Source organism: Micromonospora sp. NPDC005806 (assembly GCF_042871425.1).
Lineage (GTDB): Bacteria > Actinomycetota > Actinomycetes > Mycobacteriales > Micromonosporaceae > Micromonospora.
In genome coordinates this window covers 1-43343 of record NZ_JBIAIL010000050.1, presented here as the reverse complement: position 1 = coordinate 43343, position 43343 = coordinate 1, and the positions used below count along the sequence as shown (strand labels likewise).

Annotated in this window: 41 protein-coding genes; 13 read left to right on the top strand and 28 right to left on the bottom strand. The window is 73.1% G+C overall.

Annotated elements, in window-relative coordinates; all coding sequences use genetic code 11:
• Nucleotides 1-614 precede the first annotated feature (614 nt).
• Both ACFYOS_RS32265 and ACFYOS_RS32260 read right to left on the bottom strand, forming a co-directional pair.
• The gene (locus ACFYOS_RS32265) at nt 615-1298 is read right to left on the bottom strand and encodes a response regulator (RefSeq protein ID WP_387149771.1); all 684 of its coding nucleotides are present in this window, start codon (nt 1296-1298) and stop codon (nt 615-617) included.
• 22 nt (nt 1299-1320) lie between these two features.
• A complete protein-coding gene (locus ACFYOS_RS32260; protein WP_387149768.1) occupies nt 1321-2613 on the bottom strand; it encodes a sensor histidine kinase in 1293 nt (430 codons plus the stop codon).
• Between the two features lie 210 nt (nt 2614-2823).
• On the opposite strand from ACFYOS_RS32260, the gene phoU reads away from it, so the two are divergent.
• The gene (gene phoU, locus ACFYOS_RS32255) at nt 2824-3477 is read left to right on the top strand and encodes a phosphate signaling complex protein PhoU (RefSeq protein WP_387149765.1); all 654 of its coding nucleotides are present in this window, start codon (nt 2824-2826) and stop codon (nt 3475-3477) included.
• Between the two features lie 51 nt (nt 3478-3528).
• On the opposite strand, the gene ACFYOS_RS32250 is transcribed toward phoU, so the two are convergent.
• Nucleotides 3529-4296, bottom strand: a complete 768-nt coding sequence (locus ACFYOS_RS32250; protein WP_387149762.1) for a phosphoglyceromutase — start codon at nt 4294-4296, stop codon at nt 3529-3531.
• 150 nt (nt 4297-4446) lie between these two features.
• Between ACFYOS_RS32250 and ACFYOS_RS32245 the strand changes: the two genes are divergently transcribed.
• Nucleotides 4447-5769 (top strand): MDR family MFS transporter, encoded by a 1323-nt coding sequence (locus tag ACFYOS_RS32245; protein ID WP_387149759.1) that lies wholly within the window; start codon nt 4447-4449, stop codon nt 5767-5769.
• Nucleotides 5770-5898: 129 nt separating this feature from the next.
• Nucleotides 5899-7152, top strand: coding sequence for an MFS transporter (locus tag ACFYOS_RS32240; protein ID WP_387149756.1), 1254 nt, complete (start codon nt 5899-5901; stop codon nt 7150-7152).
• Nucleotides 7153-7533: 381 nt separating this feature from the next.
• Here ACFYOS_RS32240 and ACFYOS_RS32235 read toward each other — a convergent pair whose 3' ends face one another.
• From ACFYOS_RS32235 to mshA, 3 genes are all read right to left on the bottom strand, one after another.
• A complete protein-coding gene (locus ACFYOS_RS32235; protein ID WP_387149786.1) occupies nt 7534-8388 on the bottom strand; it encodes a hypothetical protein in 855 nt (284 codons plus the stop codon).
• A 273-nt stretch (nt 8389-8661) separates the two neighbouring features.
• Nucleotides 8662-9195, bottom strand: coding sequence for a YbjN domain-containing protein (locus tag ACFYOS_RS32230; protein WP_387149753.1), 534 nt, complete (start codon nt 9193-9195; stop codon nt 8662-8664).
• 48 nt (nt 9196-9243) lie between these two features.
• Nucleotides 9244-10608, bottom strand: a complete 1365-nt coding sequence (gene mshA, locus ACFYOS_RS32225; protein ID WP_387149750.1) for a D-inositol-3-phosphate glycosyltransferase — start codon at nt 10606-10608, stop codon at nt 9244-9246.
• Between the two features lie 170 nt (nt 10609-10778).
• On the opposite strand from mshA, the gene ACFYOS_RS32220 reads away from it, so the two are divergent.
• Together ACFYOS_RS32220 and ACFYOS_RS32215 are read left to right on the top strand one after the other, a co-directional pair.
• Nucleotides 10779-11540 carry an SDR family NAD(P)-dependent oxidoreductase gene (locus ACFYOS_RS32220; protein WP_387149747.1) on the top strand — a complete coding sequence of 254 codons (762 nt, stop codon included), beginning with the start codon at nt 10779-10781 and terminating at the stop codon, nt 11538-11540.
• Nucleotides 11541-11602: 62 nt separating this feature from the next.
• On the top strand, nt 11603-12388 hold the full coding sequence (locus ACFYOS_RS32215) for a class I SAM-dependent methyltransferase (RefSeq protein WP_387149744.1): 786 nt from the start codon (nt 11603-11605) through the stop codon (nt 12386-12388).
• Nucleotides 12389-12413: 25 nt separating this feature from the next.
• Here the strand turns inward: ACFYOS_RS32215 and ACFYOS_RS32210 are convergent, their stop codons facing one another.
• Nucleotides 12414-13505 carry a UDP-N-acetylmuramate dehydrogenase gene (locus ACFYOS_RS32210; RefSeq protein ID WP_387149741.1) on the bottom strand — a complete coding sequence of 364 codons (1092 nt, stop codon included), beginning with the start codon at nt 13503-13505 and terminating at the stop codon, nt 12414-12416.
• Nucleotides 13506-13575: 70 nt separating this feature from the next.
• Between ACFYOS_RS32210 and ACFYOS_RS32205 the strand changes: the two genes are divergently transcribed.
• Both ACFYOS_RS32205 and ACFYOS_RS32200 read left to right on the top strand, forming a co-directional pair.
• A complete protein-coding gene (locus tag ACFYOS_RS32205) occupies nt 13576-14331 on the top strand; it encodes a maleylpyruvate isomerase family mycothiol-dependent enzyme (RefSeq protein WP_387149738.1) in 756 nt (251 codons plus the stop codon).
• A 60-nt stretch (nt 14332-14391) separates the two neighbouring features.
• Nucleotides 14392-15399: a LacI family DNA-binding transcriptional regulator gene (locus tag ACFYOS_RS32200; protein ID WP_387149736.1), complete on the top strand. Its 1008-nt coding sequence runs from the start codon at nt 14392-14394 to the stop codon at nt 15397-15399.
• Between the two features lie 67 nt (nt 15400-15466).
• On the opposite strand, the gene ACFYOS_RS32195 is transcribed toward ACFYOS_RS32200, so the two are convergent.
• Nucleotides 15467-21103: a ThuA domain-containing protein gene (locus ACFYOS_RS32195; protein WP_387149783.1), complete on the bottom strand. Its 5637-nt coding sequence runs from the start codon at nt 21101-21103 to the stop codon at nt 15467-15469.
• Nucleotides 21104-21323: 220 nt separating this feature from the next.
• Here ACFYOS_RS32195 and ACFYOS_RS32190 point away from each other — a divergent pair, with 220 nt between their 5' ends.
• A complete protein-coding gene (locus ACFYOS_RS32190; RefSeq protein WP_387149780.1) occupies nt 21324-21728 on the top strand; it encodes a RidA family protein in 405 nt (134 codons plus the stop codon).
• Here the strand turns inward: ACFYOS_RS32190 and ACFYOS_RS32185 are convergent.
• The 6 genes from ACFYOS_RS32185 to ACFYOS_RS32160 all read right to left on the bottom strand — a co-directional run bounded on the left by ACFYOS_RS32185 (nt 21721) and on the right by ACFYOS_RS32160 (nt 28252).
• The gene (locus tag ACFYOS_RS32185) at nt 21721-22239 is read right to left on the bottom strand and encodes an O-acetyl-ADP-ribose deacetylase (RefSeq protein ID WP_387149733.1); all 519 of its coding nucleotides are present in this window, start codon (nt 22237-22239) and stop codon (nt 21721-21723) included. The genes ACFYOS_RS32190 and ACFYOS_RS32185 overlap by 8 nt on opposite strands.
• Before the next feature lies 1 nt (nt 22240).
• Nucleotides 22241-23032: an EI24 domain-containing protein gene (locus tag ACFYOS_RS32180; RefSeq protein ID WP_387149731.1), complete on the bottom strand. Its 792-nt coding sequence runs from the start codon at nt 23030-23032 to the stop codon at nt 22241-22243.
• Between the two features lie 24 nt (nt 23033-23056).
• Nucleotides 23057-23701 (bottom strand): response regulator, encoded by a 645-nt coding sequence (locus tag ACFYOS_RS32175; protein WP_387149728.1) that lies wholly within the window; start codon nt 23699-23701, stop codon nt 23057-23059.
• On the bottom strand, nt 23689-24909 hold the full coding sequence (locus ACFYOS_RS32170; RefSeq protein WP_387149776.1) for a sensor histidine kinase: 1221 nt from the start codon (nt 24907-24909) through the stop codon (nt 23689-23691). The genes ACFYOS_RS32175 and ACFYOS_RS32170 overlap by 13 nt, the downstream gene beginning before the upstream one ends.
• Nucleotides 24910-24977: 68 nt before the next feature.
• Nucleotides 24978-27512: an ABC transporter permease gene (locus tag ACFYOS_RS32165; protein WP_387149725.1), complete on the bottom strand. Its 2535-nt coding sequence runs from the start codon at nt 27510-27512 to the stop codon at nt 24978-24980.
• A complete protein-coding gene (locus ACFYOS_RS32160; RefSeq protein WP_387149723.1) occupies nt 27509-28252 on the bottom strand; it encodes an ABC transporter ATP-binding protein in 744 nt (247 codons plus the stop codon). The genes ACFYOS_RS32165 and ACFYOS_RS32160 overlap by 4 nt, the downstream gene beginning before the upstream one ends.
• Nucleotides 28253-28355: 103 nt before the next feature.
• On the opposite strand from ACFYOS_RS32160, the gene ACFYOS_RS32155 reads away from it, so the two are divergent.
• Nucleotides 28356-29348, top strand: a complete 993-nt coding sequence (locus tag ACFYOS_RS32155) for a helix-turn-helix transcriptional regulator (RefSeq protein ID WP_387149720.1) — start codon at nt 28356-28358, stop codon at nt 29346-29348.
• Here ACFYOS_RS32155 and ACFYOS_RS32150 read toward each other — a convergent pair.
• Nucleotides 29339-30253, bottom strand: coding sequence for an SDR family oxidoreductase (locus tag ACFYOS_RS32150; protein WP_387149717.1), 915 nt, complete (start codon nt 30251-30253; stop codon nt 29339-29341). The genes ACFYOS_RS32155 and ACFYOS_RS32150 overlap by 10 nt on opposite strands.
• A gap of 76 nt (nt 30254-30329) precedes the next feature.
• Here ACFYOS_RS32150 and ACFYOS_RS32145 point away from each other — a divergent pair, with 76 nt between their 5' ends.
• Nucleotides 30330-31001, top strand: a complete 672-nt coding sequence (locus ACFYOS_RS32145; RefSeq protein WP_387149774.1) for a DNA polymerase beta superfamily protein — start codon at nt 30330-30332, stop codon at nt 30999-31001.
• 256 nt (nt 31002-31257) lie between these two features.
• Here ACFYOS_RS32145 and ACFYOS_RS32140 read toward each other — a convergent pair whose 3' ends face one another.
• The 7 genes from ACFYOS_RS32140 to ACFYOS_RS32110 form a co-directional block, all read right to left on the bottom strand.
• Complete coding sequence (locus ACFYOS_RS32140; protein ID WP_387149714.1) at nt 31258-32256, bottom strand: hypothetical protein; 999 nt, start codon at nt 32254-32256, stop codon at nt 31258-31260.
• 183 nt (nt 32257-32439) lie between these two features.
• Nucleotides 32440-32919 carry a hypothetical protein gene (locus ACFYOS_RS32135; protein WP_387149712.1) on the bottom strand — a complete coding sequence of 160 codons (480 nt, stop codon included), beginning with the start codon at nt 32917-32919 and terminating at the stop codon, nt 32440-32442.
• A gap of 237 nt (nt 32920-33156) precedes the next feature.
• Nucleotides 33157-33894, bottom strand: a complete 738-nt coding sequence (locus ACFYOS_RS32130) for an alanyl-tRNA editing protein (protein ID WP_387149709.1) — start codon at nt 33892-33894, stop codon at nt 33157-33159.
• An 11-nt stretch (nt 33895-33905) separates the two neighbouring features.
• Complete coding sequence (locus ACFYOS_RS32125; protein WP_387149706.1) at nt 33906-34793, bottom strand: alpha/beta fold hydrolase; 888 nt, start codon at nt 34791-34793, stop codon at nt 33906-33908.
• Nucleotides 34790-35119 carry a DUF2516 family protein gene (locus ACFYOS_RS32120; RefSeq protein WP_387149703.1) on the bottom strand — a complete coding sequence of 110 codons (330 nt, stop codon included), beginning with the start codon at nt 35117-35119 and terminating at the stop codon, nt 34790-34792. Before ACFYOS_RS32120 ends, ACFYOS_RS32125 begins: the two co-directional genes overlap by 4 nt.
• Nucleotides 35120-35191: 72 nt before the next feature.
• Nucleotides 35192-35869: a hypothetical protein gene (locus tag ACFYOS_RS32115; RefSeq protein ID WP_387149701.1), complete on the bottom strand. Its 678-nt coding sequence runs from the start codon at nt 35867-35869 to the stop codon at nt 35192-35194.
• Nucleotides 35866-36474, bottom strand: a complete 609-nt coding sequence (locus ACFYOS_RS32110; RefSeq protein WP_387149698.1) for a helix-turn-helix domain-containing protein — start codon at nt 36472-36474, stop codon at nt 35866-35868. Before ACFYOS_RS32110 ends, ACFYOS_RS32115 begins: the two co-directional genes overlap by 4 nt.
• 111 nt (nt 36475-36585) lie before the next feature.
• On the opposite strand from ACFYOS_RS32110, the gene ACFYOS_RS32105 reads away from it, so the two are divergent.
• Complete coding sequence (locus ACFYOS_RS32105) at nt 36586-37383, top strand: alpha/beta fold hydrolase (protein WP_387149695.1); 798 nt, start codon at nt 36586-36588, stop codon at nt 37381-37383.
• 292 nt (nt 37384-37675) lie between these two features.
• Here ACFYOS_RS32105 and ACFYOS_RS32100 read toward each other — a convergent pair whose 3' ends face one another.
• The 4 genes from ACFYOS_RS32100 to ACFYOS_RS32085 form a co-directional block, all read right to left on the bottom strand.
• Nucleotides 37676-38635: an asparaginase gene (locus tag ACFYOS_RS32100; protein WP_387149693.1), complete on the bottom strand. Its 960-nt coding sequence runs from the start codon at nt 38633-38635 to the stop codon at nt 37676-37678.
• 94 nt (nt 38636-38729) lie between these two features.
• Nucleotides 38730-39557, bottom strand: a complete 828-nt coding sequence (locus tag ACFYOS_RS32095; protein ID WP_387149691.1) for a 3-keto-5-aminohexanoate cleavage protein — start codon at nt 39555-39557, stop codon at nt 38730-38732.
• 118 nt (nt 39558-39675) lie between these two features.
• Nucleotides 39676-40788, bottom strand: coding sequence for a YgfZ/GcvT domain-containing protein (locus tag ACFYOS_RS32090; RefSeq protein ID WP_387149688.1), 1113 nt, complete (start codon nt 40786-40788; stop codon nt 39676-39678).
• Nucleotides 40785-41213 carry a Fur family transcriptional regulator gene (locus ACFYOS_RS32085; RefSeq protein WP_387149685.1) on the bottom strand — a complete coding sequence of 143 codons (429 nt, stop codon included), beginning with the start codon at nt 41211-41213 and terminating at the stop codon, nt 40785-40787. The genes ACFYOS_RS32090 and ACFYOS_RS32085 overlap by 4 nt, the downstream gene beginning before the upstream one ends.
• Before the next feature lie 69 nt (nt 41214-41282).
• Here ACFYOS_RS32085 and ACFYOS_RS32080 point away from each other — a divergent pair, with 69 nt between their 5' ends.
• Nucleotides 41283-42131 carry an aminotransferase class IV gene (locus ACFYOS_RS32080; RefSeq protein WP_387149683.1) on the top strand — a complete coding sequence of 283 codons (849 nt, stop codon included), beginning with the start codon at nt 41283-41285 and terminating at the stop codon, nt 42129-42131.
• A 41-nt stretch (nt 42132-42172) separates the two neighbouring features.
• Here ACFYOS_RS32080 and ACFYOS_RS32075 read toward each other — a convergent pair whose 3' ends face one another.
• Nucleotides 42173-42763 (bottom strand): FABP family protein, encoded by a 591-nt coding sequence (locus ACFYOS_RS32075; protein WP_387149681.1) that lies wholly within the window; start codon nt 42761-42763, stop codon nt 42173-42175.
• Entirely contained in the window at nt 42757-42861 is a 105-nt protein-coding gene (mtfM, locus tag ACFYOS_RS32070; protein WP_274534545.1) for a small membrane protein MtfM, read from the bottom strand. The genes ACFYOS_RS32075 and mtfM overlap by 7 nt, the downstream gene beginning before the upstream one ends.
• A gap of 23 nt (nt 42862-42884) precedes the next feature.
• Here mtfM and ACFYOS_RS32065 point away from each other — a divergent pair, with 23 nt between their 5' ends.
• Nucleotides 42885-43247: a DsrE family protein gene (locus tag ACFYOS_RS32065; protein ID WP_387149678.1), complete on the top strand. Its 363-nt coding sequence runs from the start codon at nt 42885-42887 to the stop codon at nt 43245-43247.
• The last annotated feature ends 96 nt before the right edge of the window (nt 43248-43343 follow it).

Sequence of the window (43343 nt, the reverse complement as noted above, 5' to 3'; positions counted from 1 at the left end):
CACACCACCGGCAAACGCCAGACCAGCAACACCAAGCACGCTCTTACGCAGCATCGTGTTCACGGGAAGCTCCATTCGGGGGTCGGCGCACACACGCCGACGGGGGTCGGCTCTCGTGGTGCGCAAGCACCGTCAGGCGCTCAAAGGGGGGAAAGTCTTGGGGGTCCGGCGTGCGGGGCGGGGGCCTCTTCGCGGCGCCGGGACCATGTGTAACGACCGGCGACCCACCATCATTCCGGGGCCCGCGCACCCGCCAGGCGGGGCGTCTTCTTCCTCGGCCGTTCACCCGTGTTCAACGACCCCGACCCGCCGACGATTCCGGCCCGGGGATGCCGCCGGTCACACCCCGAAACCGGACACCCGACCACACACGGCGCCGATCGCGACGCACGTGTCGGTTCAAGATGGGGACAACTTCACGGAAACTGTCGCCTCCGCGCCCGTGGAGACCACACTTTCCCTGGAGTTGCGCGGATCTTGAAACGGGACGGGCCGGACATCCGGGCGGCGCGGGACCACGACGCGGGTGTGGCCCGCCGTGACCGGCGCAGGGATCAAGCCTGACCGCCCGGAGGCGGGCACGGCGGGCCACACCCGACAAGCGCAACCAAAGGTCACGGCTCGAACTTGTAGCCCAGCCCCCGGACGGTGACGATGAAGCGCGGCGCGGACGGCTCCGGCTCGATCTTCGAGCGCAGTCGCTTGACGTGCACGTCCAGCGTCTTGGTGTCGCCCACGTAGTCGGCGCCCCAGACCCGGTCGATGAGCTGCCCCCGAGTGAGCACCCGGCCGGCGTTGCGCAGCAGCAGCTCCAGCAGCTCGAACTCCTTGAGCGGGAGCTGGACGGCGCCGCCGTCGACGGTCACCACGTGCCGCTCGATGTCCATCCGGACCGGGCCGGCGGCCAGCGTGGGCGCGCCGGACTCGCTCGCCTCCGCGCTCTGCCGGCGCAGCACCGCCCGGATCCGGGCCACCAGCTCGCGCGGGGAGTACGGCTTGGTCACGTAGTCGTCGGCCCCGATCTCCAGGCCGACCACCTTGTCGATCTCACTGTCCCGAGCGGTCACCATGATGATCGGGACGTGCGACCGCTGGCGGAGCTGGCGGCAGACCTCGGTGCCCGACATCTCCGGCAGCATCAGGTCGAGCAGCACGATGTCGGCGCCGGTCCGGTCGAACTCGGTGAGGGCGGAGGTACCCGTCGCGGCGACGGAGACCTCAAAACCCTCCTTGCGGAGCATGTAGGACAGGGCGTCGGAGAACGATTCCTCGTCCTCGACCACCAGTACGCGGCTCAACGGGTGTTTCCTTTCCTGTCGGTCAGGCCTGCCGGAGCTCGGCCGGGCCGGCCTCGATCCCAGCGGAGGAGAGTGTCGCCTCCAGGTCGTCCGGGGGGCTGGCGGGCAGCCGGAGGGTGAACGTCGACCCTCCACCAAGAGTGCTCGACACATCCACCCGACCGCCATGGTTGCTGGCGATGTGTTTGACGATGGCCAGGCCCAGGCCGGTGCCGCCGGTGGCGCGGGAGCGGGCCTGGTCGGCCCGGTAGAACCGCTCGAAGATCCGGTCGACCTCGTTCGGAGCGATGCCGATGCCCTGGTCGGCCACGGCGATCTCGACGTGCTCGTCGGTGGTTCGCGCGGTCACCCGCACGGTGGTGTCCTCGCCCGAGTAGTTGATGGCGTTCTCCACCAGGTTCGACACTGCTGTGGCGAGCTGGCTGTCACTGCCGTACACGGTGAGGCCGCGCTGGCCGTCCAGGACGATGTTCACCCGGCGGGCGGCGGCGGCGGTCCGGGTCCGGTCGATCACCTCGGCGATCACCCAGTCCACCGAGACCGGCTCCGGGGCGGGTTGCGGCTCGGCGCCCTGGAGCCGGGTGAGTTCCAGCAGCTCCTGGACCAGCCGGCCGAGCCGGGTGGACTCGTGCTGGATCCGCTCGGCGAACCGCCGAGCGGCGATCATGTCCTCGGAGAGGTCCGGCGGGGCCTCGCCGGCGGGCTCGGTGGCGTCCACCAGTGCCTCGGCGAGCAGTTGGAGGGCGCCGATCGGAGTCTTCAGCTCGTGGCTGACGTTGGCGACGAAGTCGCGCCGGACCCGGGCCAGGCGGTGCGACTCGGTGACGTCGGCCGCCTCGATCGAGATGTAGCCGCCCCCGAGTCCCATCGCCCGCAGGTGCACGCCGAGCGGGTTGTCTCCCCCGCTGTCGCGACCGCGCGGCAGGTCCAGCTCGATCTCGCGCCGCACGCCCGTGCGGCGGACCTGCCCGGCGAGGGTACGGATCAACGGGTGCGCCGCGATCGAGCCGGGGGTCGTCCCGGTACGGAGCAGCCCCATCGCCCGCGCCGCCGGGTTCACCAGCACCGGCACGTCGTCCGGGTCGAGCACGACCACGCCGGCGCGCAGCGCGTCGACCGTCTTCCGGCCGAGCCCGGAGAGCCCGCCCTGCTGGTCGTCCGGAATCGCGGGCCTCCCTGCACTCCGACGGGAGCCCTCGCCCCCTGACAACACCGACCGGCGCCGCCACTCCTGGACGGGCCGGGACAGCAGCAGCCCGGCGACCAGTCCGGTCACCAGAGCCACGGCCACCACGGCCGCCACCGCCCATTCCACCCGGCGATCGTAGGGTCATTGTTCATCTGGTGATCGGACAGAACCGGACGAACCACTCTCGCTTTCGGAGAAGTTCACTTCCGGGTCCCGCGTCGTTCACCCGCGTTCACCTTGACGCCGGTTCCCCCGGCCTACCGTGGGTCGCGCACCTGCTCACGCCGTACGCAGGCCGTCCCGGCCGCCGGCGGCCACCGACCCCAGGAAGTGACGATGCGCGACGAGTTCCGGGCCGACCTGCAGATTGTCAGCCAGCTGCTGGTGGACATGGCGGAGGGGGTGCGTGCCGCCATGCGCCAGGCCACCAAGGGCCTGCTCACCGCCGACCGCGGGGCGTCGGAGACCGTGATCGCGCGGGACGCCGAGATCGACGACCTCTACCGGCACGTGGAGGAGCGGGTCTGCGACCTGCTGGCCCGACAGGCGCCGGTCGCCTCCGACCTGCGCGCGATGATCACCGCCCTGCACGTGGCGGCCGACCTGGAGCGGATGGGCGACCTGGCCGACCACGTCGCCAAGACGGCGCTGCGCCGGCACCCCTCGCCCGCCGTGCCGGCCGAGCTGCGTCCGGTCTTCACCGACATGGCCGCCATCGCCGACCGGATGGCCGAGAAGATCGCCTCGGTGCTGGCCAAGCCCGACGCCGACCTCGCGGCCGAGCTGGACCGTGATGACGACGCCATGGACGACCTGCACAAGAGCCTCTTCGGCGTGCTGCTCGGCGACGACTGGCCGTACGGGGTGGAGACCGCCATCGACGCGACCCAGCTGGGGCGCTTCTACGAGCGCTTCGCCGACCACGCGGTGAACGCCGGCGAACACGTGGTCTACCTGATCACCGGGCAGGCCGCCCCCTCGCCGAACTGAGCCCGTACGCGATGAAGGCCCCCGGTCACCCGGGGGCCTTCATCGTCGGCGTCAGCGGCCCTGGTTGGCGACCGCGGCGGCGGCCTCCTTGGCGGCCTCCGGGTCCAGGTAGGTCCCGCCGAGGACCTGCGGGCGCAGGTCGGGGTCGAGGTCGTAGCGCAGCGGGATGCCGGTGGGGATGTTCAGCTTGGCGATCGCCTCGTCGGAGATCTGGTCGAGGTGCTTGACCAGGGCGCGCAGCGAGTTGCCGTGCGCGGCCACCAGCACCGTCCGGCCGGCCAGGACGTCCGGCACGATCGAGTCGTACCAGTAGGGCAGCATCCGGTCGACGACGTCCTTCAGGCACTCCGTACGCGGCATCAGCTCGGTGGGGAGCAGCGCGTACCGGGGGTCGCCGGCCTGCGACCACTCGTCGTTGTCGTCGATCGGCGGCGGCGGCGTGTCGTACGAGCGGCGCCAGAGCATGAACTGGTCCTCGCCGTACTCGTCCAGGGTCTGCTTCTTGTTCTTGCCCTGGAGAGCGCCGTAGTGCCGCTCGTTGAGCCGCCACGACCGGCGCACCGCGATCCAGTGCCGGTCGGCGGCGTTCAGCGCCAGTTCGGCGGTGCGGATCGCGCGGCGCAGCACGCTGGTGTGCACCACGTCGGGCAGCAGGTTGTGCGCGCGGAGCAGCTCGCCGCCGCGCCGCGCCTCGCTCTCCCCCTTGGCCGTCAGGTCGACGTCGACCCAGCCGGTGAAGAGGTTCTTGGCGTTCCAGTCGCTCTCGCCGTGCCGCAGCAGGACCAGCGTCCCGACGGTGGGCCCCTCGCTCGCAGTCATGCGGATCATCCTGCCGTACGCCATGGCCGGACACGCGGGGACGGGTGGTGACGACCACCACGTGGAAAAGCTGATGACCAGCGTTCCGGGGCGGCACTAGGTTGTAAGGCGTCTGAGATATATCGGTCATTACCGAACGGGGGCGTCGGCATGCGGACGGTGCGGGGCTGGTTCCGGGACACGACAGGCGGGCTGCCGCGGGCCTTCTGGTACCTGTGGACCGGCACCCTGATCAACCGGCTCGGCTCGTTCGTGCTGGTCTTCCTGGCCATCTACCTCACCCAGGCGCGCGGCTTCTCGGCGTCACAGGCCGGCCTGGTGATCGGGCTCTGGGGCGTCGGCGGTGCGGTCGGCACCACGGTCGGCGGCACCCTCGCCGACCGGTGGGGACGCCGGCCCACCCTGCTCACCGCGCACCTCGGCGCGGCCACCATGATGCTCGGGCTCGGCCTGGCCCGGCCACTCTGGGCGGTGGCCCTGGGCGCGCTGCTGCTGGGCACGTTCGCCGAGGCGGCGCGGCCGGCGTTCGGCGCCATGATGATCGACGTGGTGCCGGAGAAGGACCGGCTGCGCGCCTTCTCCCTGAACTACTGGGCGATCAACCTCGGGTTCGCCTGCGCCGCGGTCCTCGCCGGGTTCGCCGCCCAGGCCGGCTACCTGCTGCTCTTCGTGGTGGACGCGGCCACCACGCTGGTCACCGCGCTGATCATCTTCACCCGGGTACGCGAGACGCGGTCGACCGCGGCCGCCACGGTCCACAAGGACGGGGGCGCCTCGGCTGGTGCTCTGCGAACCATCCTCACCGACCGGGTCTACCTCGGCTTCGTGGCGCTCAACCTGTTCGGCGCGCTGGTCTTCCTCCAGCACATCTCGATGCTGCCGATCGCCATGGGCGACTCCGGCCTGAGCCCCGCCACCTACGGCTCGGTGATCGCACTCAACGGCGTGCTGATCGTGATCGGTCAGCTCTTCGTACCCAAGCTCATCAAGGGTCGGAGCCGGTCGCACGTGCTGGCCCTGGCCGCTCTGGTGATGGGCGTCGGTTTCGGGCTCACCGCGTTCGCCGACGCCGCCTGGCTCTACGGCCTCACCGTGCTCATCTGGACCGTCGGCGAGATGCTCAACTCGCCCTCCAACTCCACCCTCATCGCGGAGCTCTCCCCCGCCACGCTGCGTGGCCGCTACCAGGGCGTTTTCTCGCTCTCCTGGCAGGTGGCCGGGGCCGCCGCGCCGATCCTCGGCGGCCTGGTCCGGGAAAACATCGGCAACACCGCGCTGTGGCTCGGCTGCGCCGCGATCGGCGGTGCGATGGCGGTGGCCCACCTGGTCTCCGGCCCGGCCCGGGAGCGGCGAGCCGCGCAGCTGCGGACCGCCGCCACGCCGGTCCGGCCGGTCACGGTAGCCCGGACGCCGGCCCCCGAGTCCGCCGAGGCCGCGGCCACCGCACCCGCCGAGCCGGTCCACGCCTCCTGAGGTACGCCCCACGACTGATGTCTCAGCCGACGCGAGCCCCGGCCTGGTGACCAGGGCCACGCTGGTGCGGGGCGGCCCGGCTCCCTAGGGTCCGAGACGGAGCAGTTAACAAACCTTCCTGGAGGACGGGTGCGCGGCCTGCGGCGCTGGTGGGACGACACGGCCGGCGGGCTCCCCGCCACCTTCTGGTACCTCTGGTCCGGCCTGCTCATCAACCGGGCCGGCGCCTTCGCGATGCTCTTCCTGTCGCTGTACCTCACCGCCGCACGCGGCGCCTCCGCATCGCTCGCCGGACTGGTGGTCGGGGCGTACGGGGCGGGCGGCGCGGTGGGCACGCTGCTCGGCGGGGTGCTGGCCGACCGCTGGGGCCGCCGGACCACCCTGCTCGCCGCTCACCTCGCCGCGGCCGGGCTGATGGTGGCGCTGGCGTTCAGCCGGCACCTGGCGGTGATCGCCGTGCTGGCCGCGCTGGTCGGGGCGGTGCACTCGATGCCCGGCCCCGCCTTCGTGGCGGCGATCGTGGACGTGGTACCCGAAGACCGCCGCGCCCGCGCGTTCAACCTCCAGTTCTGGGCGTTCAACCTGGGGATGGCGATCGCGTCGCTGCTGGCGGGCGTGCTCGCGGAGGCGAGCTTCCTCGCGCTCTTCCTGGTCGACGCCGCCGCGACCCTGGCGGCGGCGGCCGTGATCGCCCTGAAGGTCCCCGAGACGCTGACCGGCCGCACCAGGATCCGCGTCCCCTCCGGGGTCCGTCGGCCGGGGCTGCACACCGCGCTGACCGACCGCGTCTTCCTGGTCTTCGTCGGGCTGACCTTCCTGCTGGCCGTGCTCACCATGCAGACCTCGACGATCATGCCGCTGGCCATGCGCGCCGACGGCCTGCGCCCCTCGGCGTACGGCGTGGTGGTGGCGCTGGGCGGCGCGCTCATCGTGGCCGGGCAGCTCTTCGTGCCCCGGCTGATCGCACCGCACCGGAAGGCGACCGTGCTGTCGGTCTCCACCGGCCTGATGGCGCTCGGCTTCGGCGCGCTGGCCGTCGCCGACCACCTTCCGGTCTACCTGGGCGCGGCGGTGGTCTGGACGGTGGGACAGATGCTGGCCGCGCCGCCGAACGCCCAGATCAACGCGGACCTCGCCCCGCCGGAGCTGCGCGCCCGCTACCAGTCGGTCTTCTACCTGACCTTCCCGGCGGCGTCCTTCGTGGCGCCGGCGCTGGGCGGGCTCAGCCTCCAGCACCTCGGCGAGCGGCACTGGCTCGTGGTGGGCGGGTTGGGCGTGGTCGCGGCCGTCGGGCACCTGCTGGCCGGGCCGTCCCGGGAACGCCGGGTCGCCGCGCTGCGGGCCACCGCGGACCGGGCGGAAGCACTGGCCGGGGGCCGCTGAATCGCGCCCTGGAACGGCGTCGAGCGCCCACCCCGACCCCCGTCAGGATGGGCGCTCGCACCGTACGCCCGGCGGCGGCGGGCGACCCTCACCCCCGTAAGCGTCGCCCGCTCGCGCCGCCGGTTCCACGGGTGGCACCGTCCCCCAACGGTGTGATCCACCCGATCCCTCGCGCCTCGCTTGCGCGGATCTGATCGATCCGCCGCTCCCCCGAACGATTCCAAGCGTGGCGCGGTGCAATAAAGTTAGTTCGCCCGGATTCCGGATTCAACCCAGATCGCTGTCTTGCCCGTCACAACATCCGTGTCGGGAATCCGGCTCTTCCTGCTCCGGGCCTTGCGATGGCCAACAGGGGATCCCCGCCAGCCATTCCCGCAAACCTCAGGCGTCCTCGCGATTTGGGTTCTCGGTGCGGAAGAAGTTGCTCTGCCGGCCGTCCCGCATCTGCTCCTGGTAGATCAGGTTCAGGCCGCGCAGGTCGAATGTCCGGAACCAGTCGTCCCAGGTGATCTCCCGGATCCGGCTGCTCTCCCGGTACCCCGGGATGTTGAAGGTCAGCACACCCGGCCGGCCCTCCCGCTCGGTGCCGGCGATGGTGGCCGGCTTGGCGCCGCGCGCCCGCGCCCAACGCTGGATCACCTCGTGGTTGGCGGTCACCAGGCTCCGGCCGGGACGCTCAGGACGATCCGCCAGTGAGGTGATCTGCTGGGAAGACCGCACTGAACGGGACGACGACTGGCCGCCACGGACACCCGTCACCTTCGCCACCACCGCACCACCGCCTCGGGAGGGCGGCGCCTTCGCGGCGGGCGCCTTCCTCGCCGCGGGCACCTTCTTCGCCGCGGGCGCCTTCTTCGCGGCGGGCACCCTCTTCGCCGCGGGCGCCTTCTTCGCGGCGGGCGCCCTCTTCGCCGCCGGCGCCCTCTTCGCCGCCGGCGCCCTCTTCGCCGCCGGCGCCTTCTTCGCGGCGGGCGCCTTCTTCGCGGCGGGCGCCTTCTTCGCGGCGGGCGCCTTCTTGGCCGCCGCCTTCTTCGCTGGGGCCTGCTTCGCGGGGGCGGCCTTCCTGGCCCGCGCACCCGTGACCTTCGCGGCGGGCGCCGCCTTGGCCGCGACGGTCCGCTTGGCCGGCGCCTTCTTGGCCGCCGCCTTCTTCGTGGCTGCGGCCCGCCCGGCCGGCCCGGTCGGCCTGCGTGCCGCGCCGCCACCACGGCCCTCCGCCCGGAGGGTCCGCGCCAGAGTCTTCACCAGTTCCGGCTTGCGCAGCGCGGAGATCCCGGAGACCCCGCGCCGGCGGAGCTGGCCCCGGATGTCGTCGACCTTCATCCGGGAGATCGCGGATTCGGAGATTCCCGGCGTGTTCGGGGTCTGGTTGCCCGCTTGCCGCTTGGTCCTCGTCGCAGTCGTGCCGCGACCTGAGCTGATGCGCTGAGCCATGGGACACGCTCCTCGACAGTCCGTCCTCGGCCCGCGGTGGGTCCCAGTGCCGCACCGCGCGGTGCGGCATACCCGTCAGGACGGGTCCGAACCTCCGATGCCCGAGGTCGCGCCAGCCGACGGCTCGAACAGGTGCGCGAACGCCGCCAGGTTGGCCGTCGACTCGCCCCGCTTGACTCGCCACTCCCACTCCCGACGGATGGCGGCGCCGAAGCCGATCTCCAGCATGCTGTCGAAGGACTCGTCGGCGTACGTGAGCACGGCGCCGAGCAACCGGTCCAGCTCCCCCTCGTCCACCCCGGCCAGGTTGACCCGACCGGTCAGGTAGACGTCGCCGACCGGGTCGATGGAAAAGGACACCGCGTACATCCGGGCGTTGCGCTGGAGCAGCCAGGCCCAGAGCTCCTCGCGGCGCTCGTCCGGCTGGCGCATCACGAACGCCTCGATCCGCAGCGCGTGCTCGCCGACGATCAGGTTGCAGATCGTCTTGAGCTTGTGCGTGCCCGGCAGGGTGACCGCGTACGACGCCTCGCCGGTGGACTCCCACTCGAGCTCGCGCTCGGCGCACACCGACTCGATCAGTGCGGCGACCTCACTCCTGCGGCTCATCGCACCCACTCTACGGTCGCTTCCCGGGCCCCGCCGCGCCGCAGCCGGTCACCAGGAACAGCAGAGCGCCGGGTCGCCGGAGAGCTGGCCGGCCAGCCGGGCCCGCTGCTCGGCGATCGCCTCGCCGTACACGGCGAGCAGGCCGGACACGGTGCGGTGCCAGGAGAAGTCGCGGGCGTGCCGCTCCGCCCCCCGGGCCAGGGCCACCCGGCGCAGCCGGTCCGGCAGCAGGCGGGCCAGCGTACGGGCCCAGTCGACCGGGTCGTGGCCGTCGACGAGCACCCCGCTGACCCCGTCCCGTACGGCGGTCACCAGACCGCCCACGGCGGCGGCCAGGACCGGCGTGCCGCAGGCCTGGGCCTCCAGCGCGACCAGCCCGAACGACTCGTTGTGCGACGGCACTGCGACCAGGTCGGCGGCGCGGTACAGGGCGGGCAGGTCGTCGCCGGTGCGCGGCGGCAGGAAGCGCACCCGGTCGGCGACGCCGAGCGAGGCGGCCAGCTCGATCAGCGCGGTGGGCCGGTCCAGGCCGCTGCCGCTCGGGCCGCCGCAGATCACCACGGTCACCTCGTCGGCGAGCGCGGGATCCCGCTCGCGTAGCGCGGCGACCGCCCGGATCAGCACGTCGGGGGCCTTGAGTGGCTGGATCCGGCCGACGAAGGCCACCACGTACCCGGAGGTGGGGAGGCCGAGGCGGCGGCGGGTGGCGAGCACCTCGCCGTCCTGGTCGCCGGCGGCCGGGCGGAACCGGTCCAGGTCCACACCGGGCTCCACCACGGCCACCCGGCCGGGGTCGGCGTCGTACCGGTCGATCAGGTCGCGGGCCTCGACCCGGGTGTTGGCGACCAGCCGGTCGGCCTCGGCGACCACCTGCTCCTCGCCGATCACGCGGGCCTTCGGCTCAGGCCGGTCCCCCGCGGCGAGTCGGGCGTTCTTGACCTTCGCGAGGGTGTGCGCGGTGTGCACCAGCGGCACGCCCCAGCGCTCCTTGGCCAGCCAGCCGACCTGGCCGGAGAGCCAGTAGTGCGAGTGGATCAGATCGTAGTGGCCCGGCGGGCGGGCCGCCTCGGCGCGCAGCACGCCGGCGGTGAAGGCGCAGAGCTGACCGGGCAGTTCCTCCTTGGTCAGCCCTTCGAGCGGGCCGGAGGTGACGTGCCGGACGTGCACGCCGGGCGCCATCTCGACCACCGGCGGCAGGTCGCCGGAGGTGGCCCGGGTGAAGATCTCCACCTCGACGTCGGCCTCGGCCAGCCGCCGGGCGACCTCGAGGATGTAGACGTTCATGCCGCCGGCGTCGCCCGTGCCGGGCTGGTGCAGCGGCGAGGTGTGCACGGAGAGGGTGGCGATCCGGCGCGGCCGCGGCCACGGCTGGGCGCCTCGCTGACGACCGACACCGGTGTGCAACTCCGCCACGTCCGCTCCCTCTGTCACGGTTGATGCCGTCCCGCACGACCGGCGCATCTCAGTCAACCTCCGCGCCGGATGTCATCTTCCCCATCGGGCTTCGGAAATGCGTGTGGGCGGGCTCGGGCGTGACGGACCTCATCACCGTGCCCGAGTGGGGGTCGGGGGAGAATGACCGGATGACCTCTGTCGCCATCGTTACCGGGGCCTCCAGCGGGATCGGCGCGGCCACCGCCCGCCGGCTGGCCGCCGAGGGTTTCCACGTGCTCGCCGCCGCGCGGCGTACCGACCGGCTGGCCGGCCTGGTCGCCGAGATCGAGGCGGCCGGCGGCGCGGCCACCGCGGTGGAGTGCGACGTCACCTCGGACGAGTCGGTCGCCGGCCTGGCCGCGGCGGCCGCCGCCGCGCCTGGCCCGGTCACCCTGCTGGTCAACAACGCCGGCGGGGCCCGCGGCCTGGACCCGGTGGAGTCCGGCTCGGTGGGCGACTGGCAGTGGATGTACGAGGTGAACGTGCTCGGCACGGTCCGGGTCACCCAGGCGCTGCTGCCCGCGCTGGAGGCGTCCGGCGCCGGCACCATCGTGATCATCGGCTCCACCGCCGGTCAGGTGGTCTACGAGGGCGGGGGCGGCTACACCGCCGCCAAGCACGCGCAGACGGCGGTCGCCGGCACCCTCCGGCTGGAGCTGTGCGGCCGGCCGGTCCGGGTGATCGAGATCGACCCCGGCATGGTGCGGACCGAGGAGTTCGGCCTGGTCCGGTTCGACGGCGACGCCGACCGGGCCGCCGCCGTCTACGCCGGGGTGGCCGAGCCGCTGGTCGCCGAGGACATCGCCGACTGCGTCGCCTGGTGCGCCACCCGCCCGCAGCACGTGAACATCGACCAACTCGTGGTCCGCCCCCTGGCCCAGGCCGCCCAGCACAAGGTGCACCGGGTTTAGTGTGAAGCGCGAGGAGTGAGCCGGGTTTGCGAGCCCCGCAGTCGCGAACGGAGGCGCTGCTGATGCAGCGGCGGCCGCTCGGCGTGGTCACCCGCGGGACGACGAATCCCAACCGGCTCCGGCGGGTGGACAACTGGATCGTCGAGACCTGCGGCGAGTCGCTGCGCGCCGCCACCGACCCGCTGGTGGTCGACCTGGGCTACGGCGCCACCCCGATCACCGCCGTCGAGCTGCGGGCCCGGCTCGCGGCCGGGGTCCGCGCCGATGTCCGGGTGGTCGGGCTGGAGATCGATCCGGTACGCGTGGCCGCCGCCCAGCCGGCCGCCGACCCGCCCGGGCTGACCTTCGCCCGGGGCGGCTTCGAACTGGCCGGGCTGCGTCCCGCCCTGGTCCGGGCGTTCAACGTGCTGCGCCAGTACGACGAGAGCGAGGTCGCCGACGCCTGGCGTACGGTCACCGAGCGGCTGGCCCCGGGCGGGCTGCTGGTCGAGGGGACCTGCGACGAGCTGGGGCGGCTCGGCAGCTGGGTGCTGCTCGACGCGGCCGGACCGCGCACCCTGACCCTGGCCGCGAAGCTGACCACCCTGGCGAGCCCGGCCCAGTTCGCCGAGCGGCTGCCGAAGGCGCTGATCCACCGCAACGTCCCGGGCGAGCGGATCCACGACCTGCTCCGCGCGCTGGAGGACGCCTGGCAGGCCTGCGCGGGTTACGCCCCCTTCGGCCCCCGCCATCGCTGGGTTGAAACGGTCAGAGCGGTCAAACATGCCGGCTGGCCCGTCCTCGACCGCCCCCGCCGCCGGCGCCACGGCGAACTCACCGTCCCCTGGCCCACCATCGCCCCCACCTGACCCCGGCGGAGCGGGGCCCGGGAGGTCAGATGACGCAGTTGATGAGGACAGGTTCGGGGTGGAGGGTGACGCCGAAACGGTCGTGAACGCCGTCGCGGATCTCCCGGGCCAGGGCAATCAGGGCGGCGGCGTGGGCGGTGCCGCTGCGGTTGGTCAGGGCGAGGGTGTGCTTGCTGGAGATGGCCACCCCCTCCGGGCCGGCGTACCCCTTGCTGAAGCCGGACTTGTCGATCAGCCAGGCGGCGCTGACCTTGACCAGGTCCCCGGGGCAGGGCCAGGACGGCGGCTCACCGAGATCGGCGGAGCGCTCCCGGAGCAGCTCGTACGCCGAGCGCTCGAGCACCGGGTTGGTGAAGAACGAGCCCACCGACCAGGTGTCCGGGTCGTCCGCGTCGAGCACCATGCCCTTGCCGGCGCGCAGCCGCAGCACGGTGGCCCGGGCGGCGGCCAGCGGCACCCGGTCGCCCACCTCGACGCCGAGCGCCCGACCCAGCTCGGCGTAGCGCACCGGGCCGGAGACCGGGGAACGGGTGAGCCGGAAGTCGACCGAGAGCACCACCCACCGGTCGCTGTACTTGAAGATGCTGCTCCGGTAGGCGAAGCCGCAGTCGGCGGCGGCGATCCGGACGACCTCCCGGTGCGTGCGGTCGTACGCCGCCACGGCGGTGATGGTCTCGGCCACCTCCTGGCCGTACGCCCCGACGTTCTGGATCGGGGTGGCGCCGGCCGAGCCGGGGATCCCGGAGAGGCACTCCAGCCCTGACCAGCCCTGCGCCACGGTGGCGGCGACCAGGTCGTCCCAGGGCTCGCCGGCCTCGACCCGTACGGTGACCGTGTCGGCGTCCTCCGCGACCACCCGGTAGCCGCGGGAGCGGATCAGGACGACCGTGCCGGGGAAGCCCTGGTCGCCGATCACCACGTTGCTGCCGCCGGCCAGCACGAAGACCGCTTCCTCCCGGGTCTCCGCCTCCTGCACCTTTTGTACGATTTCCTCGGCACTGGTGGCGGTCTCCAGCCGCCCAGCGGGGCCACCGAGGCAGAGCGTGGTGTAGCGCGCCAGGGTGACCGGGTCGGTCGGGTCGACTCCGGTGGCCGGTTCGGCGTAGACGTCGGACACGCCTTTCACCCTAGGCTGAGGGGTAGCCGCGGCACCCACCGGTGGCCCGGTCACCCCCGGGAGGATTGCGATGAGCAGACTGCACGGCACGAAGGACTTCTGGATCGGCGCGCTGCGGACCGAGGGTCCGACCTTCGCCGCCGCCGTCGCGGAGGCGCCCCCGGAGACTCCGGTGCTGTCCTGTCCCGGCTGGACGGTCTCCGACCTCGCCCACCACCTCACCGGGGTCTACTGCTGGGCCCGCACGGTGGTGACCGCCGGGACCACCACCCGGCCGGAGCGGCACGACCCGGAGCCGCCGGCCGACCTCGCCCCCGCCGAGTGGTTCCGCCAGGAGTACGACCGGCTCATGGCGCTCTTCGAGGGGCTGGACCCGGAGACCCCGGCCTGGAACTTCGCGCCGCAGCCGAAGAAGGCGGGGTTCTGGCCGCGCCGGGTGGCGCACGAGACGGCGGTGCACCGCTGGGACGCCCAGCTCGCGATCGGCGCCGGTGAGCCGATCGAGGCCAAGCTCGCGGCCGACGGGGTGAGCGAGGTGCTGGACACCTGGCTGCCGGCGGGGCGGCGGATCACACCGGGGCAGTGGCACGGGATGGTGCGGCTGACCGCGACCGACGCCGCCCAGGAGTGGTACCTGCGGCTGCGCGGCGAGGGGGTGGCCCTGCTGGACACCGCGACCATCCTCGACCACGACGACCACCACGCCCGGGTGCAGGTCACCGGCACCGCCAGCGACCTGCTGCTGGCGGTGATGGGCCGGATCAGCTTCGACGCCCTCGGGGTGGCCGGCGACCGCCGCCTGCTCGACGGGCTGCGGGTGGGCTGACCCGCCGGTACCCGGAGGTGATCTCCCGGAACGGGCTGTGACGAGGTGGTGGGAGCGGGGATGACGACGGCACAACGACCGACCCTGGAGGCGGTGGCCCAGCGGGCCGGGGTGTCCCGGGCCACGGTCTCCCGGGTGGTCAACGGCTCCACCACGGTCGCGGAATCGATCCAGCAGGCGGTCCGCCAGGCGGTCGAGGAGCTGGGGTACGTCCCGAACCTCGCCGCCCGGAGCCTGGTCACCCAGCGCACCGACTCGGTCGCCCTGGTCATGCCCGAGGCGCCCACCCGGGTGTTCTCCGACGACCAGGTCTTCCCGGGCATCATCCGCGGGGCGGCGCAGGAACTGGAGGCGGCGGACAAGCAGCTCGTGCTGATGCTGGCCGGCTCGCCGGCCGGCCACGAACGGGTCGAGCGGTACACCACCGGCCGGCACGTGGACGGGGTGCTGTTCGCCTCGTTGCACGGCGAGGACCCGCTGCCCGGCAGGCTGGCCCGGCTGGGCATCCCGGTGGTGTGCAGCGGCCGACCGTTGGACGGCGCCGAGGTGCCGTACGTCGACGTCGACCACGAGGGCGGGGTCGCCCGGGCGGTGCGGTACCTGATCGAGAGCGGCCGGCAGCGGATCGCCACCATCGCCGGCCCGCAGGACATGGTCGCCGGCATCGAGCGGCTGCTGGGATATCGGAAGGCGGTCGCCGAGGCCGGTCTGCCGGAGATGGTCGCGTACGGGGACTTCACCCGGGAGTCCGGTGCGGCGGCCATGCGGCAACTGCTCGCCGCGCACCCGGACCTGGACGCGGTCTTCGCCGCGTCCGACCTCATGGCGCACGCCGCCCTGCGCACCCTCCGGGAGGCGGGGCGACGGGTGCCGGCCGACGTCGCGGTGATCGGCTTCGACGACATCGAGACGGCGGCGTACACCGAGCCCCCGCTGACCACGATCCGGCAGCCGATAGTGGAGCTGGGTCGGGCGATGACCCGGCAACTGCTCCGGATCGCGGCGGGCGAGACGGTCGAGCAGGCGCTCATGCTGCCGACCGAGCTGATGGTCCGCGAGTCGGCGTAGGCGAGGGACACGAGGGCCGGGGCCGGGGGTGCGACACCCCCGGCCCCGGCCGTCCCGGACGGTTCTCCTACGACCCGGACAACCGCGCGATCACCGCGTCCGCGTCGCGGACCAGGACGGCGCGCACCTCGGCGTTCGGCACGACCTTCGGGTCACCGGCCAGCTCCTTGACCGACCGGAGTTCCCGTACCGCCTGCTTGTCGAGCCCCTGGTCGGCGAACCGGTCGGCCCGGTCCAGCGGCTTGTGCAGCTGGCTCGCGCTCGACGCGGAGAGCCAGCCGGTGGCCCGGAACCGGTCCACCAGGTTGCCCAGGTCCTCGGTCGAGGTCGTCACGGTGAACGTGACCGACCGGGTCGACCGGTTGCCCGCCTCGTCGGTCGCCACCACGGTGAGCGTGTGCTCGCCGAGCGACAGCTCGTAGAGCGGCAGCAGGGTGTTGTCGAGGATCGGCCGCCCGTCGAGCGTGCCGACCAGCGACGCGAGCCCCGACGTGCCGTCGGTCGCCGAGTAGGTGATCCGCACGTCCTGGCTGTCGCCGTACCGGGCGCCGGCCGCCACCCCGGAGAGGAGCACCGCCGGAGCCGTACCGTCGATCTTCAGCACGGCCGACTTCACGTCCTCGACGTTGCCCGCCCGGTCCGTCGCCCGGTACCGGAGGGTGTGGTTGCCGTCGCCGCGCACCTCCACCGAGTCGGTGTACGGCGTCCAGGCGCCGCCGTCGAGCGAGTACTCGATCTTCGCCACCCCGGACGTCTGATCGGCGGCCGTGATGGTGACCGGCACCGCACCGTTGTGCCACCCCGCGTCCCCTGGCGGGGCGAACGTCGCGGCCGAGACGGGGGCGGTCCCGTCGAGCTTGAGCACCAGTTTCCGCGGCTCCTCGACGTTGCCGGCGAGGTCCACCGAGCGGTACTCGACGGTGTGCTCACCGTCGCCGGCCACCGGAATCGGCCCGGTGTACGGGGTCCACCCGCCGCCGGTCCGGTACTCCGTCCGCGCCACGCCGCTGTCGCCGTCGGTGGCCGTCAGGGCCACCGTGACGTCGGAGCGGAACCAGCCGCCGTCCGGCGCGGCCGGCGAGGTCGTCGCCAGCGTGGTGGGTGCGACGGTGTCCGCCGGCAGCTCCTTGAGCCGGATGTTGCGGAAGTGGACGTCGTCACCGTTGCCGTGGTTCTGAATCCCGACATAGCTGGGCTGCCGCATCCGCGCCGGGTCGGGGTTGACGAACTGGTTGATCTTCACACCGTTCAGGTAGACCACGATGCTCTGGCCACGGACCACGATCTCGTACGAGTTCCACTGCCCCGGCGGCTTGAGCGCGGCGTCCCGGGCGGCCAGGTCGGCCGACTGGAAGTTGTAGATCGCCCCGGTCGTCTTCTCCGGTACGTCCGTGGCGTCGATCTGGATCTCGTGCCCCTGGTTGACGGCCGACCACGGGTCGGTGCCCGGGTTCGGGAACCCGACGAAGACCCCGGAGTTGTCGTCCCCGGCCATCTTCCAGTCCAGCTTCAGGCTGTAGTCGCGGAAGCTCTGGTCGTACCAGTGCAGGCCCAGCCCGCCGTACGACAGCAGGGTGCAGTCGGCGGCGTGCAGGAACCCACCCGGCCCGGCCTGCTTCCACCTGGCCAGGCTCGCCGAGGTGCCGTCGAAGAGGCTGGTGTAGCCGGCCTCCGGGACGGTCGGCGTGCAGGCGTTCTGCGGCGCGTCGTCGAGCCGGAAGAAGTCGAACGACGCCGGGTTGCCGGTGCCGTTGAAGGCGGCGAGGCCCACCTTCGGGTTCGGCACGGCGGCGAGGTCCCGGGGCCGCCCGACGGTGGTCCACTGCTCGCCGTCGGTCGAGTACGCCGCCGTCAGGGTCCGCCCGTCGCTGGTGACCTTCATCCAGACCGTGTGCGGGAAGTCCACGGCCAGGTTGGGCGACCGGTCGACGGCGCCCCCGTCGATCGGCGAGCCGCCCTGCTGCTGGATGAACTCGAAGTTGCGCACCCCACTGTCGGTCCGGATGAACGAGAACTTGACGAAGTTCGGGTCGTCGCCGTGGACGATCAGGCCTGCCTGCTCCCACGTGTCGCTGTGGTCGATGGTCACCTTCGTCACGGCCTGCCACGCCCCGTCCGGGGCGTCCTGCAGCAGGATGTTCTTCGCGTCGGTGGCGCCGCCGTACATGTCACCCGCCAGGGCGTCGATCTGCAGCGACCCGCCGACGAGCCGGTGGTGCGCGGGGTCCTCGCGCAGCACCGTCCACCGACACCGGTCGATGACCTCGCCGGTGAACTCGTCGTCCGGGTTCACCTCGGCGGACGGGTCTGCGCAGGGCGGTGCCACCCGGTAAGTGTTCACCGTCACGGTGGCCGACGCGGCCAGCCCGGACGGATCCTTCGCGGTGACCTTGGCGGTGTGGATACCAGCCTTGGTGTAGGTGTGCGTCGGGTTCTGGTCGGTCGACGTCGCTCCGTCACCGAACTCCCAGGCGTAGGTCAGCGGGTCGCCGTCCCGGTCGGTGCCGGCGGCGGTGAACCGCACGGTCGCCGGGATCTCCGCCTGGGTGACGTCGGCCGACGCGGTCACGTCCGGGCGGGTGCTCGACGCCACACCCTTGCCGTGGAAGGTGAACTCGTCGACGTCGAAGAGTCCGCCGCCGGAACCCTTGAACACCAGGTAGAGCCGGTGGGTGCCGCCGGGGTCGGTGACCGGGACGACCGGGCTGTCGACGTAGTTGTCCCAGCCGCCGGTGTTCGCCACGGCCAGGCTGGCGACCAGGGGTCCGTCCGGCCGGTCCGTGCGGAACTCGACGGTGCCGCCTCCGCCGCCGGAGGAGAGCCGGGCCTGGACGCCGGTGATGCCGGTCAGGTTGTACGTGTCGAACGCGATCCAGTCCCCGTTGTCGATGTATCCGACGCGCTTCCCGCCGTGCGCGCCACCCGCGTCGACGACCTGGATCCCGTTGGCCTCGGTGAAGTGCTCACCCTGCCGGACCCGTGGCTGGAGGACCAGCCGGGTCTGTCCGGTGAGCGGCGGCACGCCCTGGGCACCCTGGTCGGTGTAGGTCGCGGCGAGCACGCCGTAGAGGTTGGCGTCGGCGCTGTGGCCGTCCTCGGCGACGGTGTCGAGCACCCCCTCGCAGGCGTGCGTCTGGACCAGCCCGTGACTGTGGGTATCGTGGCCGAGGGCGTAGTCGATCTGCACGGTCCCGCAGTCGACCTCGCCGTCCTCCGGGTCGGTGACCCGCGCGGTGAACGGCACCCGGTCACCGAACTGGAACACGCCACCGGCGGGCGGGGCGGCGAACTCGACCCGCGGCGCCGTGTTGCCGACCGTGATCTGCACGGTCGCCGTTCCGGTCGTACCTGCCTGGTCGGTCAGCGTGAGCCGGGCGGTGAACTGTCCGTTCGTGGTGTAGGTGAAGGTGGGGTCCGGCTCGGTCGAGTCGACCGTGCCGTCGTCGGTGAAGTCCCAGGCGTAGGTGAACGAGTCGCCCGGGTCGGGATCCCGGGACCCGGCGGAGGAGAAGGCCACGGTGAGCGGGGCCGACCCGGAGGTCGGGTTGGCGCTCACCGCCGGGATCGGGGCGCGCTTGCCCTTGACGTAGTCGATCCGGTAGACGGCCGAGTCCGGCGCGCCACCGAAGTAGCCGCTGCCGTAGTCGAGGACGTAGAGGGAGCCGTCGGGGCCGAACTCGATGTCCATCGGCCGCACGACCTGCTCGGGGAACGGGTTGATGCTCTGCGGCTGGCCGGCGTCGTCCAGGACGACGTTCTTGATCCAGCCGCGTCCCCACTCCGCCGCGAAGAACGTGCCGTCGTAGTACGCGGGGAACTTGGTGTCCGACCTCAGGTCGGGGTCGTACCGGTAGACGGGGCCGCCCATCGGCGACTCGCTGCCGTCGCCGAACTCGGGCACCGAGGCGCCGTCGTACGTGAGCCACGCCGGCTGCGCGGCCGGCAGGTCCTGCCTGCCGGTGTTGTGCGGCGACGTGTTCCGCGGGGCGGCGCAGTCGAACTTCGGCCCGGAGGTCCCGGTGGCGAAGTCGTAATCGTTGTACGCGACATTCGGGCCGACGCAGTACGGCCACCCGAAGTTGCCGGGGCCGCGGATCTGGTTGAACTCCACCATCCCGGCCGGGCCACGGTTCGGGTCGGCGGCGCCGGCGTCGGGGCCGTACTCGCCGAGGTAGAGCCAGCCGGTCTTCGGGTCGACGGTGAAGCGGAAGGGGTTGCGGAAGCCCATCGCGTAGACCTCGGGCCGGGTGCCGGCGGTGCCGGCCGGGAAGAGGTTGCCCGACGGCGACTGGTAGCTGCCGTCGGCGGCCACCTTGATGCGCAGCACCTTGCCGCGCAGGTCATTGGGGTTGGCCGAGGAGCGCTGCGCGTCGTAGGCCGGGTTGCGGCTGGCCCGCTCGTCGATCGGGTTGTAGCCGTTGGAAGCGAAGGGGTTGCTGTCGTCGCCGGTGGAGAGGTAGAGGTTGCCGGCCGCGTCGAAGGCGATGTCACCGCCCGCGTGGCAGCAGATGCCCCGGTTGGCGGGCACGTCGAGGATCTTCTGCTCGGTGGTCAGGTCCAGGGCTGCCCCGGCGAGCTTGAAGCGGGACAGTCGGTTCACCCCGTCGAAGCGCGCGAAGTCCGCGCTGGTGCCGTCGTTCGGCGCGTCCCCCTCCGGGGTGTCCAGCGGTGGCGCGTAGTAGAGGTAGATCCAGCCGTTGGTGGCGAAGTCCGGGTCGACCCCGATGCCCTGCAGCCCGTCCTCGTCGTGGTTGTAGACCGGGATCCGGCCGGCGAGGCTGGTCACGCCCTGCGGTGTGGTGAGGAAGACGCGGCCGTCGCGGGAGGTGTGCAGCACGCGCCGCTCGGGCAGCACCGCGAGGTTCATCGGCTCGCCGGTGGTGTCCGCGCCCTTGGCGAGAGTGACCTGCGCGAAGTTGTCGTCGACCGTCGCACCGCAGTCCGCCGGCACGACACCGGCCGCCGTCCGGATGCCGCCGAGCAGGTGCTTGAGGAATTCGGGCTCGCTGTACGAGGCGTCGGTGTGGCCGCCGCCCGTGTACCAGGACCGGCCGCCGTCGTACTGCTGGCACCAGGCGATCGGGTGGCTCGTGCCCATCGCGCCCGTCCCCGCGCCGTACGACCGCTCGTCGAGGGCCGCGAGCACATGCACCTTGCCGCGCGGGTCGGTGCGGTAGTTGTACCACTCGTCGGTGCGGACCCACCGGTCCGGCAGCGGCTCGGTGGACGGGTGCACGTGGTCGTCCACCTTGACCGTGGCCTGCTGGATGGCCGGGTGCGAGTTGAAGTACGCGCCGACGAGCTTGCCGTACCACGGCCACTCGTACTCGGTGTCCGAGGCGGCGTGCACGCCGGCATACCCACCGCCCTGACGGATGTACCGCTCGAAGGCCGCCTGTTGCTCGTCGTTGAGCACGTCGCCGGTGGTGGAGAGCCAGACGACCGCGTCGTACCGGGCCAGGTTCGCGTCGGTGAAAGCCTCGGCGTCCTCGGTCGCGTCGACCGCGAAGTCGTTCTCCTGCCCGAGCTTCTGGATCGCCGCGATCCCGGCGGGGATCGAGTCGTGCCGGAACCCCGCGGTCTTGGAGAAGACCAGGGCCCGGAAGCCCGGTTCGGCCGCCGTGGCGGGCGTCGACAGGCTCCCGGCTATCGGCAGCGCCAGCAGCGCACCGAGCGCTGCCGACAGCAGACGGCGTAGCGGCATACGGGACACGGCGCCTCCTCACCCGATCGATCAGCTTCTACGCGGGACCTTAATCGGCGAAAAACACAAAGGACAGATGTCGATGCCAAAAGTTTCGATGTCACCGCCGGAACTTTTTCAGTCTGATGCAAAAGGTGTCGTCGCGGCGCTGGGCTCCGTGGGCCGATAACCCCTCGCTCGTTCCGTCCCCGGGCGCTAGCGTCGGCGCGTGACCGGCACCGTGCACCTGATCCGCGCGCCCCAGCTCTCCGACGTCGCGGAGTATGCGTACGCGGCCGAGGTCGCCCCGCCGGCCCGGCTGGTCTTCACCGCCGGCGCCTGCCCGCTGGACGCCGAGGGGCGGACGGTCGCGCCGGGCGACCCCGCCGCGCAGGCCCGGCAGGTGATGGCGAACCTGGCGACCGCCCTGGCCGCCGCCGGGGCCGAGCTCACCGACGTCGTCAAGACCACCGTCTACGTGGCCAGCGGCGACCGGGCCGACCTGGTGGCCGTCTGGCAGGTCGTCCGGGACGCGTTCGGCGACCACGATCCGCCCAGCACCCTGCTCGGGGTGGCGGTGCTCGGCTACCCCGACCAGCTCGTCGAGGTCGAGGCGGTCGCCGCGGTCCGGGCCGAGGTCAGCTGAGCCCGGCGGCGACCCGTTCGACGACCTCGTGCGTGTCGGCGCCGAAGAGCACCAGCCGGGCCTCGGTGACGTGCTGCGGGGCAGCGGCGCGCAGCACGGTCAACGCCTGGCGGGCCGCGTCGTCGACCGGCCAGCCGTAGATGCCGGCCGAGATCAGCGGGAAGGCGACCGTCTCCGCGCCCAGCTCGTCGGCGACCCGCAGGCTGTTCGCGTAGCAGTCGCGGAGCAGCCCCGACCGGTCCTCCCCGGGCGAGAAGACCGGCCCCACGGTGTGGACGACCCAACGGGCCGGCAGGTTGCCGGCGGTGGTGGCGACCGCCTGGCCGGTGGGCAGGCCCCGGCCGTACCGGGAGGCGCGCAGCGCCCGGCACTCCGCCAGGATCGCGGGCCCGCCCTTGCGGTGGATGACACCGTCCACTCCCCCGCCGCCGAGCAGCGCGGAGTTCGCGGCGTTGACGATCGCGTCGACGCGCTGGGTGGTGATGTCCCCCTGAACCAGGGTGACGTGCATGTCAGCCCTCCTGGATGGACTGTCCGAGCGACCGGCGGGCCAGCAGGGTGGCCCCGGCGACGGCGGCCGGCATGATGAGCACCGCGCCGAGCGGGATCAGGAAGCACACGAAGACGGCCACCCCGAAGCCCAGGGTGGTCGGTCGGTCCGCCCTGAGCAACGACCGACGCTCCGGCAGGCGCACGCCGCGCCGGTAGAAGGGCGCACCGACCAGCTCCAGGGCGAGGAACCAGCCGCCCACCGCCGCCCCGATCACCGGTACGACCGTCTGGCCCACCACCGGGAGGAAGCCGGCCGCGAAGAGGGGTACGCCGATCAGCGCGGAGAGGGCCACCAGCCGCAGCGAGTCGACGATGCTGCGGCGCAGGGAGGCCCAGAACGGCACCTCCACCGCGCCCGGGGTGCCGCCGAGCCGGTCCTCGACCCGCTCGGAGATCTTCTCGTAGAACGGGTCCCCGATGGCCAGGGTGACCGCGGTGAAGGCGACCACCCCGAGCAGGCCGGCAAGGCCCACGATCGCCAGCCCGGCGACCACCCGGACCAGGCTCCGCAAGCCCGCCGCCCAGTCGTCGGCGAACGGGGTGACCAGCGCGGCGAGGTCGTCCACGAAGTACAGCAGGGTGGCGAACGCGGCGACGAAGAGCGCCCCGGAGATCAGCGCCGGCACGACCCCGAGCAGCATCAGCCCGGGGCTGCGGACGTAGAGCCCGAGGCCGCGCAGCAGCAGGCCGGCGCCGGAGAGGAATCGGGTGACGGCGCCGGTCACGGGCGCGGCCAGGCGGGGTACGTCCACGACCGGACAGCCTAGTCGGGTCCGTCAGCCGTTCAGATACGCGAGCACGGCGCGTACCCGGCGGTGCGCGTCATCGGCCGGAGGCAGATCGAGCTTGGCGAAGATGTTGGTGATGTGCTTCTCCACGCTCACCGGCGCGAGCACCAGGGCCGCACAGATCGCCGAGTTGGACATTCCCTGGGCCATCAACCCCAGCACCTCGCGTTCGCGCGGGGTCAGCGCGTCCACCCCGGAGCGGCGGCTGTTGCGGATGAAGAGCTGGCGCACCACCTCCGGGTCCATCGCCGTCCCGCCCGCGGCCACCCGCTCCACCGCGTCCAGGAAGTCGTCGAGCGCGGTGACCCGGTCCTTGAGCAGGTAGCCCACACCACCCCGGCGGTCGGCGAGGAGTTCGGCCGCGTACGTCCGCTCGACGTACTGGGACAGGATCAGCACCCGACTGTCCCGCCCGTCCGCCCGGACCCGGAGCGCGGCGCGCAACCCCTCGTCGCGGAAGCCGGGCGGCAGTCGGACGTCCACCACGGACAGGTCGGGCCGGTGCCGCTCGACGGCGTCGATCAGGTCGTCGGCGTTGCCCACCGCGGCCACCACCTCATGGCCGGTGTCGGTGAGCAACCGCACCAGCCCGTCGCGGAGGAGCAGTAGGTCTTCGGCGATCACGATGCGCATGGCAGCTCCGCGTGCAGGACGGTCGGGCCGCCCGATGGACTGGTGAGGGTCAGCGTCCCGTCCAGGGCCTCGACGCGGCGACGGAGGCCGTCGAGCCCGCCGCCGGTGAGGTCGGCGCCACCCCGACCGTCGTCGGTCAGGGTCACCTCGAGAGTGCCGGCCGTGCGGTTCAGCACGATGCCGCACCGGGACGCCTCGGCGTGCTTGCCGGCGTTTGCCAGCCCTTCGGCGACGACGAAGTAGGCCGCCGACTCCACCGCCGCGGGGTAGCGTCCGGCCGGGTCGCCGCGCAGGCTCACGGCGAGCGAACTGTCCGCGGCCAGCGCGGCGAGGGCCGCGTGCAGGCCCCGGTCGGTGAGGATGGGCGGATGGATGCCGCGGACGAGCCGGCGCAGTTCGGCCAGCGCCTCCTCGAGCTGCCTCCGGGCCAGGTCCACGTCGAACAGCGCGGTGCCGCCGTCGGCCCGCAGTTTCCGAACCGCGAGCGCGAGAGTCATCCCGGCGGCCACTATCCGGGCCTGGGCGCCGTCGTGCAGATCGCGCTCGATCCGGCGCAGTTCAGCGGCCTGCGCGTCGACGACCCGGGAGCGGGTCTCGGCGAGCCGGGCGGCCTCCCGTACCAACCGGAGATGCGCGCCGGGAGCCAGCAGGGCGCGCGCCGCGGCGGCCACCGCGCGGGCCAGCCGCCGGAGCAGCGCGGCCGCGACCGGCACCAGCAGGAGCCCGAGCGCGCACAGCGCGAACCGGCCGGCTGTAGTGGTGAGCAGGGGACGCAACGGCCACGGCGCATTGTCGTTGGGCACCGCCCAGAGCCAGACCGGCGCCGCCACGGCGCCCAACAGCACAGCGGTGACCACCACCCCGGCCACTCCGGTCACCAGGCCCAGCGGGAAGGACACCAGCAGCCAGGCCAGGTCCCGCCAGGTGGCGGGCTGCCGGGCCACGGCGGCGATCCGGTCACGTACGGCGCCCGGGGCGGCGGGCTCGTACGGTTCGTCCAACGGCCGCCCGAGAACCCAGCCGACCCGGTGGCGCTCAACCGTGGCGATCCGCCGGGTCACCCAGGCGGCGCCGAGAAACGCCGGGCCACCGAGCTGGGTCACCGAGAGCAGGCCGACGGTGACCAACGCGGCCACCGTCCAGACGAACCCGGCGGCGCCGGCCAGGATGCCGGCCGCCAGGTATGCCAGGCTACGGGCGGTCGCCATCGTCACCCGGCGGATCGTAGCGGTCCGGGCCGCCGCCGGCGTGCCGGCGGCGGCCCGGGAGCAGACGGTCACCGGTCCCCGAGGGCTGGCAGGCCGCGCCGCGGCAGCACGAGCCGGACCGGGAGGGCACCGGCGACCAGCCCCAGCCCGGCCACCCCGGCGAGCAGCACCAGGTACGTCGCCGGTGCCACTACCAGCCGGAACACGCCGTCCTGAGCAACGCTGAACGGGACGATCACCGCGCTGGTGACCGCGACGCCCAGGGCCAGCCCGGCCGCCACCGTGATCAGCGCCTCCCGGTCCACCAGGCGGTGCACCTGCCCGGCCGTCGCGCCGGCCAGCCGCAGGTCCGCGAATTCTCGCCGACGGGCGGCGGCCGAGATGGCGAACGTGTTCACCACGGCGATCGCCGTGAAGCCCAGCGAGACGACCACCAGCAGCTCCCACGCGCCCTGCTGATTCCCGTCGTCGGTACGGGTCGCCGCCGCGGTCGGCACCACCCGCAGCTCGGGCCAGCGCTGCCCGATCCGTTCGGCCACCGCGCCGTCGGAGTGCCGGAGGGCGATCGTGGTGACCAGACCACGCGGGTCGTGCGCGGCGACCAGGGCGGCCGGCAGGGTGAGCTCGCCGAACCCGCGATACCGGGTGAAGCGGGCGGAGAGCCGCAGGACGACCTGCTCCCCGTCGGCGAGCCAGATCGGCACCTCGTCACCGAGCCGCCAGCCGTACGCGTCGGCCAGGTCGGTGCTCGCCGCGAACGTCCCGTCCCCGCCCAGGGCGCCGGCCTCGACGGCCAGGTCGAGGGCACCGTCCGACCCAGTGCGGAGCAGGCCCTGCGCGGCGTAGTCCTGGGGCTTGCCGCCTCGGGCGAGCACCACCCGGGTGGGCACGGTCGCCACCGCCCCGGTGACGCCGGGCAGCGCGGCCACCTGCGCCGCGGTGTCGAGCGGCAGGCCGGTTGCGCCGGTGACCAGGGTGGTCGCCCCGGCGAGCCGCGCCGTCTGCTGGTCGCCTGCCAGCCGGGTGGTCAACTCGCCGTTGAGCAGCAGCGGCGCGTTGATCGCGAACATCAGCACCAGGGGCACGGCCACCGCCGCGGTGCGGCGGACCTCGGCGCGGGTGGTGGCGGCGGCAAGCCAGCCGGCCGCCCCGGTGCCGGTGCTGAGCCGTCCCGGCACGGCGGAGACCAGCCGGACCAGCAGCGGGCCGAGCGCGGCGACGGCGCAGAGCAACAACGCCGAGGAGATGAACGTCATGCCCATGCCGAACGGACCACCGAGCGGCACGAAGGTCAGCACCGCGACCGCGCCGGCCGCGGCGACCAGGGCGACGGCAGCTCGGGCCGCCACCCCGCCGCGTGGCGCGACGACGGTCTCGACGAGTGCCTGGGCCGGCGCGACCCGTACCGCGCGGCGGCCGGCGAACCGGGCGGCGACCAGGGTGACCAGCGCTCCGGCGAACCCGGCGAGCAGCAGCACCACCGGGTTGATCCGTACGGTGAACTGCACCGGCACCACCCCGAGGTGCCGGAACCGGGCCGCCACCAGGTGCGCGACGAGCACGCCGAGCGGCAGCCCCGGCAGCGCGGCGACGGTGGCGAGCACCAGGCTCTCCACACCGAGCAGCCGCCGTAGCTGGCGCGGGGTCGCCCCGATGGTGCGCAGCAGCGCCAGCTCGCGCAGCCGCTGCCGGACCCCGAGCGCCACCGTGCCGGTGAGCACGAAGATCGCGGCGAAGGCGGTGATGCCGATGGTGAAACCGAAGACGGAGATCGGTCCGAGGTAGTCCGGCAGCGCCCCGGGCAGGTCGCCGCGTACCCGATCCGCCCCGGTCAGTACCGGTGCGTCCCCGGCGTGGGCTCGGACCGCCGCCAGCAGGGCCGCCCGGTCGGCTCCCGGCTGGGCCAGTACCGCGACCGCGGTGGGGCCGGCCAGGCCGGAGACCCTTGCCACCTCACTGTCGGGGAGGAAGAGCGCGCCCTGGGCTGGCAGCGCATCCCGTCCGGCGGGCGCGGCGACGCCGGCCAGCCGCAGGCTGTGCACTCCCGTGCGGGTGGTGATCCGAACCTCGTCCCCGACGGTGAGGCCGCCCCGGGCGGCGAGGTCGGCATCCACGACCACCTCGCCGGCTGTTGGCACGCGTCCGGCGCGCAACCGGTACGGGGTGAGCGCCGCCGACGACCAGCCGTGGCCGATCACCGGGGCGGCGTCGGCGCCGCGCACCGACCCGGCGGCGGTGGTCAGCTCGACGGGGAAGGCGGCGTCCGGGACGGCACGGGCCACCCCGGGCAGCGCGGCCAGCCGGGGCGCGAGGTCTGCGGGAAGCGTGCCCGCCCCGCTGAGCCGCTCGGTCTTGATCTTGGTCTTGGTCTTGGTCTTGCCCTTCTTGTGCTTCTCCGTGGCCGTGGTGAGGGTGACCTCGCGGGCGCCGGAGACCACCGCACTGGCGGCCGCGAACCGATCGGCCGGCGGGGTCGCGGTGAGCACCGAGAAGAGGAGCAGGCCGGCCCCGGCCAGCAGGGCCACGGCAAGCAGCGCGGCGAGAAAGGTGCCCAGGTAGGCGCCGCGGTGGCGACGCAGCGTTCCGATCGCGAGGCGGATCATGCGGCCGTCACCGCCGTCATCCGGGCGGCCACCGTCTCAACCGTCGGGCCGGCCAGTTCGCTGACCACCCGGCCGTCGGCGAGGAAGACGACCCGGTCCGCCCACGCGGCCGCCGCCGGGTCGTGGGTCACCATCACCACCGCGGTACGCAGGTCATCCACCGCCTCGCGCAGCAGCGCGAGCACCTCCCGGCCGGCACCGAGGTCGAGGGCTCCGGTCGGCTCGTCGGCGAAGATCACCTCGGGTCGGGCGGCGAGCGCCCGGGCGAGCGCGACCCGCTGCCGCTGCCCGCCGGAGAGCTGCCCGGGCCGGTCGTTCTCCCGCCCGGCGAGGCCGACCCGGTGCAGCACCTCACGGGCCCAGGTCCGGTCGGGTCGAGTGCCGGCGAGCCGCTGCGGCAGGAGCACGTTCTGCCACACCGACAGGGAGTCCATCAGGTTGTAGGACTGGAACACGAAGCCCACCCGTCGGCGGCGGGCCTGGGTGAGCTTCGGCTCGCGCAGCGTCCCGAGCTCCTGCCCGGCGAGCCGGATCCGGCCGCCGTCCGGCCGGTCCAGTCCGGCGGCGCACTGCAACAGGGTGGACTTACCGGACCCGGACGGCCCCATGACCGCGCTGAACGTCCCGGCCGCGAAGGCCACCGTGACGCCGGCCAGCGCGGGCGCCCCGCTGCCGCCGGCATATCTCCGCACCACATCGACCAGTTCGACGACCGGTCCGCCAGCTCCGTGAATTCGCATGTCCTCAGCCTCGTCACCGGGCGGCCCGAGCGACACACGGTCACCTCGTATCTCCGGGGGTGGGGACAGCCCTACCGGGGCCGGGGCGGGGCAGGATGGGCGGGTGCGCGCGTCCCGGTTGATCTCCCTGGTCCTACTGCTCCAGTCGCGGGAGACGATGACCGCCGCCGAGCTGGCCCGGGAGCTGGAGGTCTCCGAGCGCACGGTCTACCGGGACGTGCTGGCGCTCTCCGCCGCCGGGGTACCGGTGTACGCGGACCGGGGCCGGGCCGGCGGCTACCGCCTGCTCGGCGGCTACCGGACCCGGCTGACCGGGCTGACCCGGGACGAAGCGGAGGCGCTCTTCCTGGCCGGGCTCCCCGGCCCGGCCGGCGACATGGGTCTGGCCGACGCGGTGGCCGCGGCCGAGCTGAAGGTGCTCGCCGCGCTGCCGCCGAGCCTGCGGGACGCGCCCGCCCGGACCGGGCAGCGGTTCCACCTCGACGTGCCGGGTTGGTTCCGCGAGTCGCCGCCGCCGGCGTGGCTGGCCGAGTTGGCCCGGGCGGCCTGGCGGGACCGGGTGGTGGACCTGCGCTACCGGCGCGGCGAGCAGGAGGTGACCCGCACGGTCGAGCCGTACGGGCTGGTGTTGAAGAGCGGCATCTGGTACCTGGTCGGCCGGGTCGGAGACGGGTACCGCACGTACCGGGTGGACCGGGTGGTCGGCGTGGCGGCGGGCGACAAGACCTTCGACCGGGACGAGGGCTTCGACCTCGGGGCGTACTGGCGGGAGCAGGCCGAGGCATTCCTGCGCAGCATGCTGCGGGCCGAGGTCACCGTCCGGCTCAGCCCCGCCGGCCTGCGCGCGCTCCGGCACGTGGCGGAGGCCCCGTTCGCGTACGCGGAGGCGGTGGCCGGCGCGGGCGAACCCGACGGGCAGGGGTGGGTGGTGACCCGGCTGCCCGTCGAGTCCGTGCCGGTGGCGTACACCGTGCTGCTCGGGCTCGGCCCGGAGGTCGAGGTGCTCGACCCGCCCGAGCTGCGGGCCCGCTTCGCCGAGGCGGCCCGCCGGTCGGCGGCGCTCTACGCGGACCAGCCCGACGTCGGTCAGCGGTAGCCGGTGTCATCCGCCGGCTTACCGGGCTTGATCACCTCATCGTGGTAGCGGAGGAAGTGCGGGCGGGTGCCGTCGAGGTCGGTGAAGGCGTACACCTGGGCGAGGCTGCCGGCGTCGACGGAGGCGCCGTTCCAGCGGGCTCGGTCCGGGTCGGCGGCCACGGCGGCCACCGCGCGCCCGACGAAGGCGGGCGTCTCCGACATGACGAAGTGCGGGTCCTTCGCCGCACCGTCGCGCCAATTGGCCTCGGTGACGCCGAAGTGCTCCAGCATCGCCTCCGAGCGCAGCCAGCCGGGGGTGAGCGCGACCGCCGTGCAGCCGTGCGGCGCCAGCTCGTGCGCCTGGGTGAAGGCGAGCCGGTTCACGGAAACCTTCGCCAGGTCGTAGAAGACCGAGAGCCGGTACTCGGCGTCGTTGTACTCCTTGGTGCCGTCCCCGATCTCGACGACCAGGCCGCCCGGGTTGCGGATCAGCAGCGGCAGGGCGAAGTGGCTGGTGATGATGTGGGTGTCCACGGCCAGCCGCAGGGTGCGGAACCCGGCGTCGAGGGGTTGCTCCCAGACCGGCTTCTCCCAGGTGATCAGCGGGTCGGCACCCCAGATGTCGTTGACCAGCACATCGAGCCGGCCCTGCTCGGCGTCGATCCGCTCGACCAGGCGGCGTACCTGGTCGGGGTCGAGGTGGTCGACCGCCACGGCGATGCCGGTGCCGCCGGCGGCGGTGACCAGCTCGGCGGTCTCCTCGATGGTCTCCGTCCGGTCCATCTCGGAACGCCGCTCGCGGGTGGTCCGGCCGGTGGCGTAGACGGTGGCCCCGGCGGCGCCGAGCTGCACGGCGATCTGCCGGCCGGCCCCCCGGGTCGCCCCGGCGACGAGCGCGATCTTTCCTGTCAGCGGTTTCGTCATACGCCCACCGTGCCACCGATACCTGACAGCCGAAGTCCGGTTTTCCGGGTGATCCGGATCCGTCATCATGGCCGGCATGCACCTGCTGCTCTCCGGGATCGTCGGCTCGGTCGCGTACGGGCTGGCCGGCCCCGGCTCGGACGTGGACCGGATCGGCGTCTTCGCCGCGCCGACCGTGGCGTTCCACGGCCTGCACCCGCCTCGGGAGTCGGTGGTCACCACCGAGCCGGACGTGACCCTGCACGAGGCCCGCAAGTACGCCCGCCTAGCGCTGAGCGGCAACCCGACCGCCACGGAGCTGATGTGGCTGCCGGACGACTGCTACGAGACCCGGACCGAGCACGGCGAGCGGCTGATCGCGATCCGCTCGGCCTTCCTGAGCGCGCCCCGGGTCCGCGACGCCTACGTCGGGTACGCCACCCAGCAGTTCCGGAAGCTGACCACCCGCGACTCCTCGCTGGGTGGCCGGCGGCGGTCGGCGAAGCACGCCCGGCACCTGGCCCGGCTGCTGCACCAGGGGCGGGTGCTCTACGAGACCGGCGTGCTGGAGATCCGGCTGGCCGATCCCGAGTGGTTCCGGGCCTTCGGCGAGCGGGTCGCGGGCGGGGCGCTGGACGAGGCGGAGGCGCTGGTGGCGGCTGCCGAGCGGGACTTCGACCGGATCCGTACGCCACTGCCGGAGCGCCCGGACGAGGAGACCGTGGAGCGTTGGCTGCTCGACGTCCGGGCGGCCCACCTGCCGCGCTGACCCGTCACTGCACGTCGAACTCGTTGGCGCAGATCGCCCCTTTCGCGGCGGTGGCGGCAGGCCTGATTGAGGTCGTGGGCATCGGCCCGGCCGCCGCTGCCGCGACCATCGCCGACGGTATTAGGCCGTCGCCGGTCCCCACCCGAGCGCCGATCGTGCCCGAGCGCTGGTCCGGCGAGGCGGCGAGGCGGCGAACGGCATGAAAGCCGTCGCCCTTAGGTGAGGTGCTGTTCCTTGCCGCACACAGCGGCCGGACTCACCGACCGGCGGCCGGGTCGACCCAGGTTTGATCCAGATCGGCGTAGGGGTCCTGCGGGATCGGGTACTGCGCGGTCGGTGCCGTGTGACGGCCGGGCGTGCCGTACACGCCGGGGCTACCAGCCTGCCTCGGCACCTCGTAGCCGGCGACCTGGGCTGGCGCGTGCGGGTATGCCGGCTGGCCGTACCGCTGCGGTTCGTCCCAATCGGTCTCGGCATGGAGAGGTCCGCGCCGCCACACCAGCGTGCCGATCACGCCGATCCCAACGAGCAACAGCAGCGCGCCGATCGTGTACGCCAGCCAGGCCAGCGAGCCACCGCCGCCTGACGAGCCGGCACCGGCGAGCGGTGACTGGTCGATTGGAGCTGTGCCGTCGGTCGATATCGGGGAATCGCTGACCATCGGTGACGGAGTCGGCGTCGAAGCCGGCTGAGTCCGGATCGGCTGTCCCGCCGCCACGATCGAGGTGTGGTATGGGCCAGCCGAGCTGACGCCCTTGCCGTCCCGTCTGGGCTGCACCTGCATCGACAGCGTCAGTGCGATGCTCGGCAACTTCTTGTTGAATGACAGCTGGTAGGTGATGTTCAGTCCGCCGCCGGGCGGCAGCGCGAGCACCCCGAAGTCGATCTGCTCGGTTGCGGTGACGGCACCGCTGTGCACACCGCGCTGGGTGAACGTCCCTACGTCGTGCGGTCCGCCGGAGATGCGCTGACGCTGCAAGTCCACCAGGTCACCGACGAGGCCATCCGCCTGTAGCAGGAACGACACGTCGAGGTAGCGGAGGATCTCCTGGGATTGGTTGACCACGTGCACGGTGAAGGGCGTGGGGTCGCCTCCGCTGGGGAACTGCGCGGGCAGGTTGTCGATGCTCACCTGACAGCATCCGTCGCTCTCGGCGGATGCCGGCGACGCCACCGTGAGGAGGGTGGCCGGCACGGCGATGAGTAGGCCGAACAGGACCGCCAAGACGCTACGATTGAGCCGTTTACGCCGCATGTGCCCGATCCTTGCCGATACACGCCGACGCCCGCCTCCATACGTCATCGACGAAACGGCGCGCCAGGTACACGACATCAGTCATGGCAGCGCACGATACATGGTCGATTGGTAGCTGACCGCGGAGCTTTCCACGGGCTGGCGGAACGTACCGGGCACTCGCGGGCCCGACTGGTGGCCGAGTCAGCGCCTCGGCCGGACCACGAGCACCGCGACCGCGTACACCAGCGCGGTCGCCGTCCCTGCCATCGTGCCCAGCGCGCCCCAGATCGCCATGGCCTCGGCCTCACCTTGCTTGGCGTCAAGAATCAACAGCCCGGCGTCGGGGCCGTTGCCTGCTACCCAGATCAGGGCGCCGACCAGCGCCCCTGCCGCGAGCGGCGCGCCGCCCAGCCATACCGTCCGCCGCTGGCGGACCAGGTCGGCGGGGTGCAGTTGTGGGGCCACCCGGAGGGTGAGGTGCGAGACGAGACCGACGGTAAGTGCCGCGTAGGCGAGGGCAAGTACACCCCAGCCCGTGACCGCCAGCCACGCTAGCGCCCCGAGCAGGCGCGCCAGCACCGAGAACACGACCAGATCAGCGAGGAACAGCAGCAGCCCACCAAAGGCATAGACGACGTAGGCTGCCGCGAGGCGCCCGGCGAAGTTCAACATGTCGGCCACGCCCGCCGACGCTAGCCAATCCCCGCGCCGCCGAGGTCACCGCACTGTCGTACTTCCGTGAGGTTTCGCTGGCATGACCCACCAACCCGACCGCCCGGCGCGCACGACTGCTACCTGGTCTTCGTGGGCACCTCACGGCCGGTGGGCGCTGGAGCGCGATGGAACGCTGCGGCAACCGGCAGAAGGCCCGTGCGACGCACACCGGACTGACCGTGGTCCGCCAGGCGGCTCCGCTGGCTAGTCCGCCAGGCGCACCCGCACCCGGCGGTTGGCCCGGCCCTTGCTCTCCACCTTGACCACCTGGACCTTGCCGACCTGGGCGGTGGACGCCACGTGGGTGCCGCCGTCGGCCTGCACGTCCAGCCCGACGATGTCGACGATCCGGACCTCCTGCTCGTCGGGCGGGATCAGGTTGGACTGGGTACGGATGATGTCCGGCAGGGCCAGCGCCTCCGCCCGGGGCAGCACCCGGACGGCGACCGACCGGTCGGCGGCCACCTCGGCGTTGACCAGCTCCTCGATCCGGGACTTGAAGTCCGGTGGCACCTCGGGAAGGTTGAAGTCCATCCGCGCCTCGCCGGGCTCCATGTTGCCGCCGGTGACCAGCGCGCCGAAGTCGCGGAAGACCACCCCGCACAGCACGTGCAACCCGGAGTGGGTCCGCATCAGCATGGTGCGCCGGGCGTCCTCGACCGCGCCGGTGACGGCGGTGCCGACCGGCGGCACCGGGTCACCCTCGGCCGGGATGAGCCGGAGGTCGTCGCCCTTGCGGGTGCCCACGATCCGGGTCTGCACCCCCTGCCAGAGCAGCACCCCGTGGTCCGGCGGCTGCCCGCCACCGCCCGGGTAGAAGGCCGACCTGTCCAGCACGATGCCCTGCTCGGGATCGGCCGCCAGCACCGTGCACTCCCACTCCCGCAGGGTGGGGTCGGCGAGGTCGAGGCGGTGCGTACGGCCGTGGTGTGTGACGCCCATGACTGGGCACGTTACCCGTTGAGGAACGTCGAGATCCGCTCCCGCAGGTCGGCGCGTTCCGTCCAGAGCACGCCCGGCCGGTCGTACACGTGCAGGGTGGCGTGCGGGAGCGCGGCGGCCAACTGCTCGGCGACCGACGCCGGGTGCAGGTCGTCGCCGGCGCAGCCGATCACCAGCGCCGGCGCGGTGACCCCGGCGAGCGCCTTGGCGTCCCGCAACGGGGCCTGCTCCGGCAGGCTGGCCAGCCCCGGCGCGAGCCCGTCCCGGAGCAACTGGTCCAGCCGCTGCCGCAGGTACGCCCAGCCGGCCGGGGTGTTGCGGACCGACGGCGGCAGCTCCAGCGACACCACGTCGGCCAGGGCCGAGGCGTCGCCGTCGGCCACGGCGTCGAGCAGGTCGGTCAGCCGGGCCCGGGCGACCTCGCCGCGCGGGGTGTCGAGCACGGCAGGGAGGAAGAAGACCAGCTTGTCGAAGCGTTCCGGGCTCTCCGCGAGCAGCCGGCACAGCGCGCCCGCGCCCAGGCTGGCCCCGAAGGCCCGGTTGGCTCCGCCGAGGTCCGCGATCGCCCGCAGGTCCCGAGCGAGGTCCAGATAGGTCCACAGACCGGGCGGCGAGTCGGAGCGGCCGTGCCCGCGGAACTGGAAGAAGATCCGGCGGCCGGTGACCGCGCTGCCGAACGGGCGGGTGGTGGCGATACCGTTGCCCAGCCCGTGCGCGAACACCGTCACCGGTTCGCCGGCGCCGGTGACCAGCCGCTCCAGCCGTACCCCGTGCGGGGTGGTGACCAGCTCGGTCTCCGGCTCGGGCAGGGCCGGCCGGCCGGTGCGCGGGGCGCCGGGGCCCGGGCCCCAGGTGCGCGGGCCGCCGTCGGGCGGCGGTGGCCAGCGGAAGCCTCTCACCAGGAGCCTCGGCCGTCATGCAGGTCGCGCAGCCCGACCCGGACGTCCAGCAGGTAGATCAGTGCCGCCGCGATGCCGATCAGGCCGAAGATGCCCAGCGCGCCGCCCCCGAAACCCCCGACACCGAACAGGGTGAGCACCATCAGGACGGCCAGGATGGCGATCCAGCCCCCCTTGGGCAGCGTGCCGATCGCGGTGAACGCGTCGGACCGCTGGGTGATCGCGTGCACCAGGGAGACGCCCTCGATGACCAGGGCGAAGATGATCAGGATCAGCTCGATCCAGATGCGGACTTCCACGTAGAACAGCGGCGCGGCGTAGGCCATGTGGCCAAGCTTATGCCGAGACCCCGGAAACGTCCGACAGGACGCCGTCCGGGGTCTCGGTCCAGGTTCGACTCACTCGGCGGAGGGGCGGGTCCGCTTGGTGGTCTTCGGCAGCTTCGCCGACGGGGTGGCGGCCTTCGCGGCGGCCTTGGCGGCGGTGGCCTTCGTGGCCCGGGTCCGCTTCACGGCGGCCGGCTTGGCCTCGACGGCCTCGGCCACCTCGGCCGGGCTCGGCGCCGCGGCCGGCTTCGCGACCTCGGTGGTGGCCGGCGCGGTCACCGCCTCGGTCGCCTCGATGTCGGCGTTCACCGTGTCGGCGGCCTCCAGCACGCCGGTGCCGACGACCCGCTCCCCGCGGGCGACCAGCTCGGCGTACGTGGCGAGGGCCCGGGCCTGGGCGACCTGGGCGCCCGCCAGGGCGCGCTCCTGGGCCGCGTGGGCGCCGGCCAGCACGGCGGCGGCGTTGCGGGCCGCGGCCTCGCGAAGCTTGTCCAGGTCGAGGTCGGTCGAGCCGGCCTTCTCCCGCAGCTCGGTCGCGGTCAGGTTGGCGGTCTTCAGCGTCTCGGTCGCCTTCTGACGCAGCTCGACGCCGGTGACGACGGCCTTGCCGCCGAACTCGGCGACGACCCTGGTGCCGAGGTCGCTGACCACGGCGGGGAGCTTGCGGAGCTGCTGAAGGGCCAGCTCGCCGGCGCCGGCGGCGGCGTAGATCGGGGCCGGAATGCGGTTGGTCTTCGGCTGGGTCATCACTTCTCCTCTTCGGCCGCACCGGCGGCCTTACGGACCACCCTGCGGGCGGTCCTCTTCTCGGGGGCGGTGGTCGGGGCGGGGGTGGTGCCCGCCTCGGTGACGGCGACCGACTCGAGAACCGCCTCGGTCGGGGTGCCGTCCGGTGTCGTGGGGCCGGTCGCGGCCGGCGTGACGGTAGCCGGGGCCTGCGGCGCGCTCTTCGGCTCGGCGGCCGGCGGGACCGGCTCGGTGGCGGCCTGAGCCGCCGCGGTGGCCTCGGCGAGCCGGGCGTTCTCCCGGCGGAACGTCTCGTAGATCTGGGTGAGCGACTGCTTCTGGGCCATGGTCAGCTCGGGGTCGACGGCGATCGCGGCGAGCACACCCTGCCCCTCCCGGTCGTCGAGCAGCCCGGCCCGCAGGTACATCGCCGGGGTGGAGACGCGCAGGGCGCTGGCGAGCTGTTGGAGCACCTCGGCGCTCGGCTTGCGCAGGCCGCGCTCGATCTGACTGAGATACGGGTTGCTGACACCCGCCTGCTCGGCGAGCTGGCGCAGCGAGATCTTCGCGTTCCGGCGCAGGTCGCGAATGAACCCGCCGACGTCGGGTAGGTCCTTACCGGTGGCCATGGCTCCACGCTATCTCGGGGCGCTAGCTGCTGCAAGCAAAATGCTTGCCAGAGTTAGCAGGGTCTCAGCTAGTCGGTTGCGTACCGGGTGTCCGGTCCGTACGGTGCCCCCGTGGCAACGATCGAAGTCAACGGCGCGCAACTCGCGTACGACGAGGCCGGTAATGGCAGCCCGGTGGTGCTGGTGCACGCCGGCATCGCGGACCGGCGGATGTGGCGCGGTCAGCTGACCGCGCTCGCCACCCGGCACCGGGTGATCGTCCCCGACCTGCGCGGCTACGGCGACTCGGAGCTGCCACCCGCCCCGTTCGCGCACCACGACGACGTGATCGGCCTGCTGGACGCGCTGGGCGTCGAGCGGGCCGCCCTGGTCGGCTGCTCGTTCGGCGGCAGGGTGGCGGTCGACACCGCGCTGGCGTACCCGGAGCGGATCTCCGCGCTGGCCCTCTTCGGCGCCCCGGTCTCCGGCAACGAGTGGTCCGAGGAGACCGAGCAGCTCTGGGAGGAGCTGGTCGGCGACGTGGACCCGGCGGACTTCGCCGCCACCGCAGCCGGCGAGGTCCGATTCTGGGTGGTCGGCCCGACCCGCAAGCCGGAGGACGTCGATCCGGAGCTGATCCGGTTCGCCGAGGAGATGGACCGCCGGGCGCTCGCCGCCGAGCAGGCGCTCAGCGCCGTCGAGGTGGGCGAGCTCGACCCGCCGGCGATCGACCGACTGAGCGAGTTGCGGATGCCGGTGCTGGTCGGGGCCGGCGCGGACGACCTCGCGGACATCCGCCGGCTGGCCGACCGGATCGCCGCCGAGGCGCCGCACGGCGTCCGCCTGCCGGACGTCCCGGACACCGCCCACCTGCTCCCGTTGGAGAAGCCCGAGCCGGTCAACGCCGCCCTGCTCGACTTTCTCCCCTGAGCGGAGTCGGCCGACATGGTCCGCCCGGCTGACTCATCCGACCTGCCGGCCTGCCCCGTCGAAACCGTGGCCAGGCCCGGCAGGCCAAATCGGTCGCGGCCGACCCGGGCGACGGAGACCGGGGGCGCGACCGCGTCCTGCCGGCGAGCCGTCCGCTCGGACAACGCCGGGCGGCACAAGACCTAAGAGCGATATGCCTCTGAGACATGAACATGTCTCAGAGGCATATCGCTCTCGACTCATGTGCCGGGACGCGGGTGCCGCCACCACCGAAGCGCAACCGGCGCCCGGGTCACCAGACCGGGCGGATCGCGCCCACCGGCAGCCCGCCGCCGAGCAGCGGCAGCTCGGCGTACTCGGCCAGCACCGGGGCGTCGACGCCGAGCCGGCGCAGCGCCGCGACCAGCACCGGCATCCGGGCCCGCCCGGCGCCGTCGTCGATCTTGAGGGCGACCGCGCCGACCCCCGGGACCGCCGCCGCGATGACGCCCTCCGCGCCGACCTTCGCCAGCAGCCCCGGTACGCCGCGCATCAGCCGGGTGTCGTCCGCCTGGGTGCCGCCCACCAGCTCCGGGTACGTCCGCATCGCGTCGGCCACGGTCCGCTCGACGGTGCCGGGCTCGGCGGTGACCAGCCGCAGGTACGCCCGGGCCAGCCCGGTGAGCGAGACGGCCAGCACGGGCGCGCCGCAGCCGTCCACCCCGACCGCCGCCGCGGGCTCCCCGGTGAGCTCCTCGATCGCGGCGGCCAGCCGCTGCTGGAGCGGGTGCTCGGGCTGCCAGTACCCGTTCAGCGGCCAGCCGGCCGCGAGACAGGTGAGCAGCATCCCGGTGTGCTTGCCGGAGCAGTTCATCTGGATCCGCCGCGCCCCGCCCCCGGCCCGCAGCACCGCCTCCCGGGCCGCGTCACCGACCGGCAGGTCCGGCGGGCAGTGCAGGGCCTCCTCGCCCAGTCCGCCACGGCGCAGCAGGGCACCGACCCGTTCCACGTGGAACTCCTCGCCGGCGTGGCTGGCCGAGACCAGCGCCACGTCGGCCGGGTCGGTCAGCGGCAGCCCGGCCCGGAGCATCCCGATCGCCTGCATCGGCTTGTTGGACGAGCGGGGGAAGATCGGCGAGGTGATGTCCCCCGTCCCGGCCGCCGGCGCGCCGGCAGCGTCGAGCACCACCACGGAACCACGGTGGACGCCCTCCACGAACCCGGACCGGACCACTTCGGCGAGCGGCACGCCGCCCTCGTACGTCTTTCCCACAAGGTGGACGGTACCGACGGGCTCGGCGGGCCCGGCACCGGGGTGACCAGCGGCGTCGGCTGCGGGCGTACAGGGGTGCCGGGCGGGTCGCGACTTACCGCCCGAGGAGCTGCCGGGCCTCGGTGGTGGTCAACGGCGGGCGCTGGGCGAGCTGGGCGAACCCGACCGCGCGGGCGACCAGCTGCATGTTGGACTCGACCGGCCGGGCCTTGCCGTAGGTGACCGTGTCCTCCATGCCGACCCGGAGGTGACCGCCGGCCGAGAGGGAGGCCAGCATCACCGGGATGGTGCTGCGGCCGATCCCGGTGGCCGAGAAGGTGGTGCCCTCCGGCAGGTCGCGCAGCATCTGCTGGGCGGCGACCAGGGTCGCGGTGGTGCCCGGCATGCCGCCCGGCACGCCCATCACGAAGTCGACGTGCACGTGCCCGCCGTGCGGCAGCCCGTACTTGCCGAGCAGCCGCTGGAGGGCGGTGAGGTGGCCGAGTTCGAAAATCTCGTACTCGGGGACGACGCCCTTGTCCTGCATCCGGGTGTGCAGGTCGACGATGAACTCCCAGCGGTTCATGAAGACGTCGTCGCCGAAGTTGACCGTGCCCATGGTGCAGGAGGCCATGTCCGGGCCGGCGTCCAGCACGGCGAGCCGGTCCGCCTCCGGGTCGGTCACCGCGCCGCCCGAGGAGAGCTGCACGATCAGGTCGGTGCTCTCCCGCAGGGCCACCACGGTCTCCCGCAGCCGGCCCTGGTCGAGGGTGGGCTTCGCCTCGTCGTCGCGGATGTGGACGTGGATCACGGCGGCGCCGAGCGCCTCGCACTCCTTGGCGGTCAGCAGCAGCTCATCGAGGGTCACCGGCAGTGCCGGCACCTCCGCCTTGGCCGACTCCGCGCCGGTGGGGGCAACCGTGATCAACGTCCCTGTCGTCATGCCGGGATCCTAGACCGCCGGCTCCCCTCCGGTCGACAGGCGGAGTGCAGCAGAATTCCGCGTCCCCGCCTCTGGAAACAGAAGATTTTCCATCTCCTGGCCGTCGAGACGGTATCCCTTACGCCGGATCGATGGCGGCAGCCGTCTCGCCGACCATCAGCCGGGCGTCGTCGGCGACGTTGCGCTTGACCACGGCCAGGGCGATCTGGCCCAGCTCGTGGTGGTGCACCGCGGTGCCGACGAAGCCGACCGCCCGGCCGTCGAGGGTGACCGGCGTACCGGCGACGGGCGGCTGGTCGGTGGTCACCCCGTCCAGGTGCAACAGGACGAGCCGACGCGGCGGCTTGCCCATGTTGTGCACCCGCGCCACCGTCTCCTGTCCCCGGTAGCAGCCCTTGTCCAGGTGGACGGCGGGCGCGATCAGGTCCACCTCGGCCGGGATCGTCCGGTGGTCGGTGTCCACCCCGACCCGGGGTCGCCGGGCGGCCACCCGGATCGCCTCGTACGCCCACAGCCCGGCCACCGGCACGCCCGCGCCGCGCAGCTCGTCCACCACCTGGGTCATCGCCTCCCGGGGCAGCAGCAGGTCCACGCCGAGCGCCACCCGGCGGGCCCACCCGCCCACCGGCAGCGGCTTCACGTCGTACACCAGGCCGGGTCGTGGTGGCAGCTCGCCGGAGCGGAACTTCGGGCCCGGCACCGCGACCAGGTCGGGCGCGGCCAGCCCGGTGACCCCGAGCGTGTCGAGCGCGCCGGTGGCCTCCGGCCCGACCAGCGAGAGCAGGGCGTGGTCGGCGGTGACGTCGCGCGGCTCGACCTTGCTGAAGAACCGCATCTTCTCCAGGTACGACAGCAGCCCGGTGGTCATTCCGGGCTCGGTGTCCAGCCAGGTGGTCTCGCCGTCCTCGGTGACCATGGCGTGCTGCTCGACGTGCCCGTGCGGGGACAGCACCAGCAGTTCGGTGCCCTGCCAGGGGCTCAATCCGGCGAGGTGCTGGCTGGTCAGCGTGTGCAGCCAGCTGATCCGCTCCTCGCCCGGCACGGCCACCACACCCCGGTGCGAGCGGTCCACCAGGCCGACGCCGGTGGCCAGGGTGCGCTGCTCGCGCATCGGGTCGCCGTAGTGGGCGGCGACCGGGCCGACCCCGGCCGCCCGGTGGGCCGGCTCGGGCTGGTCCCGGGTCTCCTCGTCGATCGCCTCGGCGGCCACCGCTCCCGCGATGTCGATCATTTCTGTCCCCCGTCCTCGCACTGGCCGCAGACGCCGAAGAGCGCCACGTGCCCGATGTCGACCTGGAATCCCCGGTGCACGGCCAGCTGGTCGGCCAGCGGGCGGAGCAGCTCGGGATCGATCTCGTCGATCGCGCCGCACTCCCGGCAGACCAGGTGGACGTGCTGATGCTCACCGGCCGCGTGGTAGGTCGGCGAGCCGTGCGAGAGGTGGGTGTGGGTCACCAGGCCGAGCCGCTCCAGCAGCTCCAGCGTGCGGTAGATGGTGGTGATGTTGACCCCGGCGGCCACCTCTCGCACCGCCGAGTGCACCTGCTCCGGCGTGGCGTGCCCCAGCTCCATGACGGCCTGGAGCACCAGCTGCCGCTGGGCCGTCAGCCGCAGCCCACGGGAGCGGAGCAGTTCCGCGAGGGAGGATTCGCACACCGTCCGATCATAGTTCGGCCGCCGGGCCGGACCAGCCGCCGCGGTGGTAGGCCACTACGCTCGGCGCTCGTGGTGGCATCGCGGGTGGCCGTGCTGGGCCGGGGCGTCGTCTCGGCCGGGGAGGCGGTGCTGCGCGGCGACGACCGGGGCGTGCTGCACGGCGACGGCCTCTTCGAAACCCTGCACCTGCGCGGCGGTGAGCCCTGGCTGCGCGACGCGCACCTGGCCCGGCTGCGGGCCGGCGCGGCGGCCGTCGAGCTGGACCTGCCGCCCACCGGCACACTGGTCGAGCTGCTCGACGCGGTCCGCGCCGGGTGGCCGCCCGAGGTGGAGGGGGCGCTGCGGCTGGTCTGCACCCGGGGCCCGGAAGGCGGCGGCCCACCGACCGTCTACGCCACGCTGGGCGAGGTGCCGGCGGCGGCGAAGCGGGCCCGGCGGGCCGGGGTGACCGTGGCCACCCTGCCGCTCGGGGTGGCCGCCCGGTCCCGCCCGGAGCTGGGCTGGCTCGCGACCGGCGTCAAGTCCACCTCGTATGCGGTGAGCACCGCCGCCCGCCGCTGGGCGGCCCGCAGCGGCGTGGACGACGTGCTCTGGGTCTCCACCGACGGGTACGTGCTGGAGGCGCCGAGCGCCAACGTGGTGTGGCTGAGCGGGGCGACGCTGTGCACGGTGCCGGCGGCGGAGACCGGAGTGCTGCCCGGGGTGACCGTCCGCTGGCTCCTCGACCACGCCCCCCAGCTCGGCCTGGCGGCGGAGGAGCGCCTGGTCAGCCCCACCGAGCTGCACGCGGCCCACGGAGTCTGGCTCACCTCGTCCCTCCGCGGCCTGGCCGAGATCCGCACGCTCGACGGCGTCCCCCCACCGCGGACCGACCTGACCCCCGCCCTCCAGGCACTCCTCGGCTTCCCCACGAGTTGACGGGGTGGTCGGCCCGGGCCGAGGGCACGGGCCGGCGGGGGTCAGCCGGCTACGCGGGTCAGGCGGGCGGAGAGGTGGGGACTGAGGGCGTGGCCCATCGCGGCCATCTCCTGGGCGTAGAGCAGGGCGCCCTCGACGATGCCGAAGAGGCGGGCGCCGGCGGTGACCTCCTTCGCGGTGGCCGTCCGGACCACGGCGTCGGTGGCGAACTCGATCTGGGTGCCCTTGCGCTTGCCGATGTGCAGCTCCATCACGCCGGTGGGCGTGGTCATCAGCGCCTCCAACTCGTCGGTGACCCGGTCACCGTCCAGCACCGGACGCCACCAGCCCACCTCCCGACCGGCCGGGCGGACCGGGCGGCTCTGCTCGTCGAGGATCCAGGCGCGGGACTCGTAGCACAGGAACGGCCGGCCGTCGTGGCTGATCCGGATCTCCTGCGCGAAGTCGAAGTCCTCGATGGTGGGGAACCCGCCCCGGCCCCGCCCGCGCCACACCCCGATGTACGGCAGCAGGCCGTCCAGGCTCCGGTGCAGCTTCGGGCCGACGCGCAGGTCGTGGCTCTCCTCGTACGGGTACGGGTCGACCGGCGGCGCGTTCAGCCACGGCGGCTGCAGCGGGTTCTCGCTCACCATTTTCCTCTCGAGATCTTCACGGCCAGATAGACCAGGCCACCGGCGAGCGCGCCCAGGCCGGCGACCAGCAGGCTGACGAACCCGATCTCGGTAACCATCCCGGTCATCCTATGCTGGCGTCATGGCCCGCACTCTCGTCGTCAAGGCCACCGCCGGCGCGGATGCCCCCGAGCGCTGCGCACAGGCCTTCACCGTCGCCGCCACCGCCGCCGCCGCAGGGGTCGAGGTGTCGCTCTGGCTGACCGGGGAGTCGACCTGGTTCGCGCTGCCCGGCCGGGCGCAGGAGTTCGAGCTGCCGCACTCCGCGCCGCTCGGTGAGCTGCTGCACGTGATCCTGGCCACCGGCACGGTGACCGCCTGCACCCAGTGCGCCGCCCGCCGGGACATCGGCCAGGACGACGTCATCCCCGGCGTACGCATCGCCGGCGCCGCGGTCTTCGTCGAGGAGGCGATGGCCGAGGGTGCCCAGGCCCTGGTCTACTGACCTAGACGAGTAAGTCCGAAGTCATTCGGGGCTGCGGAGACGGGGGAAGGGTGTTGATGATCCGTTTGTGACGACAGACATCAACACCCTTCTGAC

Coding starts and splice junctions, on each gene's coding strand:
- phoU (WP_387149765.1), top strand. CDS start 2,824: ATGCGCGACGAGTTCCGGGCCGACCTGCAGATTGTCAGCCAGCTGCTG.
- ACFYOS_RS32250 (WP_387149762.1), bottom strand. CDS start 4,296: ATGACTGCGAGCGAGGGGCCCACCGTCGGGACGCTGGTCCTGCTGCGG.
- ACFYOS_RS32245 (WP_387149759.1), top strand. CDS start 4,447: ATGCGGACGGTGCGGGGCTGGTTCCGGGACACGACAGGCGGGCTGCCG.
- ACFYOS_RS32230 (WP_387149753.1), bottom strand. CDS start 9,195: ATGAGCCGCAGGAGTGAGGTCGCCGCACTGATCGAGTCGGTGTGCGCC.
- ACFYOS_RS32220 (WP_387149747.1), top strand. CDS start 10,779: ATGACCTCTGTCGCCATCGTTACCGGGGCCTCCAGCGGGATCGGCGCG.
- ACFYOS_RS32215 (WP_387149744.1), top strand. CDS start 11,603: ATGCAGCGGCGGCCGCTCGGCGTGGTCACCCGCGGGACGACGAATCCC.
- ACFYOS_RS32205 (WP_387149738.1), top strand. CDS start 13,576: ATGAGCAGACTGCACGGCACGAAGGACTTCTGGATCGGCGCGCTGCGG.
- ACFYOS_RS32200 (WP_387149736.1), top strand. CDS start 14,392: ATGACGACGGCACAACGACCGACCCTGGAGGCGGTGGCCCAGCGGGCC.
- ACFYOS_RS32195 (WP_387149783.1), bottom strand. CDS start 21,103: ATGCCGCTACGCCGTCTGCTGTCGGCAGCGCTCGGTGCGCTGCTGGCG.
- ACFYOS_RS32185 (WP_387149733.1), bottom strand. CDS start 22,239: ATGCACGTCACCCTGGTTCAGGGGGACATCACCACCCAGCGCGTCGAC.
- ACFYOS_RS32175 (WP_387149728.1), bottom strand. CDS start 23,701: ATGCGCATCGTGATCGCCGAAGACCTACTGCTCCTCCGCGACGGGCTG.
- ACFYOS_RS32170 (WP_387149776.1), bottom strand. CDS start 24,909: ATGGCGACCGCCCGTAGCCTGGCATACCTGGCGGCCGGCATCCTGGCC.
- ACFYOS_RS32165 (WP_387149725.1), bottom strand. CDS start 27,512: ATGATCCGCCTCGCGATCGGAACGCTGCGTCGCCACCGCGGCGCCTAC.
- ACFYOS_RS32160 (WP_387149723.1), bottom strand. CDS start 28,252: ATGCGAATTCACGGAGCTGGCGGACCGGTCGTCGAACTGGTCGATGTG.
- ACFYOS_RS32150 (WP_387149717.1), bottom strand. CDS start 30,253: ATGACGAAACCGCTGACAGGAAAGATCGCGCTCGTCGCCGGGGCGACC.
- ACFYOS_RS32145 (WP_387149774.1), top strand. CDS start 30,330: ATGCACCTGCTGCTCTCCGGGATCGTCGGCTCGGTCGCGTACGGGCTG.
- ACFYOS_RS32140 (WP_387149714.1), bottom strand. CDS start 32,256: ATGCGGCGTAAACGGCTCAATCGTAGCGTCTTGGCGGTCCTGTTCGGC.
- ACFYOS_RS32130 (WP_387149709.1), bottom strand. CDS start 33,894: ATGGGCGTCACACACCACGGCCGTACGCACCGCCTCGACCTCGCCGAC.
- ACFYOS_RS32120 (WP_387149703.1), bottom strand. CDS start 35,119: ATGGCCTACGCCGCGCCGCTGTTCTACGTGGAAGTCCGCATCTGGATC.
- ACFYOS_RS32110 (WP_387149698.1), bottom strand. CDS start 36,474: ATGGCCACCGGTAAGGACCTACCCGACGTCGGCGGGTTCATTCGCGAC.
- ACFYOS_RS32095 (WP_387149691.1), bottom strand. CDS start 39,557: ATGACGACAGGGACGTTGATCACGGTTGCCCCCACCGGCGCGGAGTCG.
- ACFYOS_RS32090 (WP_387149688.1), bottom strand. CDS start 40,788: ATGATCGACATCGCGGGAGCGGTGGCCGCCGAGGCGATCGACGAGGAG.
- ACFYOS_RS32075 (WP_387149681.1), bottom strand. CDS start 42,763: ATGGTGAGCGAGAACCCGCTGCAGCCGCCGTGGCTGAACGCGCCGCCG.
- mtfM (WP_274534545.1), bottom strand. CDS start 42,861: ATGGTTACCGAGATCGGGTTCGTCAGCCTGCTGGTCGCCGGCCTGGGC.
- ACFYOS_RS32065 (WP_387149678.1), top strand. CDS start 42,885: ATGGCCCGCACTCTCGTCGTCAAGGCCACCGCCGGCGCGGATGCCCCC.